Origin of the sequence: Shewanella sp. K8, from assembly GCF_028823715.1 — a bacterium.
GTDB lineage: Bacteria > Pseudomonadota > Gammaproteobacteria > Enterobacterales > Shewanellaceae > Shewanella > Shewanella algae.
Window position 1 is genome coordinate 170,968 of record NZ_JAPEHY010000001.1, and the last position, 57,671, is coordinate 228,638.

The 57,671-nt window shown below is 51.2% G+C and carries 50 protein-coding genes and 1 riboswitch (2 of these 51 only partly in view); of the genes, 27 read left to right on the forward strand and 23 right to left on the reverse strand.

Going from position 1 to position 57,671, the window contains the following annotated elements; genetic code table 11:
* The 5 genes from ON072_RS00820 to ON072_RS00840 form a co-directional block, all read right to left on the reverse strand.
* Positions 1–440, reverse strand: partial view of an alpha/beta hydrolase gene (locus ON072_RS00820; RefSeq protein ID WP_274625903.1) — the 5' portion only. Its footprint begins 487 nt before the window's first position; 440 of the gene's 927 nt are visible here — the first part of the coding sequence; the start codon lies at positions 438–440; its stop codon lies off the left edge, out of view.
* Positions 441–519: 79 nt separating this feature from the next.
* Entirely contained in the window at positions 520–780 is a 261-nt protein-coding gene (locus ON072_RS00825) for a hypothetical protein (protein ID WP_045283323.1), read from the reverse strand.
* A 9-nt stretch (positions 781–789) separates the two neighbouring features.
* Complete coding sequence (locus ON072_RS00830) at positions 790–1,185, reverse strand: VOC family protein (RefSeq protein ID WP_071237347.1); 396 nt, start codon at positions 1,183–1,185, stop codon at positions 790–792.
* A gap of 27 nt (positions 1,186–1,212) precedes the next feature.
* A complete protein-coding gene (locus tag ON072_RS00835) occupies positions 1,213–2,019 on the reverse strand; it encodes a hypothetical protein (RefSeq protein WP_208172828.1) in 807 nt (268 codons plus the stop codon).
* 3 nt (positions 2,020–2,022) lie between these two features.
* Positions 2,023–2,682: a Bax inhibitor-1 family protein gene (locus tag ON072_RS00840; RefSeq protein ID WP_028780736.1), complete on the reverse strand. Its 660-nt coding sequence runs from the start codon at positions 2,680–2,682 to the stop codon at positions 2,023–2,025.
* Between the two features lie 271 nt (positions 2,683–2,953).
* On the opposite strand from ON072_RS00840, the gene ON072_RS00845 reads away from it, so the two are divergent.
* A complete protein-coding gene (locus ON072_RS00845) occupies positions 2,954–4,783 on the forward strand; it encodes a LamG-like jellyroll fold domain-containing protein (RefSeq protein WP_123115354.1) in 1,830 nt (609 codons plus the stop codon).
* Positions 4,784–4,836: 53 nt separating this feature from the next.
* Here the strand turns inward: ON072_RS00845 and moeB are convergent, their stop codons facing one another.
* The gene (moeB, locus tag ON072_RS00850) at positions 4,837–5,589 is read right to left on the reverse strand and encodes a molybdopterin-synthase adenylyltransferase MoeB (RefSeq protein WP_071237350.1); all 753 of its coding nucleotides are present in this window, start codon (positions 5,587–5,589) and stop codon (positions 4,837–4,839) included.
* 7 nt (positions 5,590–5,596) lie between these two features.
* Positions 5,597–6,841 (reverse strand): molybdopterin molybdotransferase MoeA, encoded by a 1,245-nt coding sequence (gene moeA / locus ON072_RS00855; protein WP_109247477.1) that lies wholly within the window; start codon positions 6,839–6,841, stop codon positions 5,597–5,599.
* Between the two features lie 274 nt (positions 6,842–7,115).
* On the opposite strand from moeA, the gene ftnA reads away from it, so the two are divergent.
* The gene (gene ftnA / locus ON072_RS00860) at positions 7,116–7,643 is read left to right on the forward strand and encodes a non-heme ferritin (protein ID WP_028780740.1); all 528 of its coding nucleotides are present in this window, start codon (positions 7,116–7,118) and stop codon (positions 7,641–7,643) included.
* A gap of 42 nt (positions 7,644–7,685) precedes the next feature.
* Here the strand turns inward: ftnA and ON072_RS00865 are convergent, their stop codons facing one another.
* Both ON072_RS00865 and ribB read right to left on the reverse strand, forming a co-directional pair.
* Positions 7,686–10,883: an EAL domain-containing protein gene (locus ON072_RS00865; protein WP_261752856.1), complete on the reverse strand. Its 3,198-nt coding sequence runs from the start codon at positions 10,881–10,883 to the stop codon at positions 7,686–7,688.
* Positions 10,884–11,141: 258 nt separating this feature from the next.
* Positions 11,142–11,795, reverse strand: coding sequence for a 3,4-dihydroxy-2-butanone-4-phosphate synthase (ribB, locus tag ON072_RS00870; protein ID WP_025009206.1), 654 nt, complete (start codon positions 11,793–11,795; stop codon positions 11,142–11,144).
* A gap of 114 nt (positions 11,796–11,909) precedes the next feature.
* Positions 11,910–12,096: riboswitch (FMN riboswitch) on the reverse strand.
* Between the two features lie 210 nt (positions 12,097–12,306).
* Here ribB and ON072_RS00875 point away from each other — a divergent pair.
* From ON072_RS00875 to ON072_RS00885, 3 genes are all read left to right on the forward strand, one after another.
* Positions 12,307–14,445, forward strand: a complete 2,139-nt coding sequence (locus ON072_RS00875; RefSeq protein WP_391564779.1) for a S9 family peptidase — start codon at positions 12,307–12,309, stop codon at positions 14,443–14,445.
* Entirely contained in the window at positions 14,442–14,717 is a 276-nt protein-coding gene (locus ON072_RS00880) for a GIY-YIG nuclease family protein (protein WP_025889227.1), read from the forward strand. Before ON072_RS00875 ends, ON072_RS00880 begins: the two co-directional genes overlap by 4 nt.
* A gap of 439 nt (positions 14,718–15,156) precedes the next feature.
* Positions 15,157–15,942 (forward strand): class I SAM-dependent methyltransferase, encoded by a 786-nt coding sequence (locus ON072_RS00885; RefSeq protein WP_101059703.1) that lies wholly within the window; start codon positions 15,157–15,159, stop codon positions 15,940–15,942.
* Between the two features lie 72 nt (positions 15,943–16,014).
* Here the strand turns inward: ON072_RS00885 and ON072_RS00890 are convergent, their stop codons facing one another.
* Complete coding sequence (locus ON072_RS00890) at positions 16,015–17,172, reverse strand: iron-containing alcohol dehydrogenase (protein WP_025009216.1); 1,158 nt, start codon at positions 17,170–17,172, stop codon at positions 16,015–16,017.
* Between the two features lie 193 nt (positions 17,173–17,365).
* On the opposite strand from ON072_RS00890, the gene ON072_RS00895 reads away from it, so the two are divergent.
* Complete coding sequence (locus ON072_RS00895) at positions 17,366–18,235, forward strand: AraC family transcriptional regulator (RefSeq protein ID WP_025889228.1); 870 nt, start codon at positions 17,366–17,368, stop codon at positions 18,233–18,235.
* On the opposite strand, the gene ON072_RS00900 is transcribed toward ON072_RS00895, so the two are convergent.
* A complete protein-coding gene (locus ON072_RS00900) occupies positions 18,232–18,774 on the reverse strand; it encodes a type II secretion system protein (RefSeq protein ID WP_044735477.1) in 543 nt (180 codons plus the stop codon). The two genes, ON072_RS00895 and ON072_RS00900, sit on opposite strands and share 4 nt — an antisense overlap.
* 151 nt (positions 18,775–18,925) lie before the next feature.
* Positions 18,926–19,990 (reverse strand): type I restriction endonuclease, encoded by a 1,065-nt coding sequence (locus tag ON072_RS00905; protein ID WP_025009219.1) that lies wholly within the window; start codon positions 19,988–19,990, stop codon positions 18,926–18,928.
* A gap of 284 nt (positions 19,991–20,274) precedes the next feature.
* On the opposite strand from ON072_RS00905, the gene ON072_RS00910 reads away from it, so the two are divergent.
* Positions 20,275–20,619 (forward strand): hypothetical protein, encoded by a 345-nt coding sequence (locus tag ON072_RS00910; RefSeq protein WP_025009220.1) that lies wholly within the window; start codon positions 20,275–20,277, stop codon positions 20,617–20,619.
* An 87-nt stretch (positions 20,620–20,706) separates the two neighbouring features.
* Here ON072_RS00910 and ON072_RS00915 read toward each other — a convergent pair whose 3' ends face one another.
* Together ON072_RS00915 and ON072_RS00920 are read right to left on the reverse strand one after the other, a co-directional pair.
* The gene (locus ON072_RS00915; protein ID WP_261752854.1) at positions 20,707–22,233 is read right to left on the reverse strand and encodes a tetratricopeptide repeat protein; all 1,527 of its coding nucleotides are present in this window, start codon (positions 22,231–22,233) and stop codon (positions 20,707–20,709) included.
* A gap of 174 nt (positions 22,234–22,407) precedes the next feature.
* On the reverse strand, positions 22,408–24,384 hold the full coding sequence (locus ON072_RS00920; RefSeq protein WP_044735475.1) for a ligand-gated channel protein: 1,977 nt from the start codon (positions 24,382–24,384) through the stop codon (positions 22,408–22,410).
* A gap of 180 nt (positions 24,385–24,564) precedes the next feature.
* Between ON072_RS00920 and ON072_RS00925 the strand changes: the two genes are divergently transcribed.
* Entirely contained in the window at positions 24,565–25,482 is a 918-nt protein-coding gene (locus ON072_RS00925; RefSeq protein ID WP_025889234.1) for a LysR family transcriptional regulator, read from the forward strand.
* A 57-nt stretch (positions 25,483–25,539) separates the two neighbouring features.
* Here the strand turns inward: ON072_RS00925 and ON072_RS21105 are convergent, their stop codons facing one another.
* Together ON072_RS21105 and ON072_RS00935 are read right to left on the reverse strand one after the other, a co-directional pair.
* Positions 25,540–25,860, reverse strand: a complete 321-nt coding sequence (locus ON072_RS21105) for an excalibur calcium-binding domain-containing protein (protein ID WP_025009224.1) — start codon at positions 25,858–25,860, stop codon at positions 25,540–25,542.
* Positions 25,861–26,029: 169 nt separating this feature from the next.
* Positions 26,030–26,203, reverse strand: a complete 174-nt coding sequence (locus tag ON072_RS00935) for a hypothetical protein (protein WP_156018539.1) — start codon at positions 26,201–26,203, stop codon at positions 26,030–26,032.
* A 353-nt stretch (positions 26,204–26,556) separates the two neighbouring features.
* Here ON072_RS00935 and ON072_RS00940 point away from each other — a divergent pair, with 353 nt between their 5' ends.
* From ON072_RS00940 to ON072_RS00950, 3 genes are read left to right on the forward strand one after another with little or no spacing between them, the layout of a single operon-like run.
* Positions 26,557–27,435, forward strand: a complete 879-nt coding sequence (locus tag ON072_RS00940; RefSeq protein WP_261752883.1) for a patatin-like phospholipase family protein — start codon at positions 26,557–26,559, stop codon at positions 27,433–27,435.
* Positions 27,436–27,438: 3 nt separating this feature from the next.
* A complete protein-coding gene (locus ON072_RS00945) occupies positions 27,439–27,969 on the forward strand; it encodes a GNAT family N-acetyltransferase (RefSeq protein ID WP_107005815.1) in 531 nt (176 codons plus the stop codon).
* Entirely contained in the window at positions 27,966–28,394 is a 429-nt protein-coding gene (locus ON072_RS00950; RefSeq protein WP_025009227.1) for a GNAT family N-acetyltransferase, read from the forward strand. Before ON072_RS00945 ends, ON072_RS00950 begins: the two co-directional genes overlap by 4 nt.
* 33 nt (positions 28,395–28,427) lie before the next feature.
* Here ON072_RS00950 and ON072_RS00955 read toward each other — a convergent pair whose 3' ends face one another.
* A complete protein-coding gene (locus ON072_RS00955; protein ID WP_025009228.1) occupies positions 28,428–29,594 on the reverse strand; it encodes an MFS transporter in 1,167 nt (388 codons plus the stop codon).
* A 343-nt stretch (positions 29,595–29,937) separates the two neighbouring features.
* Between ON072_RS00955 and ON072_RS00960 the strand changes: the two genes are divergently transcribed.
* Positions 29,938–30,786 (forward strand): PfkB family carbohydrate kinase, encoded by an 849-nt coding sequence (locus tag ON072_RS00960; protein WP_025009229.1) that lies wholly within the window; start codon positions 29,938–29,940, stop codon positions 30,784–30,786.
* A gap of 595 nt (positions 30,787–31,381) precedes the next feature.
* Here ON072_RS00960 and ON072_RS00965 read toward each other — a convergent pair.
* The 4 genes from ON072_RS00965 to ON072_RS00980 form a co-directional block, all read right to left on the reverse strand.
* Entirely contained in the window at positions 31,382–32,689 is a 1,308-nt protein-coding gene (locus tag ON072_RS00965) for an ATP-binding protein (protein ID WP_261753139.1), read from the reverse strand.
* Positions 32,689–33,384, reverse strand: coding sequence for a response regulator (locus tag ON072_RS00970; protein ID WP_071237260.1), 696 nt, complete (start codon positions 33,382–33,384; stop codon positions 32,689–32,691). Before ON072_RS00970 ends, ON072_RS00965 begins: the two co-directional genes overlap by 1 nt.
* Before the next feature lie 113 nt (positions 33,385–33,497).
* Positions 33,498–33,953: a CC0125/CC1285 family lipoprotein gene (locus tag ON072_RS00975; RefSeq protein ID WP_044735471.1), complete on the reverse strand. Its 456-nt coding sequence runs from the start codon at positions 33,951–33,953 to the stop codon at positions 33,498–33,500.
* Between the two features lie 15 nt (positions 33,954–33,968).
* On the reverse strand, positions 33,969–34,757 hold the full coding sequence (locus ON072_RS00980) for a MipA/OmpV family protein (protein WP_261753140.1): 789 nt from the start codon (positions 34,755–34,757) through the stop codon (positions 33,969–33,971).
* A 147-nt stretch (positions 34,758–34,904) separates the two neighbouring features.
* Between ON072_RS00980 and ON072_RS00985 the strand changes: the two genes are divergently transcribed.
* The 3 genes from ON072_RS00985 to ON072_RS00995 are packed head-to-tail and all read left to right on the forward strand — an operon-like array spanning position 34,905 to position 36,492.
* On the forward strand, positions 34,905–35,609 hold the full coding sequence (locus ON072_RS00985; protein WP_109247487.1) for an MOSC domain-containing protein: 705 nt from the start codon (positions 34,905–34,907) through the stop codon (positions 35,607–35,609).
* 17 nt (positions 35,610–35,626) lie between these two features.
* Positions 35,627–35,962 carry a DUF4870 domain-containing protein gene (locus ON072_RS00990; protein ID WP_037436274.1) on the forward strand — a complete coding sequence of 112 codons (336 nt, stop codon included), beginning with the start codon at positions 35,627–35,629 and terminating at the stop codon, positions 35,960–35,962.
* A 47-nt stretch (positions 35,963–36,009) separates the two neighbouring features.
* Positions 36,010–36,492 carry a hypothetical protein gene (locus tag ON072_RS00995; RefSeq protein WP_109247488.1) on the forward strand — a complete coding sequence of 161 codons (483 nt, stop codon included), beginning with the start codon at positions 36,010–36,012 and terminating at the stop codon, positions 36,490–36,492.
* On the opposite strand, the gene ON072_RS01000 is transcribed toward ON072_RS00995, so the two are convergent.
* Together ON072_RS01000 and rsmD are read right to left on the reverse strand one after the other, a co-directional pair.
* Positions 36,483–36,785 (reverse strand): DUF1145 domain-containing protein, encoded by a 303-nt coding sequence (locus ON072_RS01000; RefSeq protein WP_044735467.1) that lies wholly within the window; start codon positions 36,783–36,785, stop codon positions 36,483–36,485. The two genes, ON072_RS00995 and ON072_RS01000, sit on opposite strands and share 10 nt — an antisense overlap.
* Complete coding sequence (gene rsmD, locus ON072_RS01005; RefSeq protein ID WP_025009234.1) at positions 36,782–37,369, reverse strand: 16S rRNA (guanine(966)-N(2))-methyltransferase RsmD; 588 nt, start codon at positions 37,367–37,369, stop codon at positions 36,782–36,784. The genes ON072_RS01000 and rsmD overlap by 4 nt, the downstream gene beginning before the upstream one ends.
* Positions 37,370–37,594: 225 nt before the next feature.
* On the opposite strand from rsmD, the gene ftsY reads away from it, so the two are divergent.
* The 12 genes from ftsY to ON072_RS01065 all read left to right on the forward strand — a co-directional run.
* A complete protein-coding gene (ftsY, locus tag ON072_RS01010; protein ID WP_274625904.1) occupies positions 37,595–39,169 on the forward strand; it encodes a signal recognition particle-docking protein FtsY in 1,575 nt (524 codons plus the stop codon).
* A 3-nt stretch (positions 39,170–39,172) separates the two neighbouring features.
* A complete protein-coding gene (ftsE, locus tag ON072_RS01015) occupies positions 39,173–39,865 on the forward strand; it encodes a cell division ATP-binding protein FtsE (protein ID WP_025012145.1) in 693 nt (230 codons plus the stop codon).
* 3 nt (positions 39,866–39,868) lie between these two features.
* The gene (ftsX, locus tag ON072_RS01020; RefSeq protein ID WP_144190794.1) at positions 39,869–40,834 is read left to right on the forward strand and encodes a permease-like cell division protein FtsX; all 966 of its coding nucleotides are present in this window, start codon (positions 39,869–39,871) and stop codon (positions 40,832–40,834) included.
* A gap of 171 nt (positions 40,835–41,005) precedes the next feature.
* A complete protein-coding gene (gene rpoH / locus ON072_RS01025; protein WP_028780766.1) occupies positions 41,006–41,863 on the forward strand; it encodes an RNA polymerase sigma factor RpoH in 858 nt (285 codons plus the stop codon).
* Positions 41,864–42,072: 209 nt separating this feature from the next.
* Complete coding sequence (gene katG, locus ON072_RS01030; RefSeq protein ID WP_274625905.1) at positions 42,073–44,247, forward strand: catalase/peroxidase HPI; 2,175 nt, start codon at positions 42,073–42,075, stop codon at positions 44,245–44,247.
* A gap of 414 nt (positions 44,248–44,661) precedes the next feature.
* Complete coding sequence (locus ON072_RS01035) at positions 44,662–46,818, forward strand: hypothetical protein (protein WP_274625906.1); 2,157 nt, start codon at positions 44,662–44,664, stop codon at positions 46,816–46,818.
* A 10-nt stretch (positions 46,819–46,828) separates the two neighbouring features.
* On the forward strand, positions 46,829–48,760 hold the full coding sequence (locus tag ON072_RS01040) for a toxin-antitoxin system YwqK family antitoxin (RefSeq protein WP_274625907.1): 1,932 nt from the start codon (positions 46,829–46,831) through the stop codon (positions 48,758–48,760).
* Positions 48,761–48,967: 207 nt separating this feature from the next.
* Positions 48,968–49,315, forward strand: a complete 348-nt coding sequence (locus tag ON072_RS01045; RefSeq protein ID WP_107005807.1) for a hypothetical protein — start codon at positions 48,968–48,970, stop codon at positions 49,313–49,315.
* A gap of 477 nt (positions 49,316–49,792) precedes the next feature.
* A complete protein-coding gene (locus ON072_RS01050; protein ID WP_107005806.1) occupies positions 49,793–52,030 on the forward strand; it encodes a type I secretion system permease/ATPase in 2,238 nt (745 codons plus the stop codon).
* On the forward strand, positions 52,023–53,489 hold the full coding sequence (locus tag ON072_RS01055; protein ID WP_107005805.1) for an HlyD family type I secretion periplasmic adaptor subunit: 1,467 nt from the start codon (positions 52,023–52,025) through the stop codon (positions 53,487–53,489). The genes ON072_RS01050 and ON072_RS01055 overlap by 8 nt, the downstream gene beginning before the upstream one ends.
* Positions 53,490–53,522: 33 nt before the next feature.
* Complete coding sequence (locus ON072_RS01060) at positions 53,523–54,341, forward strand: hypothetical protein (protein WP_107005804.1); 819 nt, start codon at positions 53,523–53,525, stop codon at positions 54,339–54,341.
* Between the two features lie 37 nt (positions 54,342–54,378).
* A protein-coding gene (locus ON072_RS01065; RefSeq protein ID WP_144128456.1) for a calcium-binding protein crosses the window boundary here: on the forward strand, positions 54,379–57,671 show its beginning. Its footprint extends 3,715 nt past the window's final position; only the first 3,293 of its 7,008 coding nucleotides appear in the window; the start codon lies at positions 54,379–54,381; the stop codon falls past the right edge of the window.

Here is a 57,671-nt window from a genome sequence, read left to right on the forward strand (position 1 = left end):
GTGACGCTATCCGGATCCAGCTGTAGCTGCGCCGCCTGGGCCAGTATAGCCTGGGTGGCCTTGAGCGCATCGTCGTGTGCTGCCGGATAGCAGTGTTCCGGTGCCAGGCGGTAGTCGACGGCAATAACCTGGGATTTGCCATGACAGGCCAGATAGCTGAGCTGCTGCTCGTGAGTCACAAAGCTTCCGGCCACAAAGCAGCCGCCATGGAAGTAGATAAGCGTGGGCCAAGGCCCCGGGGTGTCCGGCAGGTAACGTCGCAGGCGAATGCCTTCCAGCTCCAGCTCCTGGGTGCAAACTTCGGCGGCGGGTCCCGCCAGCACCACACTGGCTTCATAGCCCTGACGTCGTTCATTCAGTGGCTGCAGACGCGCGTTGGGACGACCGGCTGTAATAAACTCATCCACCAGTCGTTGTATTCCTGTTTCCAATCCCGTCATGGCGGGAACCTCCTATGAAAACTTGTTATGAGCTCAGAGGCGATCCTGTTGCTCGGATACGATATTCTGCACCTGACCATTACTCAGAGTGACTGTTAGCCCCTATGCTGCCTTGCAATCGGTAACTCCATACTTCTACTGTCTTGCCGGCGGTGGCTCTGCCGCTGTCGACACCAAGTGTCTGGGTGTATTTATCCATGGGGGAACCTGCTAGTTCCAGCAGTTTTATGCGGCTCATGCCGCAATGCAGCAGTTTTCCGTCCTTGAGGCGAAAACTATCGCAGGCGATCGCTGGCAGAGCCAACAAACACAGGGAGAGGCATAAAAGTAATTTCTTCATTTCAAATACCTACTGGGGTTGATGGCATACGGCTTCGACATTGTTGCCATCGGGATCCAACACAAAGGCACCGAAGTAGTGTGCGTGGTAATGAGGCCTCAGCCCAGGTTGGCCGTTGCACTGACCGCCATGCTCAAGTGCCAGCTGATAAAACCGGTTGACGGCATCGCGGTCGGCGGCAGTGAAGGCAATATGCCGCGGCGTATGGGGCGTCTTGGTTTCAATGATCCAAAACACGGGTTTGTTGTCCGGTCCGAAGGCGCACATACGCTGGCTGGGAAACTCGCTGTTCCACTCGGCCACCAGTTCCATCACCAAGGGGTAACCCAAGGCGCTTAGTGTTTCGAGATAGAAGTCGCGTGTCCTGGGGTAATCTGTGGCATAGCTGCTGAGGTGATCTATCATTGGCATCCTTCCTTTGATTGTCATGGTTCAGTGCACCGGCACGAAGAGTTCGTCTGTGATGGTCAGTTTATCTTGCTGCAAGCGGTAGACAGAGTCGAGCATAAAAGCCGCACTGCCTTGCCAGCAGAACCCGCCACTTCCCGAAATGCGTAATTGCTTATCGCGGCCCAGAGCCAGAGTAGAGAAGCCGCAAAAATCGCCACTGCCAAGCTTGCCGTCGGCAAAAGCCAGTTTGTGGCGTTCAGTGGCGGTTATCAGCTCGACATAGGGCGATATCTGATCGCCGGCGTCAAATTCGGTTTCCGCTTGCCCCGGAAACAGCCGCAAACAGGCCTGGCCCATCTGCCAGCTTGAGGGAATAGCCAGCGCATCCGCAGCACCTGCGATTGGGCAAGTTTGTTGACTGAAACTGCCGAGCTTTTGCTCTCTGTTGCTCTTGCAGTTGGCGGCGTTGTATTGCAGGGCCGCCAACACGGATTCACCCCCGAGGCGATAAAAGTGGCTGCCCCAATTGAGTTCTTCATATTCGGCCAGAGCTATGCACTCGTTGAGTTGACCACTGCGGGACAGACCCAGCAAGAGATCGCTTATCAGCCAGTAGTAGCGGCGAACATCTTCGATGGCCGGCTCGGTTGCACCTTTGATTTGGGGGAACAACTCATAGCCACATTCTTGATGAAAGGCAGCGAGCGCTGCCGTTGCCTGTTGATACTCACCTTTGGCATAACCTTGCTGGAAATCACTCCTGGCCTTGGCCAGAGCCTGAGTGCTGCACTCGGCAGCGCTCAGAGAGGAAAAAGCCATAGGGAGCAGCAACAGCAAGAGTAAACGCATGGGTTAATTCCTTCTTCCCAGAATGCTCAGGATCCGCAGGAATAGGTTGATGATATCCATATAAAGCGCCGCGGCGCTGTCGATGGCGTTGTCGACCGTCTTTTCCTTGGCGTTGGCCTGGCCCCAGTCATAGCCAATGTAGCCACAGAAGATCAATACCACTATCCAGTCGAGAATGCCGTGATGGGTCTTGAAGATAAACAGCTCCACCAGTTCGACAATGATCACCAATAGCAGGGCTATGGTCAGGGCGCCGGCTATGCGGGCAAAGAAGGCGGGAAACAGGGTACCCAATATCATCATCGCCAGAGTCACGATAGTCGTTATCCGCAGCGCCTCCAACACCAGCGTCGGGTCATAGCCGCTGACGACCAGGTTAATTATCAGGCCGAAGGGAACAACAACCAGGTTGTAACCGAGAAAGCTGACCGCAGGCTTGTCCGATGACTGGAACAGATAGATACCCGCCATACAGCAGCCAAAGTAGCCGATAAAGAACAACCAGATTGGAATAGTGGCGATGATTTCGGGGTCGATATTCAGCACCATCAGATAGTTGACCACAAAACCCCAGATCAGGGTCAGGCCGATGACCAGGTTGTATTTGCCGGCACTGATCAGGCCCTTATCGGTGCCGTAGTTGCGTCGCAGGCTGTTGTCCATAGCGGGAAATTTCCTTTTTGCAGATTTCAGGCAAGATTAAAGCGCCACACGATATAGAAAAACCCCAAGCTCAACAAGGCGCTATCGCCCAAAACCCTGTGCGACATCTTCCAACCATCAAGCGCTTGTTGTAACAGAGACTTATGTTGTCCGCCTGTGTGTTTTGATAATGATTTGTAACTTAATGATTTTGAAATAAAAGTGTTTATTTTGCTTCATCTGCCCTTGTTTAAATCCAGACTTTCTTACTAGCCTGAACTGGAGAGATATCATGCGACACTCAATTGGAGCACTGGTTCTGGGTGCCGTGCTTGGCCTGACGGGGTGTAACTCAGATAACGACAGTGGCACTCACGCCGCAGCCGAGAGTTACACTCTGGTGGTCATGCCAGATACCCAAAAGTACTCCCGCTATAATCCCGAGCGCTACAACGCTCAAACTCAGTGGATTGCCGATAACTACAAGCAACAAAATATCGTCTTCACGGCGCATCTGGGGGACGTGGTCGACCTGCCTGACTCTGAGCAGGAATGGCTCAATGCCCGCGCGGCCATGAGCATTTTGGAAGCCAATCCAGCAACCCCATACAGCATATTGGCGGGCAACCATGATGTGCTGGCTTACCGTCAGTCCGGGGTCGATATCAATAGCAACTTCGACAGCGACAGGACTTTGGCGGCAGAGCCTTTCCTCAAGCATTTCCCGGCGTCTTTGCAGCAAAACAACTTTGCCAGTTTCCAGGGGACAGATGCCACCGGCTTCAACAGTTATCACCTCTTCAAGGGCGGTGAGCGCGAGTATCTGTTGCTGGCGCTCGACTGGCGTACCTCGGCGGCCAGCATAGCCTGGGCACAGTCGGTATTGGATGCCCACCCGGAAACACCGACCATACTCACCACCCATCAGCTGTTGAATGTGGCCGATGATGGCAACAACGCCATATTTACCGACAATGGCGCCATGCTGTGGGACAAGTTGATCAAAGACAATGACCAGATCTTCCTCACCTTTAACGGCCATCACCATGGTGAGGCCAAGATGGTGGCCAAGAACCGCTATGGCCGCGATGTGGTCATGGTCTTGGTGGACTATCAATCGGGATTCTGGGGTGGCAACGGTATGCTGCAACTGGTGAGTTTCGATGAAGCCAATAAGCGGTTGCAGTTTCGTTCATTCTCACCTTGGGTAGCGGCCATCCCGGAGGCAGAGAGGCAGCCGCAGGATGTGTTGCAACGCTGGGAGTTTGAACAGCCCCTGGACTTTGAAAAGCGTTTTGCCAAGCTGAATCAGGAAGTGGAAACCGAAGGCCCGGGTAAGCTTGAAGGAACACTTGCCTACTGGATATTCGATGCCGAGCATAAGTTAACCAGTACAGACCCGACCAAGGTGCAGTTTATGGATCTTTCCGGGCGCGGCAATACCTTGAGCCTCAAGGCTAAGGCGGGCAGCAGTGGCACTCAGGAGCAATTGTTTGAACTGCTCGGTGAAGCTCCTGGCTTCGGCCACGCCACTGGGGCGGCTCGTTTCAAGGGCGGCAACACCCAGGGCGGCTATTACCTCTCCAGCCAGGCACCAACGTTGGTTTCTGCCGATGGCCAGGCGGGTGTTCTGCCGCAGTACACCATAGAGATGATAGTGCGTCTGGCACCAGAGTGGCAGGCATTGGAAAATGCCTGGGGCGCCGTCTTTGCCCATAAACCCAGCCAGAGCCAGGTGTGTGAACACCATAAGCTGGATTGTGGCGGCGGCGATCCTTCGCTGGCGTTGACCGCCTCCAGTCTCAAGGAGTTCCAGTGGATCTCCACCTCCAGCAATGGCGTGGGGCCCAGCAACTGGTCATGGGAAGTGGACAGGGATTATTGGTATCACGTGGCCATAGTCAACGACGGCCAATACGCCACCATGTATGTGGACAACTCCAGGGTAATGCGTACCGCCGAAGCCGAGCAGCATGGGCTGGTGAGTATTCCCGGCGGCGAATGGATGGTGGGCGCCTCCAGTTGGGACGGTGAGGTGGCAGATCTGTTCCGCGGTGATATTGCCGAGATCCGGATTGTCGACAGGGTATTGCCTGAGTCTGACTGGCTGAACGCCAAGTAAAAAAATGCTGAAAATCAAAGAGGCTGTCCAGGCAGCCTCTTGTTATTGCAGCCTCAACCGCAGACGGGGCAGTTGGGGGTTTGCGGCAGCTTCATCTCGCGAAACTCCATGGTCATGGCATCGACCATCAGCAAACGACCATAGAGCGGCTTACCGATACCACTTATCACCTTGATGGCTTCCACCGCTTGCAGGCAGCCCATCATACCGACGACCGGCGCCAGAATACCCGACTCGACACAGCTGAGTTGCTGCTCGCCGAACAGACTGCTGAAACAGTGATAACAAGGCATCTGTTGCTGATAGCCGAAGACGGAGATCACCCCTTCCATACGGATAGCGGCGGCAGACACCAAGGGCACCTTATGCCGAAAACAGCTGCGATTGAGCTGTTCGCGCACCGCAACATTGTCGGTGCAGTCCAGCACCAAATGGTGCTCGGCAACCAGTTGATCCACTTCGGGATCATCCAACACCCCATTGATGGTTTCTATCTGAACATGGGGATTGAGCGCACCCAGGCTCTCTTTGGCCGATTCCACTTTGGGCTGGCCTATATTGCCATCCTGGTGCAGTACCTGGCGCTGCAGGTTGGACAGTTCGACACTGTCGAAGTCCACCAGGGTCAACTTGCCGACCCCGGCAACCGTCAGATACTGACCGGCAGCGCAGCCTAGGCCACCGGCACCTATCATCAGCACCTTGGCCTGTTTGAGCTTCTCCTGGCCTTCAATGTCCATCGCCTTGATGGAGATCTGCCGGCTGTAGCGCAGCATCTCGGCATCTGTGAGTATCTCGTCGCTCATATCGGCCTCAGCACAGCACGCTGTTAAAGGGTTCTACCGTGACTCTGGTGCCCGCCGGGGTGTCGCCCTGCATCTGCTCCAGAATAATAAAACAGTTGGCCAGGCTCATGGAGGTCAGCATGCCCGAACCCTGTGAGCCGGTTACCGCCACTTCCAGTTCCCCGTCCTGGTTGCGGCTCAGAATACCGCGCTGGTATTCCACCCGTCCTGGCTGTTTACGTATGGGGGCGGTCAATTTGGCATCCAGTAGTAGCGGGGTTGGTTGTGGCAGCCCCTGCAGTTTATGCAGCAAAGGCCACACCAGCTTGTAGAAGGTCACCATGGATGAAACCGGGTTGCCCGGCAGACCACAGAACACCGCCTTGCCTATATGGCCGAGGGCAAAGGGTTTGCCCGGCTTGATCGCCAGTTTCCAGAAGCTTATTTTGCCTTCCTCATCGAGGATCTGCTTGGTGAAGTCGGCCTCACCGACCGAGACCCCCCCTGAGGTGATCACCATATCGGCGCTGGCCGAGGCGTTGCGAAATGCCTGACGGATAGCCTCAGGATCATCTGCAATAACGCCGAGATCCTGCCACTCAACACCGGCGCGGCTGAGCAGGCCCTGAATCGAGTAGCGGTTGGAGTCGTAGATCTGGCCGGGAGCCAACTCTGAACCCACAGGGCGCAATTCATCACCGGTGGAGAAGAAAGCGATTTTAACCTTGCGGATCACTCTAAGGCTGCTGATACCTATGGTGGCCATCACCCCCATTTCGGCGGCACCTATCAGAGTGCCGGCCCTGAGGACCTTGGTGCCGGCCAGCAGCTCTTCGCCGCGGCCACGCACGTTGTCTCCGGCCTGCTTGCAAGGTTCTATGGTGATCAGCTCGCCATTGGCCTCGGTTTTCTCCTGCATTTGCACTGTGTCGAAACCCGCAGGCACAGGAGCGCCAGTCATGATGCGGACACAGCCGCCTGGCTGATACTGGCCTTCAAAGGGATGGCCTGCAAAGGAACTGCCCAGTAATTTCAGGCTGGCCTTCTCGGGTAAGTCGGCATAACGATAGGCGTAGCCGTCCATCGCCGAGTTATCGAACGGCGGCAGGTCTATGCTGCTGGCCAAGTCTTCTGCCAGTACCCGTCCCAGAGAATCCGACAGTTGCACGGTTTCGGTATCTTCCAACGGGGTGACCTGCTCGAGTAGCAGGGGCAGAGCGAGATCCGGGTGCATCAGCCCTGGATGGGCACAGACGTCTTGCGGCTTGGACATAGAGCAACCTTATTTGAGCTATTACTGAACCTGGTTGGCTATTATGCCACGCTGAAAGTGGATGACTATGATCTGCATGCCAGTTTTCGTGCCCTGGGCGCAGGCTTTTCCTTTTACAGTCAGCGGATTGCGGCAAATAACAAATGATAATTCAAGTTAAATGAAAAGTGTTTTCATTATAAATCATTGCGTTAGGTAAAGATTCTTGCATTTGTTGTGCCCCTTGATAACAATAGCGCCCATGAAACAGATACCAGAAACGAGAGGCAAGGATATGTTGGCACAAGCCATGATTGATAAGTTGAACGAGCAGATCAATATGGAGTTTTTCTCCTCTAACCTGTATCTGCAGATGAGCGCCTGGTGTGAAGACAAAGGCTTTGAAGGTGCGGCCAAGTTCCTGCGGGATCACGCCGATGAAGAGATGCAGCATATGCGTCGTCTGTTCACCTATGTCAGTGAAACCGGCGGCATGCCTCTGCTGGGCGCCATTGAAGCTCCCAAGGCCAATTTTGAATCCCTGTTGTCCCTGTTCGAGTACACTTACGAGCACGAGCAGCTGATCACCAGCAAGATCAATGCCTTGGCTCATACAGCCTTCACGACTCAAGACTATTCCACTTTCAACTTCCTGCAGTGGTATGTGGCCGAGCAGCACGAAGAAGAGAAGCTGTTCAAGTCGATTGTCGACAAGATCCGCCTGGTGGGCGAGGATGGCAAGGCGCTGTTCCTGGTGGACAAGGATCTGATGCAACTGGCGAGCGAAGGTGGCGAGACTGTGATGAATGCACAGATGGCCTAAGGCCACCTGGTTTTAAAAGAGAGCAGCCTTAAGGCTGCTTTTTTATGCCAGAAGCTGACGGATAAAGGACCCTCCCTGGATGAGGATCGGGGTCAGGCTCTTGGCAGACAGAGGTCTTGAAAGCAGGTAGCCCTGACCAAAATCACAGCCCATGGACTTGAGCAAGATCCATTGCGCGCGGGTCTCTATGCCCTCGGCCACCAGTTGCAAGTCCAGGCTCTTGCCCATCATGACTATCGCTCGCACCAGGCTGGCATCTGCCTCATTCACCAAGGCGTTATCGACAAAGCTCTTGTCGATTTTAATCACAGAGATAGGGAACTTGCGCAGATAGCTCAAGGAGGAGAAGCCGGTTCCGAAGTCATCCATGTGGATTGCCACGCCGAGTTGGCGAATGCTGTTGAGCACCTCCAGACAATGGGGGCTGTCGTCCAGCAGCATGGACTCGGTGATCTCTATATGCAGTCTCTCGGGCGCTATGCCGTGACGCTTGATGGCTTCGGCCAGCAAGGTGTCGAAGCTTACCCCACTGACGTTGATGCACTGGCGGCTGGAGACGTTGATCGCCATATCCAGTTTTATTCCTTCGGCATGCCATTGGCTGAGGTCTTTCAGTGCTTGTTCCAGAACCCATTCGCCTATCGGCTCTATCAGGCCATTATTCTCCGCAATGGGAATGAATTTCTCCGGTGAAACCCAGCCGTATTCGGGGTCATTCCAGCGCAGCAGCGCCTCGACTGAGGTGATTTGGCCGGTTTCCATAGAGACTATGGGTTGATAATGCAGACAAAATTCCTGATGTAGCACGGCGCTTCTGAGACGTTGCTCCAGTTGCAAACGCTCCAGCATGCTGGCGTTCATGCTGGGGGTGAAATACTGGTAGTTGTCACGGCCATTGTCCTTGGCGCTGTACATGGCGGTTTCCGTGTTGCGGGTCAGGGCATCTATGTCATCGCCGTCTTCGGGATAGACACCTATACCAAAGCTGACCGAGATCAGGGTGTTCTGGCCATCGATATCGAAGCTGCTGCCGAATAGGGCTTTAACCCTGTCGGCCACGGCTGTCAGGGCGGCATCGTTCTTGTAGTGCGGCAGGATCACGGCAAATTCATCACCCCCTATGCGGGCAACAAACTTTTGTTCATCCGGTAGTGACTCCAGCCTTCTCGCCACCTGTTGCAACAAGAGATCGCCGCGTTTGTGGCCCAGCACATCATTGATATATTTGAACCTGTCGAGATCGATCAGCAGAATCGCCAGTTTGTGACCATGAATATGGGCCTGCAACAGCTCGTGGTGCAGCCTCTCGCTGAACATCTTGCGATTGGGCAACTTGGTCAAAATATCGAAATGGGCCTGATACCAGATGTCCTGCTCGTATTTTTTACGGTGGCTGATATCGACAAACAAACCTATGTGTTTGAGTATGTTGTTGTTATCGTCACGCACCAGGGTGATAGCCAAAAACTCAGGATAGATCTCGCCGTCTTTACGCCTGTTCCAGATCTCGCCTTCCCATTTGTTATTGGTCAGCAGGCTGTCCCACATCTGGCTGAAGAAGGTCTTGTCGTGGCGATAGGAGTTGAGTATTGAAGGATTCTTGCCCTTGACCTCTTCCAGGCTGTAACCGGTAATGCGGCTAAATGCCGGGTTGACCAGCTCAATACGGTTATCGGCATCTGTGATGACAATCCCCTCGCCGGAATAGTCGAATACCGCGGCGGCCTGTTTCAGCTGTTGATAGGATTTTTGCCTTTCACTGAGCATTTGTCCCAGAGCCTTGGCCATGTCGGCCAATTCATCCTTGCCCTCGACCTTGATATCCAGATCCAGATTGGGATCTTTGGTCATCAAGCGCATGTTGTTGGCGATGGCATAGATACGTCTGAGCAGATTGTGACTCAGGGCCCGGCCAAGAAACAACAGCAGGCCGATAGTGATGGCGGCCGACAGCAGATAGAGGGCGATAAGGCGCAGTGACTGACCGCGTTGGGCGTTGGAAAGATTGAGAATATCATCGGAAACACTGTCGGCTATGGCATCCATCTGGCGGATTCTTTCGCTGGCCAACTGCCACCAGACTTCGGGAGTTACCGGGGGCTTGGGTTGGCTCAGGGCCTTCAGGGCATCAAGCATCTCATCGTCGGAAATCTGCACCAAGGGGTCTATCTCTTCCACCTTGGCGCCCCGGCTTTGCATGGCCGCTATCAACTGCATCTTGTGGCGATATTCGTTGAGCTTGTCCCTTATCTGGGCAATGGCCTGTTGCTGATTGGCACTCAGAGCCTTGCTCGATTTCAATTTTTCGAGGATCTGCTCCAGTGATTCCAGCTTGGCGTTAAAGCCTTGTTGGTATTGGCCATCGCCACGCAGCAGGAAATTTTTGAACTCATGCAGCAGGCCACCATACCCCAGCAAAGAGGCAAACTTGTGCGCCTGACGCGTGATGGCATCTTGCTGACGCAGCTGCTCCCTGACATTGTTCAATGCCTGACTCTTGCTGTCCTGCAGCATAGCCTCCAGGCGTTGTTTGTGTTCCACAATGGCGCTGGCGCGGAATAGATCTATGCTCTGATCCTGCTCTGTTATCAATGCCAACAGCCGCTCATAACTGTCGGTGTCGAACTGACGCTTCAGCAGCATGCCGTTGATCAGGCCGCGCTCACGCACCGCCAACTCCTGAATCCGCAACAGTGCGGCCAGGTCGGCATAGGCTCTGGCCTGCTGCACATTGCTCGACAGGGATTGCAGATTGGCAATGCCCAGCAAGAGTTCGTAGTTGAAATCGGAATAGAAATTCAGCGAGGCGCTCTCATCACGGCTCAAGAGTTCGCGCCGGTTGTTTTCCAGCGCCTGCTTGCCGAGTCGCAGAGCCTCCAGTTTGGTTTGCAATAGATGTTGGGCCGCAGGAGAGAGTTGTCTGGAAAGCTGTAACAGATGGGGAGAGCTTTGCAGGGCTGTTATCTGTGCCGATACCCGCTGCTGCTGCACCTGCAGACTGTCGGCAAAGCATTCACCATTACAGGCGATATAGGCGGCGCTGAGGCCTCTTTCCTGCTGTAGCTCATAGATGAGATCGGCCAGGCGCCGACCCACCTCGACAGCATGATAACTTTGGCTGGCCAAACGGTAGTTGTGCAGCAGTTCAAACAGGCGCACGCAACCCAGTAGACTAAGAACCAAAACAGGCACTAAGGCAAACAAGAGTAATTTGCGCTTTAGGCTCAGTTGGCTTAACACCTATGGCTCTCCTTGAAATTCTACTGACAAAGACCTGCCTGCAATCTACTCGAATACAGGCCATAAGGCTTGATAAGTAACATATTGCCTATCAGGGGGCGACCCGTTGTTCAAGGATTTCTAATCTAGGTCACGAAAATAAACCTTAAAAAGTGGAGGGTTAATGTGAGCCTTGTCGCAACAAAGTTTACCTGTTTGTTTAAAACAAAAGCGGCTATAAAGCCGCTTTTGATCAAATAGTTAAAGAACGCTTGTTTATTAGCCGGCGTTGGCCAGCAGAGATTCGCGATAGCTGACAATATCCTCGATGGAAAGAACTGGCAGGTCGTGTTTGTCACCAAAGGCAATGATTTGTGGCAGTCTGGCCATGGTGCCATCCGGATTGGTTACTTCGCACAGCACTCCGGCGGGTTTTAGGCCAGCCAGTTGCATCAAGTCCACAGTGCCCTCGGTGTGACCGCGGCGGGTCATCACACCACCGGGCTGAGCCCGCAGTGGATAGACGTGTCCTGGGCGGGCCAGGTCTTCCGGTTTGGCGTTGTCGGCAATGGCGGTCTTGATAGTCGTCACCCGGTCGGCAGCGGAAACGCCTGTAGTGACTCCGACTTTGGCCTCAATGCTCACGGTAAAGGCGGTGCCGAACTGGCTGGAGTTGTTTTCCACCATGGGCGGCAACTGCAGCGCCTTGATTTTCTCGTCGGTAAGGCAGAGACAGACAATGCCGCTGCATTCGCGGATCAGCATCGCCATCTGGGCGTTGGTCAGGCTCTCGGCTGCGAAGATAAGATCGCCTTCGTTTTCTCTGTCTTCATCGTCGACCACCAAAACACCGCGGCCTTGACGCAATGCTTCCAGGGCGGTTTCGACTCTTTCAATCGGGGTGCCAAAAGGCGCTAATAATGACTGATTCATGGTAAAAATCCTTAAATTACGGCTTGGGTTTTCCAGAATCAGGGCAAAGAAAGGAATAGCGGACCTCTCTGCCGCTGGCAGAGATGTATCACTAAGCGGATCGCCTCGCGGCAATCTGATTCTCTTTCATCCGGACTGAGCCATCTAAATGGCAACACCGTCGGCTCTGGAATAGTCACGCTAGGTCGTGATGACACCAGATCTGCTGACCCCGCCAGAATCTGGCGGGCGCTCGCGGGCTTTCATGTCGCTGACACGATTTACCGCCGGTGGGGAATTTCACCCCGCCCTGAGAATTGACCTGTCACTTGTATGTGGCAGGCGGCAACAGCATGCGCCTGTTACATACAAATGACAAGCGACAGGGTCACATTTTATGCGGGTGAAGGGGGAGCCTTTGAGAGTAGGGCTTAGATGGCAGGGCTTGCCGTTGGCGCCGGTCGGCGTCACTATATGCAGGCGGCCTGTAGTCGAGGGAGTAGGCCGCTGATATTAACGCTAAGGAAGAGTGATGAGTCGAGCAGGATCCCTGATGTTGGTTTTAGGCACAGCCTTGTGGCTGTGCGGATGCAGTGGAATGAATTCAGAAAATAAGCTGGTGGCACCGGTTGCCGAAAAACGTCCTCACGCCATGAGTCTTCACGGTGTGACCAGGACAGACGACTATTATTGGCTACGTGACGATGAGCGTAAGGCCCCGGACGTTATCGACTATCTGGAGCGGGAAAACGCCTATACCGCCGCGCGTCTTAAGCCTTGGGAACCGCTGAAACAGAAACTGTTTAAAGAGCTGACCTCCAGGCTGGAGCAGGATGAAAGCAGCGTGCCATATCGCTGGCATAACTATTGGTATTATCGCCGTTTCGAGGCCGGGCTGGAGTATCCGGTGATCGCCAGAAGCCGTGAGCTCAATGGTGAAGAGCAGTTGCTGCTAGATGTTAACCGGCGCGCCGAGGGGCAGGAGTTTTATGCTCTGGGCGGAGTGTCTGTCAGCCCGGATGAGCAGATACTGGCCTTTGCCGAGGATACTCTAAGTCGCCGTATTTACAGCGTCTATTTTAAAGATCTTGCCACCGGTGAACTGCTTGCCGACAAGCTGACGGGCGTCGATGGCCGGGTGGTCTGGAGCAATGACAACCGTTATGTGTTCTATATCGCCAAAGACCCACAGACCCTGTTGGGATACCAGGTTTTTCGGCATAAGCTGGGAAGTCCCCAGGGCGAGGATGTGCTGGTTTATGAAGAGCAGGACGATACCTTCTATATCTCCCTCGGCAAGAGTCTGGATGAATCCCTGATTGTATTGCACCACGAGAGCACCACGACCAGTGAAGTTTCCCTGCTTGATGCCAACGCCCCGCTCGGCGAATTCCGGGCGTTTCTGCCGCGGGAAGAGGGCCACGAATACAGCATCACCAAGCGTGGAGATGAATTCTTCATCCTCAGCAACTGGCAGGCGACCAATTTCAGGCTGATGAAAACCACGGCTGCCGATGCCGGCGACAAGCGCAAGTGGCAACAGGTGCTGGCCCATGATCCCGAGGTGCGCCTCGAAGACCTGTTATTGCTGGACGATTATCTGATAGTACAGAGCCGCAGCCAGGGGCTGAGCCATATCAAGGTCTATCCCCATACCGATCTCAGCCGGGGCTATGAATTGGCCTTTGATGACCCGGCCTATGTGGTTGGTCTGGATATCAATCCCAGCCAGCACAGTCGCGAACTGAGGTTATATTACTCGAGCCCGACTACCCCCGAGAGTATTTACAGCTATCAACTGGATAAGCCGGGCGAGCGCAAACTCCTCAAGCAGGAAAAAGTATTGGGGGACTTCGAGCCCGGCAACTATCAGGCCGAGCGCTTGCTGATCCCGGCCCGTGATGGTGCCCAGGTGCCCGTGACTCTGGTGTATCGCAAGGACAAGTTCCGTAAAGACGGCAGCAACCCGCTGTATCAGTACGGTTATGGTGCCTACGGCCATATCATAGAGCCGGACTTCGACGCCTCTATTCTCAGCCTGCTGGATCGTGGCGTGGTCTATGCTATTGCCCATGTCCGGGGCGGAGAGATGCTCGGCAGGCCTTGGTATGATGATGGCAGGCTGTTTAATAAACGAAACAGTTTCAATGACTTTGAAGACACTACCCGGGCACTTTTGGATCTGGGTTATGCCGCACCCGGCAAAGTGGTTGCCGCCGGTGGTAGTGCCGGTGGTTTATTGATGGGCGCCGTGGTCAATCAGGCTCCGGGTCTTTACCTGGCGGTGGCCGCCCATGTGCCCTTTGTGGATATAGTAACCACAATGCTCGATGAGTCGATTCCGCTGACGACCAATGAATATGATGAGTGGGGCAACCCCAATGACAAGCCCTACTTTGACTATATGCTGAGTTACTCGCCCTATGACAACATTCGCCATCAGGCCTACCCGCATCTGTTGGTGACTACAGGGCTGCACGACTCTCAGGTGCAGTATTTTGAGCCAGCCAAGTGGGTGGCCAAACTCAGGGACTACAAGACGGACGACAATCTGCTGTTATTACAGACGGATATGGAAGCCGGCCATGGCGGCAAGAGCGGACGTTTCCGGCAATTTGAAGATACTGCGCTGGAATATGCTTTCTTCCTCGGCCTGTTGGGACTGGAATGAGTGGTGATAACTGGCAGCTGTATATCCTGCGCTGCGCCGGGGGCGAACTGTACACAGGGATCACCAAGGATGTGACCCGGCGCCTGCAGGAGCATCAGAGTGGCGGCCCCAAAGCCGCCAAATATCTGCGTGGTCGCGGGCCTTTGCAACTCGTTTATCGTGAAGAGATTGGCAGCCACGGTGATGCCTTGCGGCGGGAAATGGCGGTAAAAAAGCTGAGCAAGCGCGCCAAACTGAGTTTGATTGCGAAGTCAGCGGCTATGCCGGGGTGAGTGACCTTAAAAAAGAAAAAGGAGCAGGAGCGCCAATGGCCAGGCCATTACAGCGGGCGCTTCCTGCGGTCGGGAAGAGGGTCCCCAAGGAGGGGGTGATGGCTCATCAGCGATGGCCCATCAGGAAGATAGTGACGAAGAGCCGCGGCCGACGAGTTCCACAACGCCAGTCGACGACTGTTTCGCTACTCAGCTAGCTAAAGCAGAAAACATGCCAAAACATAATGCATTGTTTATGTTTGCTATTTTTGCAACTACCTTCCAGCAAGTGTCCGCAGTAGTGTCCTCTTTCCTTAAAAAGTGACCGATTTGGCTATTCGGGTGTCCGCCGGACACTCGGTACAATCAGGGACTGAGCCTCAGTTTGTCAGCGCCCGGAGATCGCCGGCGAATAAACCAATATCAGGCAGAAAATCTGGAGATGAGATAGATGAAAGGGATGGATCATGGAAAAGAATACCAAAGGCTGAATCAGCTGGCCTGGAATGAGCGTACCAAGTTACATCTGCAGTCAGAGTTTTATGACGTTAAGGGGTTTCTCAGTGGTCGCAGTTCGTTGCGGGAAATAGAGCTGGCGGAACTATCGGTCAAGGGCAAGTCCTTGCTGCATCTCCAGTGTCACTTTGGTCTAGATACTCTCTCCTGGGCCAGAGAAGGGGCCGCCAGTGTCGCAGGCCTGGATTTGTCTGACGAGGCCATTACCAGCGCCCGCCAACTGGCGGAGCAAGCCGCTATCGACGCCGAGTTTGTTTGTGGCGACCTCTATCAGGCGCCGGCTTTGCTGCAGCGCCAATTCGATCTCGTGTATGTCTCTTATGGCGCGCTGGTTTGGTTGCCGGATCTACATCGCTGGGCAGAAACTGTGAGTGCTTGCCTTAAGCCGGGCGGTGAACTCTACCTGGCCGAGTTCCATCCATTGCAGGCATTGTTTGACGGTTATGACTACTTCCACACAGGTAAGGCCGATGTAGAGTTGGAGGGCAGCTATACCGAGAATGCTCAGGAAGCACAGCATACCACGGTTTGTTGGTCACACTCCCTGGCTGATGTCATCAGCGCCTTGTTGGCCAATGGTTTGCAGTTGCGGGCTTTTCGCGAGTATGACTTCAGTCCCTATGACTGTTTCGAGGGCTTGCAGGAGGATACGCCGGGGCGTTTCAGGTTATATCATCAAGGCAAAGCCATTCCCTTGGTCTACAGTTTGAGAGCGGTAAAGGAAGGCTAAAGAAACAGGGCCTAAAGGCCCTGTTTAAACTGTATTTTATCTCAGGCGTGAGAATCGTTTGGCTTGCTGAACTTACCAGGCCAGCTCAAGGATTTCACGGCTGCTGTCCAAACCAAGATCGCCGGTTTCAGATAAGGCAGTCATGCCGTGAGCTTCCAGTGCGGCAACGACATCGGCGATACGCTCTTGCGGCACATCATAGTCGCGCAGACGAGTCTTGAGGCCAACCTGTTCAAAGAAGGCCTGGGTGGCTGCAATGGCTTGCTCGATACGGCTGTCTTCATCACCCGAAGTGATATCCCAAACCCGCTCGGCATATTGCAGCAGTTTGGCGCGTTTTTGTTCCTTGCGCACCCGCCAGACAGAGGGCAGGACTACGGCCAGCGTTTGCGCATGATCTATGCCGAACATGGCAGTCAGCTCGTGGCCTATCATATGAGTGGTCCAGTCTGCCGGTACGCCGCTGCCTATCATGCCGTTGAGCGCCGAGGTGGCACTCCACACCAGGTTGGCGCGGGCATCATAGTTCTCCGGCTCGGCCACGGTGACAGGGCCCACTTCAATCAGGGTCTTCAGTATGCCTTCGGCCATTCTGTCCTGAACTCTGGCATCCACGGGGAAGGTGACGTATTGCTCGACCACGTGTACGAAAGAGTCGACTACGCCGTTGGCGACCTGGATCTTCGGCAAACTGAAAGTCAGGCTGGGATCCAGCACGGAGAATACCGGGAAGCTCTGCGGATGAGTCACGGGAAACTTGCCACCCTGATGGCTGACCACGGCAAAGGCATTCATTTCTGAACCTGTGGCCGGCAGTGTCGCTACCGTACCGACAGGCAGTACCTCTGTGACGGGAACCGGGTTGAAACCGTGATGCAGCAAGCTGCTGCTGTCGCCATCGAATTTTGCCGCCAGGGCAATAAACTTGGTGCCGTCCATCACTGAACCGCCACCGACGGCCAACAGAAAGTCGATGGATTCGCGCCGCGCCAGCTCGGCAGCCCTGGCCAGGGTGTCATATTTAGGGTTGGCTTCAATGCCGCCGAATTCAAATACAACACGGTCGCCCAGCGCGGTTATGACCTTGTCCAGGGTGCCGAAGCGTTTGACACTGCCACCGCCGTAAGTCACCAGCACTCTGGCATTGGCCGGTACCAGTTGATCCAGTTCTGCCAGTCTGTCTTTACCAAAGACTATGTGGGTAGGGTTGCGATAATCGAAATTGAGCATGATATTTCTCTCTTCTACAGCCGAAAAACTATGGTTGCCATCTTAGTCCCCTCAGCTTGGATTGAAATACACATTGCTGGAGCATTTATGCCTATTTCTGCCTAGTTTGGTTAATTGGAGCTTGAATATGGCTATTTTGATGCTTTTTTCTGTAATGGTGCTAGTATCCAAACCCTGATGATTGGAGAGTGTTATGAGTGATATTGCAGCCTTAATGGCGGCCCTGGCAGTGCATGAAGGGGTGAACAGCACCAGCCTGCCAGGGGTGCATCTGTTTCGCAGTTCGGCCTATGGCAGCCGTGGCCCCATGTGTTATTCCCAAGGGATCATGATAGTCGGCCAGGGGCGTAAACGTGTCTATCTCGAAGATAAGATCTATGACTATGATCCGCAGAACACCTTGGTGATGACAGTGCCTATGCCGGTGGAGTGTGAAACCTTTGCTTCCAAGGAAGAACCGGTATTGGTACTCATGGTGGATATAGATCTGCAGCAACTTAACCAGTTGATCCGCATGATGGATCAACACCACAAGGTGCCCAAGGATCTCGATGATGCCCGTCAGAGCGGCTTCTTTGTTGCCGCCAACAGCGAAGACATGCTCTGCTGTGTCGAGCGTTTGCTGCTGGCTCTGCAGTCGCCGTTGGAAGCCGAGGTCTTGGGTAAGGCCATGGTGCAGGAGTTGCTGTTTCGGGTGTTGGCTTCCGACAATGCAGCGCCTTTATATGCGCTGGCGCTCAGTCATACCCGTTTATCCCGGGTAGAGAAGGCGCTCAAATATCTGCATCAGAACTATCGTGAAAGTGTGGAGGTAGAGCAGCTGGCTGAGTTGGTCAACATGAGCCCCTCGGCATTTCATCGCTGTTTCAAGGAGGTCACGGCCTCATCGCCCATTCAGTACTTGAAGAAGATCCGCCTCAATAAGGCCAAAGAGCTACTGCAAAGACAGCGCCTCAAGGTGAAGGAAGCGGCACTGGAAGTGGGCTATGAGAGCCCGGCCCAATTCAGCCGGGAGTTCAAGCGTTACTTCGACCAGAGTCCGGGAGAAGCTGCCAGGCTCTAAGGCTGACTCCAGAAGGTTTTGCGAACCGAGACCTCACCCGTATCCGGCTGATACTCCATGATCAGTGTCGGTTCATTTTGCTGGATAAAATACACTGAGCGGTAGATGCAGGTATTGGGCGTTTGCTTATAGGTATAGGCCACGTCGACAGTGGTTGTAGGCAGATTGGCATCTTCTACATAGGCGATGCTGAGGTCGGTATCAGTGAGGCCATGCCACAACTGTTCGCAGGCGTTGAAAATGTGAGTGTCTTTGCCTGCGGTGGCATAGGGCCAGCCGTTGGCACTGGAATCAACACTGCCATCACCAAAGCTGGCCAGATTGTCGATGGCGCCCTGATACCCCTTGGCCAGATAGCCACTGTGATAGAGTTTTACCGCAGATTCAAAGGCGGCATACTGGCCCCTGAACACCTGCTCCGTGGCGTCGTCGCGCAGATTGAGGAACTTGGGCGCGGCCACCACTGCCAGGATCCCGAGGATAATAATCACCACTACAAGTTCAATTAGGGTAAAGCCCTGATACTGCTTTGCTTTCATTACATCGCCCGGTTTATAGAATAGAGATATTGCCAACTGAATCGTCGCTAGCGCGGCAGTCTAGCCAAGCCTCTGACGTCTGGCAAGTCGGGGATAATAAGAATAACGGCGAACTCACTTAATGAAGTGGCTCGCCGTTCTATCTTTTGCTTTACTCGTAGAAGGTGATTGTTTGCAGTAAGGCTTCACTATGCAGGAATATATCGTCTACTGAGTCTAACGGATGACGGGTTTCATTCTTCTCATGATCCATTAATCCGAGATATTTCTGTTTGGTATTAAAGTGCAGTCTGCAAATAGGCTTGCGATTATTGTTGTCCAGTAGAACTCCGAAATAGCTTTGCGTATCTCGTCCGGTGATTCTACTAACATCGACTTTTTGTCTAAGAATCGCCTTGATGACATTGTAGCCTTCAACCTCTTCTTCGGTCGTAATTATCCTTGGCTTATTTTCGATTTCGCCATCTGAGCCTGAGACTTCCTCAACGTCATCGGTCGCTCTATCTCCCATTGCAGACTTAAGTCTTTCATTAATACCGTCCTTCATAAACTGTTTGAGAGCTTTGGCCGTGATCTCAGTAAACTGTTGTTTTACCTTTGGAGTTAGCATGCCGTCATAAACCCTGCTGGCAAAAAAGCGTACAAACTCTTCTTCAGGATTTTTGAACTGATCACTGATAATTCTCTTTATGTCACTTAGATATTTAAGTTCTCCTGCGGCATTGACGATAGATTCCATGTCAAATGTCGATTTTGTCAACTTTTTAACTTCCGGCACTATGTGTTCATCAATATTCTCCAGATCCAATACCAAAAAAGGCTTTTCATCCATCTTGTTGGGAGCGTCCAGATCAGTAAAAAAGAGGTACTGAACACCGTTGGTCAATATGGCAATTCTTGCCTTGGTGACTGAAAAATAGCGGAATAATTGGCTAGCATGTTTTATTGATAGCTTTTCGTTATATTTCTTGCACTCAATCAACATCAATACCTCTCCGTCTTTCATTAGCGCATAGTCGACTTTTTCTCCTTTTTTCGTTGGAGTATCGGCAGTGTACTCAGGGAGTACTTCATCTGGGTTGAATACGTCGTACCCCAATACAGAGCTTAGGAAAGGCATTATTAGTGCGTTTTTAGTTGCTTCTTCGGTTTGAAGGCTGGCGGATATTTGGGGGATGCGCTTTGATAGAGCTTGAATTCGTTCAATAAAATCCATTTCATTCACCTGTCATTTATCTAGAAAATGGGTGCTCCCAAGTACCACCATATAAATAGAAGCAGTTTTAAGGTTTTCGGCACTGACCGATAGTTCTCGTTAGCTGATTTAGGGTTTAGCTTAAAGTTTGCACAATATCCAGGTTAAGGTATTGTTTTGTATCAAACTATAGCTTTGTTCACACTCCGGTGACCTAAAGCATGGCAATCTTCGACTAGGCTGGTTGAGCCTGTGGCGGGATGACGGGCTAATATTGATACAGAAACTATCAGGGAGGAAAACAGATGAAATGGATTGGGATCTTGTGTGGCTTGCTGGTGTCACTGCCGGTAGCCGCGGCAGAAGGGGAATACTTCTCTGAGGAGATAGTTCAGCAAGGCACTTTAGCCAATGAAACCCTGCTCAGGGATGCTATGCCGGGAGTGGCTGCCGAAGTGGCTCGTCGCGGCTGCGAGGTGCCGGAGCAGTTTTTTGCCTTTGTGCTGGCGATGCCCAAAGGCAAAGTTGGTGAGCGCTACTGGCATGAACGCTGGATAGTCGAGGGTTGTGAGCGTGAGTACCCGGTGGATATCGAATTTCGTGAAGATGGTGTCAACGCCGCCTACTGGACCATCAAGAATAAAGGCTGAACCGCTGGATTAGCGGTTCTGGCAATCATCTCAGAAAAGACAGACCCAGGCCTTGGCCGGGGTCTGTCTTCAAAGGTTTAACACAGCTCAGGCGGCCTCGGGGTTATTTTGCGGCAACTGCGCCCGAACCTCTTCGAGACGCTGCTCATACCAGGCGGTTTCGGCCTCGGTAAAGCTCTGCAACAGTTCCTGTTGCTGCAGTACCTGATCACCCAACAAACCGAACTGGTTATGTTCTTCCAGTTCCAGCTGCAGCCATACGGCGGCGTCTACCCTTTGGTCCAGCTCGAGGTAAGTTTCATACAGCTCTTCATAGGCCAGGGTTTCTCCGCCGAAGGCTGCCTTCTCCAGCCAGGGCAGCGCTTGTTGTAGTTCCTTGTATTCTCGCTCATCCGCATACAGCAGAGCCTGGCCTTTGAGGAGATCCAATCTGGCCTGGGCCAGGCTGTCTATGGGGTGTAGCGCCAGATATTCCTGCTTGAGTGCTTCGGCCTGCTGTTTTTCCGATTGGCTCAGACGCGCCGCCAGTGACTCTTTGGCCGCGATATACTCGGCTTCGTCCCCCATGGAAGCAAACTCGAAATGCATCAGTGCCAGCGGCAACTGGCGATTGACGCCCAGCCCTTGTTCATAGAGTTTACCGAGTTGAAAATGGGCACTAAGATCCCAAGCCTGCGCCAGGGGTTCAAGTATTGCCTTGGCACGCAGATGATCCTGACTGTCGCGGGAGTGGTCGAGCAGGAAGCCGGCCAACACAGGACCTGCCACGCTATCATCTTCATCGGCCGCGGCCTTTTCCAACCATTCTCTGGCCTTGTGCAGATCTTGAGGTAATTGGTCACCGCGCAGGTAGCGCTGTCCCAGCATCAACTGAAAGTAACTGCTGTCCTGGGCCTGCTCTATCAACAGCTGCTCGGCCTGGCGTTTATCCACCGGGCCGCCTAGGCCTTGCAACATCATTTCCGCCAGATGACCGGCATTGGCCGCTTCACCTAGCTGGTGTGCCTTGGTGAGCCAGAATCTTGCCTGCTGCAAATCGGCTTCCCCTTGCCTGGGCTCCTGCAGCAATATCCCCAGATGAAAGCAGGCTTCGGGATCATCCTTGGCGGCGGCCAACTCGAGCCATTTCATCGCCTTGCTGCCGTCCTTATCGAGTATCGGGTTACGGGAATAGACCCGTCCCAGTTGGCTCTGGCTCTCAGTATCACCGGCTTCGGCTCTGGGGAGTAAGTTTTGCTCCAGCAGCTGAATATTGTCACCAAAAGCAGGGTGTTGGCGCAGCTCCAACATCAGGTCATGGAGCTTGGCAAATTCATTGTCCAATGACGAGGCCTTGGCGGCCCAATGCATCGCCTTGTCGGCATCGTTGGGCACCATCTCCAGCTCGGGACGGGTATAGAACTCATAGAGCATTTGGGCAGCGGCGGGATGATCTTTATTGGCGGCCTGCTCCAGCAGTGCTATGCCTTCATCGACTCTATTTCTGCCAATCAGTCTCAGGCCTTCATTGGCCATGGCATCCGGGTCGCCGCTTTTTACCGCCTGGGCTCGTTGCCACTTTTTCAGGGCGATAAAGAAGGCCACAAACGCGATAATGATCAATATCAGTTTCATTGTTTTCCTTAACCTTGGGAATTTGGCGCGGACACAGTAAACGCTGTCATGGCGTTTTTTGCAACAGCTATTAAAAGACCGCGGCGGTGCGCGGTCTTTGGAGTGAGAGAGTTGAACGGCGCCAGTATATCCCAGAACTGTTCTGGCTTATAAAAACGGCATAAGGCTTTCTCGTTAGAAACTCCAGGTCATCCCCAGCCAATAGCGGCGGCCGTCTTCGATATAGCCGTATTCTTCCTGGGTAATCTCTTTGTCCAGTAGATTATAGATACCGGCGCTGAGTTTGAGGTTTTCCATCAGCTGCAGGTTGGCACCTATATCCACCAGAGTGTAAGAGGGGGCCACCAGAGTCGACGAAGAGGGGCCCGTGGTGGGTTGGCTCTCTTCACCCCGGTAGTGCACTCTGGCCCAACTGCCCCAGCGGTCGTTGATTTGCCAGTTCAGGGAGGTTTGCAGCAGGTGCTTGGGCAATTGATTCAATGGACTGCCCTGATAGCGCCCTGTCTTTTGCTCTGAGTCCGTATAGGTGTAGTTGGCCGAAAGCTGGATGTCATCATTGATGTCATAGTTGAAATCCAGCTCGAACCCTTGAGTTACCGCTTCATCCACATTCACGTAAGTGGTGGGATCGGAGCCAAACTGGTTCGGACCGTCGGTACACTGACTCTCGGGGCAGGGTACTCGGGTAATTTTGTCTTCAAACTCGTTATAGAAGACGGTCAGGGCCGTGGTGATATTGTCGCCGAAGCCTGTGTGCAGCCCCAGCTCGTAGTTGATTGAAGTCTCGGGTTTGAGATCCGGGTTACCATACATATTGCCACCGCGGCTGACCTGGCCCCAATCCGGCACAGTTTGTCTCAGGCTTGGGGCCCTGAAGCCGGTGGAAACACCACCTTTGAGCGTTGTGCTGTCGGTCAGATCCCAGACTCCGTAGATACGGGGGCTGAAGTGTTCGCCAAAGTTTTCGTCATCATCCATGCGTAAACCGGCCGTCAGGGCAAAGGTGTCGCTCATGCGCCATTCGTTTTCGGCAAATACCGACCATTGGCGTCTGCTGATGTCACTACGGTCACCTATCTGGTTACCTGTCTTGTCGCTGAGATCCTGGTAGTTGAAGGCGGCCCCAAAGGTGGTGGTATGACTATCACCAAAGCCGGTGACCAGACTGGTCTGGGCATCAGTGTTCTTGATGGTCATCTCTCGGCTTTTGTTTTCGAACTCTTCATATTTGACCCAGGTATTACTCGTGCCTATTTCCCAGCGGCCCGTGTGTGCCAAGGAGTATTTGCGGCTCTCATATTCGGTGGTGGAGGACGCCGGGCAGCCGTAACGACCGCAGGATTCACCGGGAGCGAGCGGGGCGACGGTTTTGCCCAGGGTGCTGTCCAACTCTTGAACGGCACTGCTGACTTCCAAAATGATGTCGTGGTCGTCACTCGGGGTCAGCGAGAAACGGGCACTGAGATTGTTGGCATCTCGACCGCGGTAACCGCCGGTTATCTGGTCTTCTTCACGCTTGGTGTACTGGCCATAAAGTTGTAACCCCAGCCAGTCAGGGATCAGGGCACCGCTGACAAAGAAGTTGCCCTGATAGATGTTGCCGGATTCGCTGTGTTCCTGAACTGTGCTGTCCAGTCTGAGTTCTCCCTGCCAGTTTTCCGGAACCTTGCGGGTGATGATATTGATCACCCCGCCTATGGCGTCAGAACCATACAGGGATGACATGGGGCCGCGCACCACTTCGATTCTGTCTATTGCCGACAGTGGCGGAGTCCAGGCGCCTTCGACTCCCGGGCCATCGCTATTGGTGCGAGTCTCCCGGGATGACTGGCGCATGCCGTCCACCAGGATCAGTGTGTATTGGCTTCCCATGCCCCTCAGGCTAATGTCACGGCGATCGCTGCCGCCGGTAACCACGACACCGGGAACATCCAACATGGCATCGGTAATATCGCGATAGAAACGGCTATCCAGCTGTTCTCGGGTAAGTACGCTGATAGACGCGGGAGCATCCTTGAGTTGTTGCTCGTAGCCGGAGGCGGTAACCACTATGACTTCCATGTCTTGGGACGCTTCATCGGCCTGTGCTGCAGGTATGAGGAAGAGTGCGGCAATGGCGCTGGCCAGAGGGCTGATTCGACACAAAGACATCGGCTTTAAACTCCTGAATGCATAATTGCAAATTTGGTAAATGAGAATGATTTTCAATGGCGAGAATTTACGCCGATGATACAATCCTCTCAAGCGCATTTTTCTGGAAACACAGTTAAGGAATGCTTTATGGCGACCGCTGTAACTGAGATGTTTTTGCTGTTGTGATGGGGCTTAAAGATGAATAGGCAGATGGTCAAGGCGATGCTGGTATTTGCCACCACAGTTGAGAAAGGCACCATGAATGCCGCCGCCAGGCAGTTATGCATGAGTACTTCTGCCGTTAGCCAGCAGATCTTCAAGCTGGAGCAGCAACTTGGGCTTGGGCTACTTAATCGCAGCACCAGGGCGTTGACACCGACCGAGGCAGGTAAGCTCTTTTACCAGAGCTGTGTACAGATGATTGCTCTTGCCGATGAGACAGAGCTGCAGTTGAGTCGTTTGAAGGACGGTCCGGCCGGTGAGTTGCGCATAGCCGCCCCTGTTGGCTTTGGTGGCGGTCTTCTCAGTGAGCCGCTAAGGCGTCTGTTGGAAGCGCATCCCGGCATTCAATTGTCGCTGCAGCTGCAGGATGAGACTGTGGATCTGGTGGGTAGTGGCATAGATCTGGCCATCTGTATCGGGCCTTTGGCCGATTCGGCGCTGGTGGCTCATCATCTGGCCGATTGGCAGATGCTCTTGTGCGTGGCACCGGACTTTCTGTGTCGGCGAGGGAACTCAATGCCCATGCATCCTGGTGAATTGCAGAACTGGGAGCGTCTGTGCCATAAGGGGAGTATGGTGCAGGACAGTATGTTGAGTCATACCGTCAGTGGTGAGCAGCTGTCTTTGGCGCCAGGGCGTCTGGCGGTCAACAATATGCAGAGTCTGATCCGCTTTACCTTGGATGGTTTGGGTTATGCGGCCTTGCCGGAGCCTGAAGTGCGGCAGTTTTTGCAGCAGGGCACTTTGTTGCCTCTATTGCCTGACTGGCAACTGCCGCAGTACAGCGTTTACGCTCTGACCGCGGGACGAGAGGCGCAGGCGCCAAAGATCCGCGAAGCCATAGCAACCCTGAGTGCCTGTTTTGCAGAAGATGGTCCACTGGTTGCCGCTTGACTCAGGATTGTCATTGCCAGTTGGGGAAATGTCTACAGGCCAAGACGGATTATTGCTTTACCAGCGGCTGTCGTTTTCACAGGGGCGGCCATCATTGTCGCCATCCATCTTGGTGTTGGGGCAGTAACGGTTGAAGTACTCGGCTTCGGCTCTGGAGGTCATCTGGCTGCAATACTGGCGTCCATCGCAGTGGAAGCCGGCGTCCATCTCTACAGGCTTACTGGCATAGCGCGGGGCGGTTTGAGCCGCTTCGCGGATGCTGTTGCTTATGGTGTCTTGGTGAATGTCGGTCAGCTGCTGCGGTTCATTGCCGCTGAGTTTTACCCAACTCAGGTAACAGGCATAACCAAAAATAAAATAAAAAACAAAGCGTTTCATCTTTTTCCCTTAAGTATTTCGGCATCCTTGGCCAAATTGAAGTTGGCTTTGCATCTTTGAGTGGCTAAACCGCCCAAGGTGAAATTTTGCGTCGCTATTGCAGCCTGTTCCGGGGAAAAATTCAACTTAAATTTGACTTGTGTCACCCTATTACCGGGTGCAATGCAGTTTACTCTTCCGCCAAGGCCTGTAGCCTGTGCATTTCATCCTGCACCTGTTGCACATATTGGTCCCAGTAGCCCAACTGTCGAAATTCTTCCAGACAGCAGCGATAGAGCTTGAGTTTGTGCTTGTTGGCCAACTGCGGCAGTAAGCAGATTTCTCCTTGATTGCTAGCATCCATTCCTTTTACTCCTGTCAGGCGATACTGCGTGGCTTCCTGCCACTGCAGATAAGTTACTTTTTAATCAGTTGCCTGATGGTGCCGACTCGACTGATATCGGCGGCATTTGGACCCTGCCAAGCTGGGGCAAGCCCTATGCCACCAGGGTTTGCCAAGGGTGAGTTGACAATCAATTTGAATGTTTTTGGCGGATTTCTTAATGAAAAATCAGCATAAGCTTAAGTAATTCAAGGCAAATCTCTTACTGCTAAAGTACGGGTATTTCAAGAGAGGCTTCCCCTGTGGGCCATGCTTGGCTATGCTGAGCTATTGGCTGTATTGGGGGAATCATAATGGTCACAGAGTTTAGGCAACTGCAAGGCACGGCTTTGGTGCTGGAGGGCGGTGGCCTGCGCGCCATTTATACCGCCGGGGTGCTGGATGCTTTCCTGGAAGCCGGAGTCATGTTTGATTATCAGGTAGGGGTTTCCGCTGGAGCCATCTACCCGGCTTCGTACCTTTCCAGGCAGAAAGGGCGTAACCTGTTAATTCAGCAGCGTTATCTTGCAGATAAGCGCTACATGGGCATGAGGCATCTGCTGAAGACGGGCAATTATGTCAATACTGACTTCACCTATAGACGTATGGCTCACGAGTTGCTGCCGTTCGATTTTGAGACCTTTCTGTCCTCCGGGGCCGAATTCAAAATAGGTGCTTTCAACTGCCTTTCCGGTGAAACCGACTTCTTTGGCATGAGTGATTTTGGTGGCCACGACGAGCTGTTGCAGATACTGATTGCCTCAAGCAGCCTGCCTTTTATCTCCAAACCCGTCGCCATCAATGGGGTGCCTTATCTTGATGGTGGCATTGCGGCTCCTATCCCGCTGCAGCAAGCCAGAGCCGACGGCTATCAAAAACAGCTGGTTATCCTGACTCAGGCCGCGGATTACAGTAAGTCAGCCTTTAAGTTTAAATGGTTGGCACAAAAGGCGTATCGGCGTTACCCCAAGGTTGCCGAGGCTTTGCTGAGGCGCCATCAGTTGTATAACCAGGCACAACAGCAATTACAACAGGCGGTTGCTGAAGGGAGTGCCATGGTGATCCAACCCAAGATGGCGCTGGACTTGTCGAGGCTGGAGCGCGACATCAACAAGGTAGAGGCTGTGTATCATTTAGGGCTGGCCGATGGCCGTGAAGCGCTACCGGCTGTACAGGAGTTCTGTTGTTTTGGTGAAAAGCAAAGGGCTGGATAGCGAATGGAGCCAATTACAAGCACCAACCTGACACTGCGCCGCTTAAGAGCGTCAGATCTTGCCGCCTTCAGCCGTTATCGGCAGGAGCCGCAGGTGGCTCGTTATCAAAGCTGGGACACCTTCAGTCTCGAACAAGCCAAGACCTTGTATGAAGCCATTCCAAAAGCTTGGGCGCTGAGCGGTCATTGGTATCAACTGGCTATTGAGCTTACCGACGGCACTCTGGCCGGCGATCTGGCCTTGCACTTCATTGATGAGCAGCAAGTGGAGTTGGGATTCAGCCTGGATCCACTCTGCCAGGGGCAGGGTATCGCCAGGGAAGCGGTATTCGCCGTGCTGGATTACCTGTTTCGTGAGCTTGGCAGGCACAGGGTGATCGCAATTACCGACACGGAGAACCGCCCTGCCTGGCGCTTGCTTGAGGCCTTGGGCTTTCGCCGCGAAGGGCATTTTATCGACAATATTTTCTTTAAGGGACGCTGGGGCTGTGAGTATCAATATGCCCTGTTGGCAAAGGAGTGGTTATCCAAATGAAACAGCAAGTTGAAGTTCTGGAGCAAACCGCCGCTGTGGAGGACTTTATCCGTTTGCGGCAGATTACCGGACTGAGCCCTAGGCCGAGAGCCGGTGTCGAAAAGGCGCTGCCCAACAGCCTCTATGGTGTGCAACTTGTTTTCGAGGGTGAGTGTATCGCCATGGCCAGGGTGGTGGGGGACGGCGCAATTAATTTTGAAGTGGTGGATGTGGCTGTCGATCCCCGCTGGCAGGGACAAGGCTTGGGGCGTTTGTTGATGCAAAAGGTGATGGACTATCTGAAAGCTCACGCCTTCGAGGGTGCCTATATCACCTTGATGGCCGATGTGCCGCAACTGTACCTCAAATTTGGTTTCAGTTTCAGTTCACCGGCCAGTGAGGGCATGTATCTTGTCTGGCCGCCCAAGGCCGAGTTGAGTGCCTGAGTCCGGCCAAGGATCCTGAGCCTCAGCAGCGGCTCAGGGACGCAGTGCCGGCATCCGGCCGCGGGTTGGTCGCACACTGGACAACAGCATATAGATACAAGTTGTGGTCAGACACAAGCCCAGATACATAGGCAGACCCTGCTGTTGCTGGAAGCCGTTGGCCACCAGAGGCCCGATAACTGAACCCACAGAGTAGCTGAGCAGCATAAGTTCGGTTGCCGCCACTATCTTGCTGCTGTCGAGGCTGTCACAGGCCAGCGTAATAGCGATAGGGTAGAGGGCGAAGGCGGCAGCCCCCAGCAGCAACAGGTTGAAGCCCATCACTAAAGTGCTGTGACTCAGCAAAATACCCACAACCCCGGCGGCGCCCAACAAACAGAAAAATGCCATCAAGAGAGTCTTGCTGAATCTGGGAGACAACCAACTGACCAGGGGTTGCACCAACATGGCTCCCAGGATCACTATGGCCATCAGTTTGCCCGTCAGCTGGTGGTCACCTGTCTGCTCGCTGAGAAACACAGGCATCAGGCCATAGATGGGGCCCAATACCAAACCTGCAACCAGACAGCCCATGATGGCAGGGCGACTGACATGCCTGACTTCTTTGAAGCTAATCTTCTGATGCTGTATTTTTTGTGGCTGGCAGCGCTTGGCCAGCAGTGGCGGCAATACGGCCAACACCAGTACTATAGCCACCAAAATATGCGGCATGGCACCATCGACACCCAACTGTCCCACACCCAGTTGTCCCAGGGCGTTACCGCCATAGAGTGAGCCTGTATAGAAGCCCAAACGCTTGGCTCTCTGCTTGGCGGTGTCGGCTATCAACAACCAGGACTCCACCACTACGAAGATGCCGGCCACGGCAATCCCGGCAATAAAGCGCGCCGCCAGCCAAAACTGACCATTAACCACCAAGGGCATGCCAGCCACTGTCGCTGCCAACAGCAATAAAAACAGGATGAAGGCACCTCTGTGTCCCAGGCGTGCCACGACAGGTGAAATACAAGTTGCCCCGAGCAACAGGCCGAAATAGAAAATACTCGCCAGCCAAGCCGCCAGATCTGTCGCTAAGCCAAAACCGTCCAATGCCAGCGGCAGCAGACTCATATGATATCCGGAAGCCAGAGCAAACAGGGTCAAACCCGCAACAGGTACCCAGGCACTGTTGTTGTGAGCGGTGGCGTGAGGTTGGGACAACTCAGACTCCAAATAGAAAAACGACCTTTTAAACGGAGATCAGTTTAAAAAGTCTGAATGGTGAAATTTTCCGCGAATATAGGAGTCTGTAGCGCTCGGGTAAAGTGAGTTTATTTTGTTGTCTTGGAAAGAAAATTTCACCAAAGTCTGGATGTTTAATAGTCTGTTTTAACTTTGAATAAATGTAAATAAAAACTCGCTTAAACGGCAATTTTTGCTGAGTTAAAACGGTGTTTTTAGCCGTTTGGCAATATCACCTCTTGTGGCCTTTGTTGTTGGCTGCGCTGCATTTAGTGTTTGCCCTGGGGTAAGATGGGGTCATTCGTTTCTGTGGACTATTTCTATGGCTAAGATTTTGCTCGTTGCCAACCTTAACTGTGACCGAATCTTATTGCTGGATAAACCCTTGCGTACCGGAGGCAGATTCCATTATCAGGATGGTGGCCAACGCTTGGGTGGTGGTGGCGCCAACACAGGCATAGGGCTGGAATGGGCCGGTCATAATGTGGCTCTGGTCAGTCAGGTTGGGCGAGACGAGATGGGCGATTGGCTGCTGGCCGAAGCCAGTACCCAAGGGCTGGATTGTCGCAGGGTGCAGCGGCGAGCAGGCAATACCTGTGAAATGTTGTTGGTGATGACCCCGGATGGCGAGCGCACCATTATCCGACCACAGCGGCCGATATTTGAATTGCCGGCGCCGCCCAAATGGTCGCAGTGGGATGCGCTCTATATCAACTCCTCTGCCGAAGGGGCGGTCAGTTGGGCGCGAACCGCGCTGGAACACACTCTGGTGGTGGCACAATTGGCCAAAGATGACAGGCCAAGACCCTGCCATGTATTGCTGTCTTCGATAACCGATATGCAAGGGCGCAGCGAACTCAGCCCCTGGCAGTTTGGGCGTCAGATAGCCGGTGATGCACTTAAATACTTTATTGTGACTCAAGGCGAGCAGGGCGCGGTGTTATACCAGGAGAGTGGTGAGACGCTGATAGCGGCGGTTCCGGCGAAAGTGGTGGATACCACGGGGGCCGGTGATGCCTTTGCCGCCGGGCTTATCCATGGTTTGGTATCGGGAATGGCAGTGGAACAGGCCATGAAGGAAGCCGCTCAGTGGGCGGCTTTCGCGGTTGCCTCGGAAACCTCGATTCCGGGAGACGCCTTGCGTCAGTACCTGCAAGCACAGCAGGATTGAGCTTGTCATAAAAATCCCGCATCAGTGTCATGCCGCTGTCATCAAGTGGGCTTAATCTTGCTGGCGATCTTTGGTTAGAGCTCAAGGGCTCTTCGGGTTTCTCCCTTCTTGTTTATTTATGTGCTAACTGGCTTGCCCTGCTCTTGAAGCAGGGCTTTTTTAATCCTGTTACCCAAGGTTCGAGGCGATTGTCATCCCGCTGTCGCCTCTGTGTCATGAATGCGTCACATCAGGAAGGTGCGAATAAGTCCTCTTGGCACTCTGGCTTACACAGCCATTGGCGTTCAAGGCATCTGACTGAAGACATGCCGGGGCCTGTCAAAGTCGGATAACGCAGAAAGCCGGTGGCTGTGTAAGCCCCGAAGGGCGTGGCTTACAGACCTATCTGCTATGTTGTGTTTCTTGCAAAGGACTTGGCCATTTGCTGCGAACCACGCCTTGCATCCAGGCCCGTAAGCCGACGCAGAGCACACATGGGACTTGTTCACACCTTCCTAAGCCCCAATATGTGCAGCGAGTCTTCTTTATGGCGCTGTGATTCGCCCGCGGATTCCCAACTGGTTGGCTGGTGCCCCGTTTCTTAACGGGGCTTTTTTTATCTGTTTTGGCAGCTTGTTGCCGGTCTGGGTAACCAGATATCGAAACTCGGGCCACCGCTTGCTGTGTCGCTGACGCTAATGTCCCCACAGTGCTGGCGAATGATCTGGGCACTGATGGCCAATCCCAGGCCGTGACCGCCGCTGCCGCGATCCCGTGATTTGTCTATGCGAACGAAGGGATCAAAAATGCGCTGTTTATCTTCATCCTGGATCCCTGGGCCATCGTTGGCAATATGCAGCCAGATCCTGTCAGTGTCGCCGCTGAGCCTTATGCTGACGCTTTGGCTGGCATAGCGGTAGCCGTTGCGGATGATATTGCTGACAGCTCTATGCCAGAGGCGCAGATCTACCATGGCCTCCAGTGGTTCTACCTTGGTGAGTTCAAGGGCGATATCGGTTTCAAACTGCAGGTGGGCAATCAACTCCTGCAGCGCGGTATCCAATGATTGGCAGCTCAATTGTAATGGCGCCTGACGTCGCTCCATTCTGGCGTATTGCAGCAACTCGTCCACCATGGTGCCGAGTTCATCCAGGTCCTGATGTATGCCTTCCAGATAAGACATTTGCTCCGGGCGCACGCCGGAATCGTCCAGCATGTCCAGATTGCAACGGATCCTGAATATAGGTGTACGCACTTCATGGGCAACGGCATTGGTGAGTTGTTTGTTGCTGTCGATGAGTTTGGCTATCTTGTCAGCCATTTGATTGAATGACTGGTTCAGGTGTCCCACCTTGTGCCAAACACCTGTCTTGGCCCGTACTTTGAAATCTCCATTGGCAAAGGCACTGTGAACCCTTTCCAAGCGGCGCAGACGCCGGGCCAACAGGTAGAGCAGTACAAAGTTGATAAAAGCCAACACGGGAAACAGCACCCAGAGGGCAACGGATTCTTTGAAATAGTATTCCTGCCAGAAAGGAGCGGACTCATCACGGCTGATGGCATACACCTTATCTGAACCCTGGAACATGATATAGGAGATATCCTCTTCCATGTCTTTGACGTAATGCCGGTTGTCTCTCAGGATCTGTTTTTCTTCAGCCGACAGCTCGGCCGAGTCCAAAGAGATGACCCTCAGCTGTTTGTGCACGTTGCCTAGCACCTGCTCAAGCGAGGCCTCGGCGCTGGCAACACCCTTGGCGGCCGAGATATCAGACAACAGCTGGCTCAGTGACATATTGGTGCGATCCAGATAGTCGCTTTCCCACTCATCGGAGGAAAAGAAGTCCAGCTGAAAGACAAAAATGATGGAGGTGAAAAACAGAAACACCAGCACCAGATAGGAGAAGATAAACAGGCGCTTCATTACCACCTATCCGGCACAAATAGATAACCCTTGCCCCTTACTGTGATTATCTTGCGTGGCAAACTGGGGTTGTCGCCTAATTTTTTACGCAAAATCACTACCTTGTTATCTATGCTGCGGTCTATTCCGTCGTACTCTATGCCGCGGGTTTCTTTGACCAGAAACTCCCGCGACAGTATTTCATCCGGATGTGAGCTCAGCAGCCACAGCAGGTCGAATTCGGCTGCGGTGAGGTTGACCTCTGCCTGACTGACGGCGCAGAACTTGCGGGCATTGTCCAGATAGAGTTCACCAAACTGACGTTCACGGTTGCTCTCTGTGACCGCGCTTTCCTGCCGTCTCAGTAACATGCGGATCCTGGCCAGCAGTACCCTGGGCTGAATAGGTTTATTGACAAAGTCATCGGCGCCCATCTCCAGAGCAGCCACTTGATCCATGTCATCTTCACTGGCGGTGAGGATCAGTATCTTGCCTTGGTATTGGGCCCTGATTTCACGGCAGATACTCAAGCCATCGTTTCCCGGCAACATAAGATCCAGGATCACCAGCTCAGGTTGACGCTCGAGTATTTGCTGGCAGGCACAGTTGCCATTGTCTATCCGCTCTACATCGAAATGTTGGTTCCTGAGGTAATTGGTCAGAAGGTCACTGATCTTATTGTCGTCTTCTACGAGTGTTATGCGAGTGTTTGCCATTTCCTGCCGATAAGCTTGTGGATCAAGATAAAGCAAAATTAGCACCCCGATTACATAAGTGACAATTTGATTGGCATAAAGGGGGACTCAGTCACCCCTTTACCAGTGACCATTCAGTCTTTAACGCTGACATTACTGAGAATATAGCTGACTTCATAAACCCGGGTGCCTGGATTTTCCGGCTTCTGGTTCAGGCCGGTGACTTCCACTATCACTGAGGTTTCCCTCTCAATCGAGTTGGAGCCCCAGAGCCAGCTATTGTCATTGCGACCCACACCAAAAGTATTCACTGCATCCCTGTTGGTTTGTTCGCTGTCCAGGGTGAAGAAGGCAAATCCCCCTTGCTGGCTCAACTCTGCCGCTTTGCGCAGAATGTATTTGCGGGCCAGGGCCCTGTCAGTGTTGTTATTGCCGACAAAACTTATTTGCCAGGCATTTGAGGCAATTTGGGTTGTCTCAAAGCCTTTGCCAAAGGTCCAGAAGGATTTCTGGGTGTCATAAGGGGTAGCACAGCCACTGACCACTATGGCTAAGCCTGCGGCAAGCAAGAGGTTTTTAAGCGATTTCATCCAAGGACCTCAGATTCAGAAGTAATAAGTCAGTGCCAGGTTGGCGTTCCACTGCTGTTTGCCATCCACAATCGGCGAGTCGGCAATGGCGGAATCCAGGTAGCTGTAGTTGCTGCTTTGGCTGAGTTCGAGATGTTCCCCCAGAGGCACAATCAGCTTGTAACCTGCGTTGTAGGTGAAGGCTTTGCCCGGTTGGTAGGCCTTATGCTGCTTATTGGCTTCAGCCTTGCTGACTCCGAAGTAGTACTGGGTAAAGTCACTGCTCAGGTAGCTGACGCCGGCGTAAGGAACGACACTACCCCAGCCCAGGTTTAGTGGTACGGCGTAACGGACCTGGCCGATAAAGCCGTTGTATCTGTTGGTTACGTCATGTTGTACCGAGGTGGACAGAGTACCGAATCCCAGTTGGGTATCCAGGTTGATACCCAGATCGCCACTCAGCTTACGTTCACGGATGCCGCCAAGCGCTGCTGCGTCTGAGTCTTTCAAGGCAATACCCGGACTACCCAGGTACACACTCAGGTTGAACAGATCTTTATCATTACCGAAGAAACGGTAGTTGATATTGGCCAGTGAGGCGTTGAAGTCCTTGCCGTTATAACCCAGGTTACCGAAGGGACGCAGCTTGGAATCGACGCCTTGATAGAGTTCGCTGCCCTGATAGGCACCGGCAGAGACAAAGAAACTGTTTTCATGGCTGTAAATCTGGCCATTACGGATATAAACGTCAGTGTTGTCCGCCAAGGCGGTACTGCTTACTGCAGCCCCAACGAGGGCCAGGGCGCTGAATCTGAATGCTTTCATATTACTTCTCCTGAATACATAAGAAATCCCTGGTATTGTCCTCGGCGCCAAGGCCATACAATAGCGCCGCTTTGTATGGAAATGTCCGTGATCTGTCCCGTAAGCTTGGAGTATGATCGGGCTTTGGCACCCGAAGGGAGACGTAACGTGACCAAGTGTTTGATTGACAAGATTTCTGGGCTGTATGCCGGTGATGAGCTGACATTCAGGGACAAGCTGGCAAGCGGGATAGATAACAAGTCTCGGATGGAGACGCTGGAGGTTTTCGGCGACAGGGTTGCGGGTGATGCCCAGGCGGATCCAAAACATCATGGCGGCCCGGATAGGGTACTGCATCATTTCCCTCGCGAGCACTATGGCCACTACCGGCGCATGGGGCTGATAACTTCAGGGCAGGATGCACCTGCCATGGGAGAAAACATCAGCAGTGTTGGCTTAACAGAGGCGGATATTCATATCGGCGATATCCTCAGCTTTGGCGAAGTCGAGCTGCAAGTCACCCAACCGCGTTCCCCCTGCTTTAAGCTCAATCACCAATATGGCCAGCGGGACTTTGCCCTTGCCATGCAGCAAACGGGTATGTCAGGTTGGTTCTATCGGGTGCTTAAGCCTGGCATCATAAGCTGTCAGGATGCCCTGATATTGAAACAAAGGCGTACCGATATCAGTGTTGCCGAGGCGATGAAGCTGTATTTTCGCCCCGAATTTGATGCGGTCGCCTATGACAGGCTGCTCAGTTGTGAAGGTTTGGCAGCCAGCTGGGTAGGCAGCTTGCAGCGCCGACTGGAGCGGGGCAGCATAGAAGACTGGCAGATGCGCCTCTATGGCCCGGATAGTTTGGCTTTGAACTGAAAAAGTTAGGAAACAACATGGAAAAACAGGAAAGAGACATGGGAATGTTGGTGCACCTGGCGAGTTTTGCCGGTTACCTGATCCCTTTCGGCACTATCTTGGGGCCGTTGATCGTTTGGTTGATGAAACGGGAAGAGTTTGAATTTGTTGATGTTTGCGGCCGTAATTGCCTGAACTTCAAAATCAGTATGATCATTTACACCATCATCAGCCTGATCCTGATCTTTGTTGGCATAGGTTTGGTGCTGGTGGCTGTACTGGCGATTTTCGATGTGGTGGTGACCATAGTCGCAGCGGTCAAGGCCAGTGAGGGAGTGGAATACAAGTACCCCTTGGCAATCAAATTCCTGTGAACCCGGGCCATCCATAGGATGGCCTTGTTGCCGACAGCGGAGGAGCAATGCGAGCCTTTTTATCCGGTATCAATAGCTTTTGGGTCGGTCTGGTGTTCGGGTTGTCACTGCCGCTGTTGTTAATCGTGCTGACGCTGAGCGTGACCCTTTATCAACTCACTGACTTTGCCAATGATGTTGCCATAACCCCTCTGTATCAGCGTGGAGAGCAGACGTTGGCGCGGGTCGACCAGCTGCTGGTGACTTTGGATCAACGATTCAGTGATGACGACCCAGGTTTATTGGCACCATTGAAGCAAATAGAGTTGTTGCCTGAGCTTAAGTTGTTGGCTCTCAGCGTTGCCAAGTTACAGGTTGAAGAAAACCAACCGGCTCTCTCTGCTGTGAAGGCTGAGCTGGCGACTCAACTCGATGCATCCCTTAAGCAAAGGTTTGCGGCAGCCGAGGCCGAAGCTTTGAGCCAGCATTTGCAGCAAATTCTGGAAATATTGGCCAAGGGTAAAGAGGCGCCTTTGCCGCCTCAATCCTGAGTGTTTGCCGAGGTTTCTGCAGCCAGTTGACTCAGCGCTCGTTGGCGGTAATCCAGCAAGGCAAACACCCCGAATAGAAAGGCGTTGAGATAGTCTTTAGCCTTGAGCGGCAACAACTGACAAAATATCGTGTGAAATATCAGCACCTGCAGCCCATGCATCATGGCGGTTACCCCGAGAAGTATGGTGAGTATCACGCCGATATTGCCTTCAAACGGGCTGAACAGGTTGAAAAACATCAACACCCAAGCCAATAGGGTCGCCAGTTTTCCCAACACTAATACGGCTTTCATGACTCTATTCCTCCCGGGAAGCGATACAGGCGGTAGCTGACCTGGCCGGCCTGCTTCTCTTTCAATGCCTCCCAGTCAGCCGGTATCGGCAACTGCTGCAATTCTGATTCCACTTCGAGATAGATAAGGGCGCCTGGGTTGAGCCATTGATGCCGGGCCAGCAGGGTTAGGGTTTGCTCGGCCAGTCCCTTGCGAAAAGGGGGATCGATAAACACGATATCGAAACGGCGATCGGCAGGGCGCGCCAAACCGGCCAATACATCGCCGTTGATGACCTCGGCACTGTCGCATTTTAGGGTTTGCAGATTCTGCTGCAGTTGCTGAGCGGCGGTTTTTTGCAGCTCATAGACTCTGGCAAAAGCGGCATAGCGGGACAGGGCTTCCAAGGCAAGTGCGCCACTGCCACCGAAACAGTCCAACACCGAGCTGCCACTGAGTTCACCTGCCAGCCAGTTAAAAAGAGTTTCCCGCACTCTGTCTGTGGTTGGCCTCAGGCCTTCCAGATCCTGGATGGGTAATTTTCTCGAGCGCCATTGGCCTGCGATAATACGAACCTGACCGCTGCCCGGTCTATTTTTGGCCATCTTGCCCCCGTGATTTTGCCTGAAGAAAGAAAGTGGTAGACTATGCCACCTTAAAAGCGTCGCTATTTTATAACAAACTCAGCCGAAAAGGTGAGATGAAGCTAAAGCCCTTTATCGCTCGGGAATGCCCATAACAGGCCCCGCTGCTCCAGGGAAATAGTTGCGACCTCAAGCGGGAGCCCGGCTCCTGAAGATCCCCCACGATGTTGAGCACTGGTAGCACTGATGGCAAAGAAAGGTTTTTTTTCCTGGTTTCGTAAAGACAAAAGTAATGACGAAGCCGAGCAGGCGGCCAAACTCGCCGAACAACAAGCCGCAGAAGCCGCGGCCGAGACTGAACGTTTAGCTGCTGAAAAGGCGCAGGCCGAACAAGCCGAAGCTGATCGTCTGGCGACTGAAAAGGCGCAGGCTGAACAGGCCGAAGCCGAGCGTATTGCTGCTGAAAAAGCGCAGGCAGAACAGGCCGAAGCCGAGCGTATTGCTGCTGAAAAGGCACAGGCAGAACAGGCAGAAGCCGAGCGTATTGCTGCTGAAAAGGCGCAGGCCGAGCGGGCTGAAGCCGAACGTCTGGCTGCTGAAAAGGCACAAGCCGAGCAGGCAGAAGCCGAGCAGGCAGAAGCCGAGCGTATTGCTGCTGAAAAGGCGCAGGTTGAACAGGCCGAAGCCGAGCGTATTGCTGCTGAAAAGGCGCAGGCAGAACAGGCAGAAGCCGAGCGTATTGCTGCTGAAAAGGCGCAGGCCGAGCGTATTGCTGCTGAAAAGGCACAGGCAGAACAGGCCGAAGCCGAGCGTCTGGCCGCTGAAAAAAACCAGGCCGAACAGGCTGCTGATGAAGAAGCTCAACCTGAGCCACAGGCAAAACCTGTTAAAGAGGGTTTCTTTGCCCGCCTCAAGCGAGGGCTGATGCGCACCAGCGAAAATATCGGTAGCGGTTTTATCGGGCTGTTTCGCGGTAAAAAGATTGATGATGACCTATTTGAAGAGCTGGAAGAGCAACTGCTTATTGCCGACGTTGGGGTGGAAACCACCAGTCGGTTGATCTCCAGCCTGACAGATCATGCTTCACGCAAGCAGCTCAAGGACGCCGAAGCCTTATATGAATTGCTGCAGCAGGAGATGCTGGCGACGCTGGAGCCTGTGAGTGTGCCTCTGGTGCCGGATAATGCCGCCGGGCCTTTCGTTATTTTAATGGTGGGGGTCAACGGCGTTGGCAAGACCACTACCATAGGCAAGTTGGCCAAACAGTATCAGCGCGAAGGCAAGTCTGTCATGCTGGCAGCCGGTGATACCTTCCGCGCCGCTGCGGTTGAGCAGCTGCAGGTTTGGGGCCAGCGCAACGATATTCCTGTGATTGCCCAGCATACAGGTGCCGATAGCGCCTCTGTGCTGTTTGATGCCCTGCAGGCCGCCAAGGCCAGAAATGTCGATGTGTTGATTGCCGATACCGCAGGTCGTTTGCAGAACAAGAGCCATCTGATGGAAGAGCTGAAGAAGGTGGTTCGGGTGATGAAGAAACTGGATCCGGACGCTCCCCATGAAGTGATGCTGACCCTGGATGCCAGCACGGGCCAGAATGCCATCAGTCAGGCTCAGTTGTTCCAGGAAGCCGTCGGAGTTACAGGTATCAGTATCAGCAAGCTGGATGGTACCGCCAAAGGCGGAGTTATCTTTGCCATTGCCGATAAATTTGGTATTCCTATTCGTTACATAGGCGTGGGAGAGCAGATAGACGATCTGCGTACCTTCAATGCCAAAGACTTTATCGAAGCCCTGTTCAGTCAGGAGAAGGCGGATAACTGATATATGATTCGATTTGAGCAGGTCAGCAAAATTTACGCCGGGGGCCAAAAGGCACTGTCTGATGTGAGTTTTCATCTTCAGCGGGGCGAAATGGCCTTTCTTACCGGGCATTCCGGGGCCGGTAAGAGTACCTTGCTCAAATTGATCACTGTTATCGAGCGCGCCAGTGCCGGCCGGGTATGGATCAACGGTCATGATATTGCCGGTATCAAGCGTGGCCATGTGCCTTACCTGCGCCGCGATATTGGGATGATCTTCCAAAGCCACCATCTATTGATGGATCGCAGCGTGTTTGACAATGTGGCGCTGCCCTTGGTTATCGAAGGTTTTACCCTGGGGGAGATCCGCAAGCGGGTAGCCGGTGCTCTGGATATGGTGGGGCTCTATGGTAAAGAGCGCCATAACCCCATCATGCTTTCGGGCGGTGAGCAGCAGCGGGTAGGCATTGCCAGGGCGATAGTCAACAAACCCCCTCTATTGCTGGCCGATGAACCTACGGGTAACCTGGACCCCAAGCTGTCCATGGATATTCTCAGGCTGTTTGAAACCTTCAACGATGCGGGCACCAGCGTGCTGATTGCCACCCATGATCTCGGTCTTATCGCCAGAATGAAATACCGCACCCTAACCCTGAAGCAGGGGCGGATGATAGGTGGTGAAGAACTGGGGACCAGCCCCATGAGTGCTAAGGAATAAGCTATGTCTGCCCAGCCTTCATTGACCCGCAGTAAACTCCCGCTTTCCGGCCGGATAGTGATGTTCTTTATCCGCCATATACAGCATGCCATGGCCAGCATGGGGGAGTTGTGGCGCAACCCTATCTCATCGCTGATGACCATGGCTGTGCTGGGTGTCAGCCTGAGTTTGCCGGCCGCCTTGCAGGTGCTGGTAAAAAATGCCGAAACCATTACCCAATCCTGGAGCAGCGCGGCACAGATCTCCTTGTTTATTGAGGGGAACCGCTCAGAGCAGAGTATTCAGAGCCTGCTGGCACGGATAAAGGTCTACCCGGAAATAGACGAGGTCGACTATATCAATCGTGACGAGGCACTGGCGGAGTTCCAACAGCTGTCTGGTTTCGGCGAGGCGCTCTCCTATCTGGAAAGCAACCCTTTGCCAGCGGTGATCAGCGTGATCCCCACCGAAAGGTATTCCAGCCCCGCAGGCGCCAGAGAGCTTTTGACAAAGCTGGAGCGTGAGCCTGAGGTGAGCTTTGGCCGTCTGGATATCGAGTGGCTGGAGCGCTTACAGGCGCTGGTGCGCTTGTTGGAACGTACCGTGCTGGCGTTGGCGGCACTGCTGATCCTGGCTGTGGTGCTGGTCATAGGTAACACGATTCGCTTGGCTATCATGAATCGGCGCAGTGAAATTGAGGTCATGAAGCTGGTCGGGGCCACAGAAGCCTTTATTCAGCGGCCTTTTCTCTATACCGGCATCTGGTATGGTGTTATCGGCGGTATACTCGCCTGGGTGATAATCAACCTCTTGGTCTGGTACCTGGATGGGGCGTTGGCCTCGCTTTTGGGCCTGTATGGCAGCCAACTTGAGATGCAGTCCCTGACCTTTGTCGAGCTGCTGCAGATGATGGCACTGGCCTCATTTTTGGGTTGGTTGGGGTCTTTCCTGTCGGTGCGCCAACACCTGCGAGCCATAGAACCTCACTGATGTAAAAATGAACTTATCTTCACTTGCATTGTCCTATTTTCGGGGTAAAAATAACCCCGGATGTTGGATACGGCGTTGACAATATATGTCAATTGACCGATAGTGCATCGGCTCATCAGCGTTTTTTTCGACCCGAAATGAGCATCAAAGCAGTAAGAAACAGGAGCGTGAATGACTGATCAAACGCAATCAATGGCACTGATGGTTCCCCAGGGGAGCAGCAGTCTCGAGGCCTATATCCATTCGGTAAACAGCATGACCATGCTGGACGCCGAGCAGGAGTATGAGCTGGCGAAGCGTTTGCAGGAAACCGGTGATCTGCAGGCGGCTAAGCAACTGATTATGTCGCACTTACGTTTTGTGGTGCATATTGCCCGCGGCTATGCGGGTTATGGTCTGCCACAGGCAGACCTGATCCAGGAAGGCAACATAGGCCTGATGAAGGCAGTCAAACGTTTCGACCCTGATGTGGGTGTGCGTTTGGTGTCTTTCGCCGTGCACTGGATCAAGGCGGAAATTCATGAATATGTGCTGAAGAATTGGCGCATAGTCAAAGTCGCCACCACCAAGGCGCAGCGTAAGTTGTTCTTCAACCTGCGTAAGGCCAAGAAACGTCTGGGTTGGTTCAGCGATGAAGAGGTCACTATGGTGGCGGAGAATCTTGGCGTATCCAAACAGGATGTGACCGAGATGGAGTCGCGAATGGCGGCGCAGGATCCGGCCTTTGACCTGACCAATGATCACGATGATGATCATGACTTTGCCCCGGCGCTTTATCTGGAAGACCATTCTTCCGACTTGGCGGCCCAGGTAGAAAATGACAACTGGGAATCCAATGCCCAGAACAAGTTGTTGTCGGCGATCAAGACCTTGGATGAACGCAGCCAGCATATTCTGCGGGCCCGTTGGTTGGACGATGAAAAGACCACACTGCAGGAGCTGGCCGATACCTATCAGGTGTCTGCTGAGCGGATCCGTCAGTTGGAGAAAAACGCCATGAACAAGCTCAAGGCTTGTATGGACGTATAACGCAGTCAGCAAACTATTCAGTAAAACCCGCCTTCTGGCGGGTTTTTTGTTTTCTGCCGAGGATGTGCCGGGTAAACCATACAAATTATATGGTTAAGAAATGCTTAACGGATTAGATATATACTCCTTGTTCGAGTATAAAAATTAGTCAGCGTATGATGTGAGAGTAAGTCTACTGTAATGCTTGTACCAATATGGAGATAACACCTATGACCGGAAGTAAGCCCTTGGGCAAATGTCCAGTAATGCACGGCGCCAACACATCCATAGAGCAAGACATCATGAAGTGGTGGCCCAAGTCGCTCAAGCTCGACATCCTCAGCCAGCACGACAGCAAGACCAATCCCATGGATCCCGATTTCAACTATGCCGAAGCGTTTGCCAAATTGGACTATGCCGGTCTGAAAGCCGATCTTAGGGCGCTGATGACCACGAGCCAGGACTGGTGGCCGGCAGATTGGGGCCACTATGGTGCCATGATGGTGCGCATGGCCTGGCATGCGGCCGGTTCTTACCGCATTGAAGATGGCCGCGGCGGTGCAGGTACCGGCAATCAGCGTTTTGCCCCTCTCAATAGTTGGCCGGATAACGTCAACACAGACAAGGCTCGGCGTCTGCTATGGCCTATCAAGAAGAAGTACGGTAACAAGATTTCCTGGGCAGACCTGATCATTCTCGCCGGTACAGTCGCTTATGAAACCATGGGGCTGAAAACTTTCGGCTTTGCCGCCGGACGGGAAGATATCTGGCATCCGGAAAAGGATACCTATTGGGGCTCGGAGGAGGAGTGGCTGGCCAGCAGTGATGGCCCCAACAGCCGCTATTCCGGGGATCGCGAGTTGGAAAACCCATTGGCAGCCGTGATGATGGGGCTAATTTACGTCAACCCTGAAGGGGTTGATGGCAATCCGGATCCGCTGAAGACGGCCAAGGACATGCGGGAAACTTTCAAACGCATGGCAATGAATGATGAAGAAACCGTGGCGCTGACCGCAGGTGGCCACACTGTGGGTAAGTGTCACGGCAATGGCCGCGCCGAAAATCTCAGCCCGGAGCCGGAAGCGGCCGGCTTGGAAGAGCAGGGACTGGGTTGGCTAAACCACAAGAGCCGGGGCATTGGCCGCGATACTGTGGTCAGCGGCATTGAAGGCGCTTGGACAACCCATCCTACCCAGTGGGATAACGGTTTCTTCAAGATGCTGTTGCAGCACGAGTGGGAGCTGAAAAAGAGTCCTGCCGGTGCCTGGCAGTGGGAACCTGTGGACATCAAAGAGCAAGACAAGCCTGTGGATGTGGAAGACCCATCCATACGCCACAATCCCATAATGACAGATGCCGATATGGCGCTGAAGGTCGACCCCGAATATCGTAAGATTGCCGAGCGTTTTGCCCAGGACCAGCAGTATTTCAGCGAGGTGTTTGCCAGGGCTTGGTTCAAGCTGACCCACAGAGACCTGGGGCCAAGAAGCCGCTATCTTGGGCCGGATGTGCCGACAGAAGAGCTTATCTGGCAAGACCCCATCCCTAAAGTCGACTACAGCCTGACAGCCAAGGATGTCGCCGACCTCAAGACAGAGATCCTGGCCTCCGGGCTGAGTGTGGCCGAGTTGGTGGCTACCGCCTGGGACAGCGCCCGTACCTTCCGCGGCTCTGACTACCGTGGTGGCGCCAACGGCGCGCGTATCCGTCTGCAGCCATGCTGCGACTGGCATGGCAATGAGCCGCAGCGGCTGCAAAAAGTACTCAAGGTGTTGGAGGCTATCCAGTCAGGTTGCGGCAAAGCAATTAGCCTGGCTGATCTGATAGTGCTTGCGGGCAGCGCCGCAGTTGAGAAGGCCGCGAGGGATGCCGGGGTCAATATCGAGGTGCCATTCCTGCCGGGGCGCGGGGATGCAACCCAAGATATGACGGATGTGGAATCGTTCGCCGTGCTTGAGCCTTTGCATGATGGCTTCAGAAATTATCTGCAGGCCGATTATCGGGTGACTCCCGAGCAACTCTTGCTGGATCGCAGCCAACTTATGGGGCTCACGGCCCCTGAAATGACAGTGCTCATAGGTGGTATGCGGGTGCTGGGTGCCAACTTCGAGGGGGCATTACAGGGCGTGTTTACCGATAGGGTCGGTGTTTTATCCAATGACTTTTTTGTCAATCTCACCGACATGCGCTATCAGTGGCGACCGGTTGCCGAAAACCTCTACGAAATTGTTGAGCGTCACAGCGGCGCGGTTAAGTGGACCGCAACCCGAGTGGACTTGGTGCTTGGCTCCAACTCGATTTTACGTTCTTATGCGGAAGTCTATGCCCAGGATGACAACGGCGAAAAGTTTGTTCGGGACTTCGTCAAGGCCTGGGTCAAGGTGATGAATGCCGATCGCTTTTAACTGAGAGCCAATAGACAGTATATGCCCGAGAGACATCTGGGGGTTGGAGTAGTGCAGCGTATGTAGCTGTATAATTCCAACCCCAGTTTTTTTGGCGTTGTACGGACTTAAAAAGGCTGCAACCTGACGTCAGGGTGGAAATCTGCCGCAGGGAGCAGAAAACGCCGGTTGCAGTAAAACTATGAGTCAGCAAGACTCTAGCCGCAGGAAAGGGTTGGTTGCCTCAAATGAGGTGGGACTTATTGTGGATTTTTGGCTTGGCCTTAAATAGAGGCTTTTTCCCAAAGCTATTGGCGAATTTGCGATATTTACCCGGCGAAATGGTTAAAGCCTGCGTGGATGGCAGCAGAATTGTGACTCAGGTTCTGGCATAATGTGGCGCTAATTTTCAAGTGTTCTTCTTCAAGGAATGAAATGAAGCAGTATCTTTCCCTCTTCGGTCTGTTATGGCTTTTGTCCGCATGCACCCCCAATTCCCATGTTGAATTTGACCCCAAAAAAGGCGATCAAGTTGATTACTGGGTACAGGCCAAAGCCACTATAGATATAGGTGGACGTCAATTTACTCAGGACAGCAACTCCCTGATGCGTTATGAGGTAATTGAGACCTCGCCGGCGCTAAAGCTGGAGCTGGTACCCAAATATATGGCTATGTCAGGCGGCGGCCGGCCTTTCAGTAGCTTTGGCGCTACCGATGACAACCCCGAGCTGCAGAAGATGTTTTCCAAAGGCTTTGAAGTCACTCTGGATAAAGACTCTGGAAAACTGCTGGCGTTTAAGGCCAAGGACGATGAAACCTGGCAAAAAATATTGGCACGCTCTGGCCCTGAGCTAATCAAACTTTTGGCCCCGGGAATGGATGCTCCCGGCGTGTTGCAGGAGATCCCTGCCAAAGAGGGTAGTAAGCTGACACTTGAGGGGTTCAACGGCCAGCAAGCCGAATTACTGGTCACCAAAGTGACTCCCGAAACCGTAGACACTGAGTTGACGGCCGAAAGTGATGATAGCCGCCTTTATGGGCATATGCGCCTGGCCCGCGATAGCGGCTGGTTGCAGAAAATGGTGTTGGTGCTGGAAACTAAAGTCGAACTCAGGGGCCGACAAGGCAGCAACCATATGTTGCTTGTCATGGAGCGTAAAGATCTGCTCGATCAAGTAGGTGATCTGAGCAATCGAATTGCCCCCGATTCTCTGGATAACTGGATTCCCATAGTGACCGCGCCGCCCAAACCTGTTGACGGGCAGGAGATCAGCGCCGAAGCCTTATTCCAATACGGCAAAGGAGCATATAGCGTCGAATCTAAACATCTCCAATTGGAGTTATTGCTCGCCGAGCATGAAAAAGAAGTTCTGGGAGAGATCACTTATCGAGACTTCAAGGCATTGGACGCGGAAGATAAACCTATTGAAATGGAGTTTGCCGTTTTAGGCCAATTTGGCCCCTATCAACAAAATGACAAGCTAGTCACCAGTACCGCCATTGCACCTCTGGGCTGGAACCAGCGAAACCAGTTTGAAAAAATATCCTCCTTCAGCGCCATGGCAGATTTTATGCCACTCGAACTGGTATCGATTTCCGGCCAATGGCAGTCGGGACAAGAGCAGCAACTGGCGTTTGACGGCGGTATTGTCACCATTACACCGATAGCGCAGCAGCCAGATGAATATCAGCTGCATTTCAGCGGCACAGATGGCTATTTGTTGCCATTTTTTGATGGGCTTGAAGGTGAATACCGTTACCAAACGCCAGAAATCGGCCCCAAATGGCTCAATAGTTTGGATCGCAGCATACTATTTAGCGGCGAGAATGGGTTTAGGGTGAAGTTGACCAACCAGCCATCAGAGGTGACCTTCTTTGCTGTGAAGAAGCAGCAACAATCGAGCTTCAGCCGTGAGGTTAGCTGGGTAAGCCGCGAGGCCTTTGCTGCCGATTACACCCTGCCTCCAATGGATAAGAATTACCTTTACAATGACACCGGCGAAGACTCTGCCGATTTTGACCCTATGAATTTCTCGACCCAGGCCGATACGCCGCAAGGTGCCAAGTTGACCCTGCCACAAGACTGGGCCAGTGTCTGCCAACTGCAGATAGAAGGCGATTTTAAACAAGGGCCGTCATCCTTGGTGTGGAAAGCGAAGTATGACAAATGGAAGCCTGCGCAACTCCAGTACCAACTGAGTACAGAAGATGGTCTTCGCCGTTATTTCTATGGCCTGGAAATACCCAGTCATCTGCATTGTGATGGACGCCCGGTATGGCAGCCAATTGACTATACCCCGAGTGAGCGCGCCTGGCTGGTGCCTATCGAAGTATTCGGTGAGCTGGATCTGCAGCAATCCACGCGGCAGTTCCTTCAGCAGTACCATCTCTATAATGCCGATGGCGTACAACTGCCTTTGCTGGATATACACGCTCACTATCTCAATACAGACCATGCGTCCCTGAGCGAAGCCGTTATGGAAGACAAATACCTAAGGGTTGCCGATAGAGTGGAGCGTATCAGCAAGCTCGAATATCAGGGCGAACCCCTGGATATTCGCTGGGTCAACAGTTTCCCGCCACTGCCTTAAGGACAAGAAAATGCGTGTATTGATATTACTTTGTTGCCTGATGAGCTGGATGGCAAGCGCCGAGACAGTGTGGTTGAATGATGATTGGCAAGTGGTCGACAGTGAGCAACAGGCCAGTTTTTATGTCAAAGATCCTCAAACTCAGGATCAACACGGTTGGCAAACCACCATCTATTATGTCGGCTCGGATATCCCCAGATTCAAGGGCAGCTTTGCCAAGCCGGGTATTTTCCAAAATGCCCTAGGTAGTTACCAGTTCTTTCACAATAACGGCAAGCTGTCTTCCGACGGCAACTATAACAGTAACAGCGAGATGGAAGGCCCAATCCGCTTCTATGATGAAGACGGCATCCTGACCATGGAGGCCAGTTTTGTTGATGGTAAGCAGCGGGGCACTCAGAAAAACTTCTACAGTAACGGTCAGTTAGAGGAAGTCTATGAGCAATTGGGCGACAAACGCGTCGGTAAAGACAGCCACTATTACCAGGATGGCAGTCTGCAGGCGCAACACTCGCTGGTCAATGGGCTGCCGGAAGGGGAGCAACTGGAGTACTACCCCGGGGGGCAACTGCGTGAGCGCAGCCTGTATCTGGCGGGTAAACTGACCGGTGAGCGCAAACGTTATCACCGCAATGGCGAGCTGTCTTACATTGATACCTTTGGCCCTAAAGGCCAACAGGGTAAAGCCTATGAATACTGGGATACAGGTGCCAAAGAGGCCGAGTATGTTTATGTGGATGGCCAGCGGCAGGGGCCGGCCAAACGTTGGCACAAGAATGGGCAACTCAGTTGGGAAGGCAGTTACCAGCAGAATCGAGAACATGGGGAAAGCCGTCACTACGATGCACAGGGGCAACTGACTCGAGTCGAACATTATCAACAGGGCAAGAAGGTGGGCGAGCAGCAAACCTTTTATGCCAATAGCTCGCAGCTGCAGCATTTAGAGCGCTTTGACAATCAAGGCCGCTTGGTCTTTGAGCAAAAATTTGCCGTTGACGGCAGCAAGACCATGGAATTCAGCGCCCGTTTTGTCAAAGACAAGCAGATCCTCGACAGGCAATACTTTAAAGAGGGCAAGCTTAGCTCAAGAATGCAGCAGGATATGACCCGGGTGTGGACTCTGTTTCAGAAGTTTGATGCCAGTGGGGTTGTCATTGAACGAGAGGAGAAACTGAAAGGTAAGCGCGAGGGGCTGACTCTACAAAGTTATCAAGGGATTTGGGACGATGAGCCCTATATAGAAACCAGTTACTACAAGGAAGGTAAGCTCCATGGTGCCTATGAGAAGAAACTGGTTAGCGGCAAGCTGTTGGAGCAAGGCGAATACGCCAATGACAAAAAGGTGGGTACCTGGACCTACCTGGATGCCCGTAATCGCAGCACTGAAGCGTATGACAGCCAAGGGCGTCTGCATGGTGAGGTGAAAAAAATCCAGGTGCATGATGGTCAATTGTTGCAACTGGCACATTACCGGCACGGGCAGCTTGAAGGCGAATACCAGACCTATAATGAAAAAGGCGAGTTGCAAGCCAAAGGAAATTATAGTCAGGACAAACGGCATGGCCAGTGGCAGTACCAGGAGCCCTATGAAACCCAAGTGTCCCTCTGGCAAGGAGAGTACCATCACGGCAAAAAAGTCGGCACTTGGCTGGCCCACTCTGCAGCAGGTTATGAACTGGGGCGGGAGCAGTATGACGCCAAGGGGCAGGAACAAGGCAGCTTTTACTATTTCACCGAAGACGGCTTATTGAAAAAGGTCGCCCGTTATCAGGACGGGAAAGAACATGGTGATACCGTGTCTTACATCATGGGTAAACCCTACTATATCCAGATGTTCAAACACGGCGAGTTCTTGGGGAGTCGTGATGTCGATGACGATGAGTCGTCGAAGGGAGAGGGCGACTGCGATAACTCTACCTCATCGCTGCTGTTTGGTTGTTAATGGATATTTTATTGTTTAAAGAGTGAATCCGCTCATTGGTCTGGCGGTATTCCGCCGCCATAAATCTATGTTTAAGGCCGCATCTGCGGCCTTTTTTATGTTTAGGTAAGCCTGATCAGAAAATTCCGATGACAACAAGGATGTTTCTTAACGACCTTGTTTTCATGTCCCTATACAGTGCAACCAAGATCTCTTGGGGGACTGCTTATGGATTTCAGAACATACAGAGAGTTGGCGCTGACAGCCGAGCCAGGCTGGGGCATCGCGTTTCTGAAACAAAATAAGTATGAAGTTTACCATCAGACTCTTTACTGGCTGATGGATGCCGGTTTTCCTGTTCCACTAAGAGAACTGCGCATCGAACGCTTGGCCGGCTGCGACATTATCTGTTGCCGTATTCTCCCTTCTCGCCTGGAAAGATTTCTTGAAAAACAGGAAATCGCTCTTTACAAGAGCGACAAAGAAGCTCGCTGGGTATTACCCAATCCGATATCAGCCCCCCAATATCGACGTTGGCAGGCGTCAGTACTCTTGAACTCTCTCAAATGCCTTTGAGCTGCAACTTCGCTAAGTCATTATTATCTTCTTTGCTCTGACAACCGGTGATTTAAGTGCTTTCATCATCTAAACATAGTTTGAAAAAGTAGTAACAAATCTCATTGAGAAAAATATGATGCACCTTGTGAAAGTTGATGCTTGAAGTGGCTGCGAACATATGACTCAAGAAGGCATAAGTAGCAACCGTTCATTTGAATCGTTATTAGGTTTTCTAGAAATACTTTAGTTAGTTATATTTCAACTAGTACAATTCAGTTACTACAAATAGTAAATTCTTCATTGTTCAACCCGAAACCTATGCTCCGCAATGTTACCTAATTGTTATCGCTGCGTTTCATGAGTGTGTTATCAGCCTATTGACAAGGCTCCAACACTGTAAATGTTAATAGATATTTAATGATACATATCTTTACATTTAGTTGCTTGGTTATTATGATGTGAAATCTCAAGGACGAAAAAAGACTCAGGATTTAGATGTCGAGCCAATTTATCTCTGGTATTCATTGCCTTTCATTGATTGCCCGCTTTCACCATATCCCAGCGGATCCTAATTCATTAATTCGAGAATTTAAATGCAGTAAAGCTAATAAAGAAACTCCATCATTAGCTAATATTAATTTAATTCGAGCTGCTAGAAGTCTAAGCCTAAAAGCCAAGTTTATAAACGACACCCCTGATAAATTATCTGAACATGTGCTGCCGGCTGTAGGGCGTCATGTGGATGGTCACTTTTTTATTATTGCAAAAGTATCTGATGATAAAGTACTTGTACAAGATTTATCGAAATCTAATTCAGGTCTGGTCACTTACTCAAAAAGCGAAATAAATGAAATTTGGACTGGTGAATTACTTTTGCTGTCAAAACGGAGTTCATTGCTAAGCGGCGTGATGACAGATAGTGCTAAATTCGGATTCTCTTGGTTTGTTCCTGCGTTACTGAAATATAGAGGGTATTTCAGTGATGTCTTTATAGCATCATTTTTCATTCAGTTAGTCGGACTAGCTTCTCCTATCTTCTTTCAAGTTGTTATCGATAAAGTATTAGTACACAAAGGGATGACGACCTTAGATGTCCTCGCTTTCGGCTTCTTCATTGTGATCACATTTGAAGTGATTCTAACAGGCTTGAGAACCTATGTGTTTTCACATACTACTAACCGTGTAGATGTAGAATTAGGTAGTAAATTATATAAACACATGCTGTCATTGCCTGTGGCCTATTTCAATAGCCGCCGGGTAGGGGATACCGTAGCACGCGTGAAAGAACTCGATAGTGTCAGAGAGTTTCTAACAGGTTCATCATTGACAGTTGTACTGGATGTGTTCTTTAGTTTTGTTTTTTTTGGCGTAATGTTTTATTACGCTCCTTTGCTAACATGGATAATAGTTGGCACTATTCCATTTTACTTTACATTGTCACTCATCATCACACCGACCTTACGCAAATGTTTAAATGAGAAGTTCCAACGAAGTGCAGAAAACCATTCCTTTTTGGTTGAATCTGTAAACGGTGTAGAAACAATTAAAGCTATGGCGGTAGAGCCTCAACTTCGTAATAGCTGGGATGACAAGCTTGCTGACTACGTTAGTACTTCATTTAAGACTAGTAACTTGAGCAACATCTACAGTCAAATTGCCGCATATATCAACAAAATAAGTGGACTTCTAACACTATATTTTGGCTCCATAGCGGTAGTGTCTGGCGAATTAAGTATAGGCCAGTTTATCGCATTTAATATGCTTTCCCAGCGCGTCAGCGGACCTATAATGCGCTTAGTTAACCTGTGGCAGGATTTTCAACAAGCTAATATATCATTGCAAAGGTTGGGAGATGTACTGAACTCTCCATCTGAGCCAGGTTATAACCCAAACCGTGCAACGCTTCCTGACATAAAAGGGAAAATCGTATTTGATAATGTGCTATTCCGCTATTCACCTGATCGAACTCCTATACTAAACAATATCAGTTTCCAATGCCGCCCAGGAGAAGTGATAGGTATCGTTGGGCGTTCAGGCTCTGGAAAAAGTACCCTAACAAAGCTCATACAGCGATTGTATGTCCCAGAATCCGGTAAGGTTCTCATTGATGGCGTAGACCTTGCTGTGGTCGAACCTGCATGGCTACGAAGACAAGTGGGTGTGGTTTTACAAGAAAACTTTCTTTTCAATCTCAGTGTTAGGGAAAACATTGCACTTGTTGATCCTAGTATGCCGATGGAAAAGGTTATTAAAGCTGCTGAACTTAGTGGCGCTCATGAATTCATCGCAGAGTTGCCTGAAGGGTATGACACGGTGGTTGGTGAACAAGGCTCCTCATTGTCTGGGGGGCAACGTCAGCGAATTGCTATTGCAAGAGCATTGGTAACTGATCCAAAAATTTTGATTTTTGATGAGGCAACTAGTGCACTTGATTATGAGTCTGAAAGTATCATTCAAGCTAATATGCGGCGCATTAGCCAAGGTCGCACTGTATTTATCATTGCACACCGTCTCTCTGCTGTTAAAGACTCGAATCGGATTATGGTTCTCGATAAAGGGAGACTGGTTGAGCAAGGTAGCCATCAACAGTTGATTGAGCAAGCTGGCATATATGCTCAACTACATTCAATTCAAAATCATCATGGTGTTGGTATTGCTGCTAAGCCGGTAGGTCAAGCTCCGATTAATCCTATTGTTCAGAATAATGGGAAGATAGGAGGTCATAATGCCTAGTCACTCGGAGAACAATGCTGCTGAAGCTATCACTAAGCTCGAACACCGCAGACTAGAGCAACAGAAATTAGAGTTTTTACCTGCTGCTCTGGAGATTCAAGCCGCGCCGCCAGCTAGGTGGAGCCGACTTTTGTTACGTTGCATAGTAAGTTTAATAGTAGCGGTAATACTTTGGGCTTCATGGGCCGAGATAGACATTATTGCCACGGCACAGGGCAAAATAGTGCCAAGTGGTAAGGTCAAAATTATTCAGCCTTTAGATACTGGGGTAGTAAAGCATATTTTTATCAGAGAAGGTCAACACGTAAAAGCTGGTGATGATCTAATAGTGCTTGATGGCACCTCTAACCAAGCTGATGCAGACAGGCTTAAAAATGAATTACAAGGATATGTCGAAGACTTAGCACGTCAAAAAGCATTTTTAAATAGGCTGGGGAAAGCGGGTTTTAGTCATGACTCTGAGAGCATAGATACAACTGGTTCAAATGCCTCACAGCAAATATCAACTCTCACTACAGGTATCACTTCGATAGGCTCATTTGATGAGATAAACCCGTTGCCAGCTAACCAACTCCAATTGCTAGATAGTGCATGGCTGGAGCATTTATCTAAGTTAAATAGTATATCTAGTGACATTGCAAAACTTAAAGCAGAGAAAAAGTCTATCAGCATTGATGTCGGACGTATCGAAAAAACATTGCCTTTAGTTGTTGAGCGAGAGCGAAGTTACTACACGTTACTTGGAACGTCGGCCGTATCACGAAATCAATATCTTGAACTGAAGCAACAACGAATAGATCAAGAAGAATCCTTGTTGTTGCAGCGTGCCAAGCTTGAACAAGCCAGAGCTAGTATCGTATCCGTTGAACAAAATTACTTCGCGTATCTCTCTGAAACCCGCAGAAATGTTTTGCAAGAAATTAACCAGTTAACAAGGCAAGTAGAGAGCACTAGGCAAGAGTTAACCAAAGCTATCCGACTTACCGAGTTAAGAGTTTTAAAAGCTCCTGTCACCGGTGTTGTTGAAGAACTAGCGATAGCGACAATAGGTGGGGTTGTAACACCAGCCCAAGAGCTATTAAAGATTGTGCCTATTGGCCAGCATGGCAGTGTACAACTTGAAGTCGAAGCAGGATTACTCAACAAAGACATAGGATTCGTGCAAGTTGGGCAGACTGCAGAGATTAAAATTGAGAGTTTTCCGTTTACCAAATATGGCGTGATAGATGGTGAAGTAACTGATATTTCAGCCGACGCGAAAGAGTACGAACAGCTTGGTCTGTTGTATCCGCTTAAAGCATCTTTGGTAACAGATGAAATCAATGTTAATGGAAAGTGGGTTAAGCTGAAACCTGGCATGTCAGTTACTGTTGAGGTTAAAACAGGTACCCGCCGACTGATGGAGTTTTTATTAGCCCCTTTAATGCGAGGTGTGAGTGAAGGGGCGCGAGAGCGTTAGATTTCAGATAATAACATATAAGGGGTGATATTTATGAATGGCAGGATAAAATCAGAATTAGTAACGTTGGTCAGCGTATTTTGTTTGATTTTTTATGCAGATGATAGCTTCGGAACTCATTCGGAAACGGAAATTGAAGGAAGCGGTCAGAATATTTTTCATAGTAAACATGTTAAAACTCCAATGGAATTAGGTAATTTTAGAGAGGAAGGCTCTTTCTATCTTCTTGAGTCTTCTATAGGTGAAGATGTGTGTACAAATGTTTTGGAGAGCATAAACCAACCTAGGGAATATAACTTTTTTAAAAACAAGGATGGAGTTAGAAAGGAGGAAAGTCGATTCGCTAATTTTGGCTTGCCTGAAATGATGATACAAACACAACTAAATGTTCCAAGAACTGTTATGAGTAAAAAAAACGCAAGCTCATTTCGTGTTGAAGAGTTCGTGGTTGATTTAGATAAGGATGGAGAAACTGAATCTATTTATAGAACAACCGGATATTTATCTGGTGTGTGGGTGCATAATTTATTCATGTTACCTTTGCCATATGATAGTAAAAAATACCTTAATATTGATTCGTTTTGGAAGGAACAACAAGAGTTAGGTAATGTCTCTAAGTTTTTTTTGCAATGGAAAGAGTTTCAAGGCCTAGAAGTTGGTGATTATCTAAGGACTCTGGGCTCTCAGGTGATTTACGAGCTTATAGAATTTCATGGGAATTACTATATTTTTGCAACTAGTTCCGTAATAAAAGAAAACTCCTCTGTCAAAGTGGCAGTTATTAAATTAGACGATATTGGCGTGGGCTATCCCGCATGTCTTTTTGAAACGAAGTTTATCGTAACATATTAATTCAAACTATATATTAAATTTTTAAAAGGAATTGCTTATGTCTTTAGGGAATTTACATGACAATTATAACGCACATCCGGAGCTAAATGATGCTGCAGGTAACCCAGCAACCACCTATTTAGCTGCCAGAGATAATATGTTAAAGAGAAAGGAAAATGAGGCTTTATTTGTAGGAACTGTAGGGGGCGTTGGTGGGGTCAATGTATCCCGAATCCATAATGATAGTGTTGGAATTCCAACTATAGGATACGGTTTCAATTTAAAGGCTCATACGGCAAAGCAAATCCGCTCTGCATTAACTCATTCTTTTGGGGGGACTCTTTCTGCAGATCAAGAGCAAGGTATTCAGATTTTAGAAGCATGGCGGAATCGTACTGCATATAACGGCACTACTTTTACTGATGCGGATATTATTGCTCTAGCCGAAGGTACAGGTGGTTTGGCTGCACACCAAGCTTTGATTCAAAGTATTGCTTTAACAGAAGCGCAATCGACAATCCTATTGCACGCATATTTGGATGGTTCAGCTGGCCTGCCTGCAGTTGATGGCGCTTTCGGTTTAGGTAATGCTGATTCTGTAGGTCAATCTACTGAGCGTTTAGCGCTGCTTGATTTGCGCTATGCTGGCCTTCTAGGTGACGGTATTAAAGATGCCATTGCGGGTAAAAATCAAGCTGCAGAGTCGCCTAGAGCAGCTGCTTGGTTTGAAGCTAGATACCACCATGGCAATACAGGGGGGGCATTGCAGACTCGTCGCGCTATGGATGGCAGGTTAATTGGTCTGGTACAGGAGGGCCTCAATGCAAAAGATGAATTACAGGAAACTTTGGTTGCAGTTTCTTATTTATATAAGTATCACTTTGATCTGATAAAACAACGTGATGGAAGAGATAATTTCGAAGCGGCGATTGCATCAGAGAAGGCTTTGATAGAGGCTACTTATACACAAGGTAATGTGGTGGACTTTATACAAACTACTAACCAGTATGGGAATATTGATTTAGCACCTCAACAAAGTGGAATAGACCGTAATTTATTAAATGATTTGATGGTTGGTGATGATAGAGGGAATAAAATTGAAGGTGGTGATGGACATGACTATCTTTATGGTGAAGCTGGCGCAGATAAACTTTACGGTGGTGACGGCAACGACATCCTCGATGGCGGTACCGGTGTCGATACCATGTCCGGCGGCACAGGCAACGATACATACTATGTTGACTCGCTTCTAGATGTAATCGTTGAAAATGCAGGTGAAGGTGATTCAGATACCCTTATATCCTCGGTAGATTATGCCGTAGCAGATGGGCAATATAAAAACATTGAGCGCTTTGCTTTAGATACGCGTAATGGTGGCAGTGGTGAACGCTTGGGTGGGAACGAGTTTGATAATATTCTTGTCGGTAATCAGCTTGATAATATCATTTTAGGTGGTAACGGGTCTGATACCTTATATGGTGGCAAAGGCAACGATCATCTAGAGTCTGGCGAAGAAGATGTTTACGGTGAAGGCAAACTAAATCTGCTTCAAGGAGGAGAAGGAAATGATACCCTGATAGGTGGCCATGGCGTTGATCTGCTCTATGGTGGAACAGGAGATGATAGCTTATTTATCGATAAAGGCGGACTTTATGCTTCCAGCCCTGTCGATCCAAATTATCAAAAGCTTGGCACCGAGTTGATGAATGGCGGTGAGGGCTTCGATACCTATTATGTAGGTACTGCTTCTAATTATGCCATCATTGAAGACTCTGATGGTCAAGGCGAAATATATGTCAAAGCAGATGGGGTTGGAGATAAAACTTACAAGTTGACAGGCGGTACTTTCTGGGGAAAACAAACTATTACAGAAACTGGCCTAGAAGCTGACGGATATACACTTATACACTCTGACGGCACCGAAAGCCAAATCACGGTTGCTTATGAATCTGATGGCAGTCAAACATTAATAGCTTTTGGATTTAATATTCCTAATTTCTATAATGGAATGCTAGGAATAAAGCTTGAGGGTGGTCGTGTCGATTCTGGTAATAACACCGTGGATGATGTCCTTAAAAAACTAACTTTTGATGACCAATTCACTCCCGAAGAAGTAGATAAAATAAGAAATGCAATTAGAGATGTCTACGATAATTCTGCAATAGCTCGAAAGATGCTTAAGGAATTTGCTGTTATTGGTAATAAGGATATCAATATCAAATTTTCCGAGAACGGCTTTAGTTCAACATTAAATGGTCGAGACCCTTCTTCTGACAATATTAGTAATGGCGTTAGCGTAGCTGGCGTGTTTATTGATCTAAATTGGCTTCAAAATAATAGTTATATTAGTACCAATGGTGTAGCTGTAGAAGATACTCTAGAGGCTGCTCTTATTCATGAGTTAGTACATTTAATGAAGGGAACTTCCGATACCAGCTCTCCTGGTGAGAAAGGAGAAACTGTAGAGTTCGCTAACTCCATTTATCGCGAAATGGGTATAGCAGAGCAAGCGTCCTATGCTGCTTATGATTCAACCGGCAACACTCATGCTATTGGCTATGAATACACACAAGGTCAAACAATCGACCGGGCATTCACTTTACTGTCTGAAAATCCAAATATGGATGATCTTGATACCACCGAAGGGGGTATATTAAAAGACCTCATTATCGGCAATGAGCGTGATAATGTAATTAACGGTGGTGATGGCAGTGACTATTTATATGGCGGCGATGGCAATGATACCCTTAAAGGCGATAAAGGGTGGGTGGGACGTATTGACCCTGTAATAGAAAGTAATGATGTCCTGTTTGGCGAGGGTGGCGATGACACTCTTGAAGGCGGAGAAGGCAATGATATTCTCTATGGTGGTACGGGCAATGACAAGGTTCTTGGAGGAAGAGGTAATGACCAACTCATAGGCGGTAAGGGTAATGACCTGCTTGATGGGGACGTAGGTTATAACAAATATATTTTCTCTAAAGGTGATGGGCAAGACACCATTGGTGCCAGCAGATATCGAAGTTCCAGCGATGAATTAGTTTTTACAAGTGAAATTAACCCTACAGACGTTGTATTCGCTCGTGAAGGCATTGACTTAGTCTTTCGCTTCATAGATACCGACGACCAAATCACCATAAGAGGCCATTTCGAAACTTCAGGTGGTTGGGGTTCATTTGTTCAAGCCACCTTTGCAAATGGAGTGGTGTGGACATCTGAATATATTAACTCATCGTTATTACAGGGAACTGAAGGTGACGATAATATCGTTGGTTACGTTGGAGATGATGTAATTAGTGGTCAGGAAGGAAATGATATTATTGAAGGCCAAGAAGGACATGACACTATATC

Excerpts from the sequence above, each read along its gene's own strand:
- ftsX (WP_144190794.1), top strand. The coding sequence starts at position 39,869 with ATGTCTGCCCAGCCTTCATTGACCCGCAGTAAACTCCCGCTTTCCGGC.
- ON072_RS00980 (WP_261753140.1), bottom strand. The coding sequence starts at position 34,757 with ATGAAAGCATTCAGATTCAGCGCCCTGGCCCTCGTTGGGGCTGCAGTA.
- katG (WP_274625905.1), top strand. The coding sequence starts at position 42,073 with ATGACCGGAAGTAAGCCCTTGGGCAAATGTCCAGTAATGCACGGCGCC.
- ON072_RS01040 (WP_274625907.1), top strand. The coding sequence starts at position 46,829 with ATGCGTGTATTGATATTACTTTGTTGCCTGATGAGCTGGATGGCAAGC.
- ON072_RS00935 (WP_156018539.1), bottom strand. The coding sequence starts at position 26,203 with ATGGATGCTAGCAATCAAGGAGAAATCTGCTTACTGCCGCAGTTGGCC.
- ribB (WP_025009206.1), bottom strand. The coding sequence starts at position 11,795 with ATGAATCAGTCATTATTAGCGCCTTTTGGCACCCCGATTGAAAGAGTC.
- ON072_RS00915 (WP_261752854.1), bottom strand. The coding sequence starts at position 22,233 with ATGAAACTGATATTGATCATTATCGCGTTTGTGGCCTTCTTTATCGCC.
- ON072_RS01055 (WP_107005805.1), top strand. The coding sequence starts at position 52,023 with ATGCCTAGTCACTCGGAGAACAATGCTGCTGAAGCTATCACTAAGCTC.
- ON072_RS00905 (WP_025009219.1), bottom strand. The coding sequence starts at position 19,990 with ATGGATTTTATTGAACGAATTCAAGCTCTATCAAAGCGCATCCCCCAA.
- ON072_RS00845 (WP_123115354.1), top strand. The coding sequence starts at position 2,954 with ATGCGACACTCAATTGGAGCACTGGTTCTGGGTGCCGTGCTTGGCCTG.
- ON072_RS01045 (WP_107005807.1), top strand. The coding sequence starts at position 48,968 with ATGGATTTCAGAACATACAGAGAGTTGGCGCTGACAGCCGAGCCAGGC.
- ON072_RS01060 (WP_107005804.1), top strand. The coding sequence starts at position 53,523 with ATGAATGGCAGGATAAAATCAGAATTAGTAACGTTGGTCAGCGTATTT.
- ftsE (WP_025012145.1), top strand. The coding sequence starts at position 39,173 with ATGATTCGATTTGAGCAGGTCAGCAAAATTTACGCCGGGGGCCAAAAG.
- ON072_RS00965 (WP_261753139.1), bottom strand. The coding sequence starts at position 32,689 with ATGAAGCGCCTGTTTATCTTCTCCTATCTGGTGCTGGTGTTTCTGTTT.
- ON072_RS00970 (WP_071237260.1), bottom strand. The coding sequence starts at position 33,384 with ATGGCAAACACTCGCATAACACTCGTAGAAGACGACAATAAGATCAGT.
- ON072_RS00945 (WP_107005815.1), top strand. The coding sequence starts at position 27,439 with ATGGAGCCAATTACAAGCACCAACCTGACACTGCGCCGCTTAAGAGCG.
- ON072_RS01000 (WP_044735467.1), bottom strand. The coding sequence starts at position 36,785 with ATGAAAGCCGTATTAGTGTTGGGAAAACTGGCGACCCTATTGGCTTGG.
- ON072_RS00830 (WP_071237347.1), bottom strand. The coding sequence starts at position 1,185 with ATGATAGATCACCTCAGCAGCTATGCCACAGATTACCCCAGGACACGC.
- ON072_RS00885 (WP_101059703.1), top strand. The coding sequence starts at position 15,157 with ATGGATCATGGAAAAGAATACCAAAGGCTGAATCAGCTGGCCTGGAAT.
- moeA (WP_109247477.1), bottom strand. The coding sequence starts at position 6,841 with ATGTCCAAGCCGCAAGACGTCTGTGCCCATCCAGGGCTGATGCACCCG.
- ON072_RS00900 (WP_044735477.1), bottom strand. The coding sequence starts at position 18,774 with ATGAAAGCAAAGCAGTATCAGGGCTTTACCCTAATTGAACTTGTAGTG.
- ON072_RS00875 (WP_391564779.1), top strand. The coding sequence starts at position 12,307 with ATGAGTCGAGCAGGATCCCTGATGTTGGTTTTAGGCACAGCCTTGTGG.
- ftnA (WP_028780740.1), top strand. The coding sequence starts at position 7,116 with ATGTTGGCACAAGCCATGATTGATAAGTTGAACGAGCAGATCAATATG.
- ON072_RS00825 (WP_045283323.1), bottom strand. The coding sequence starts at position 780 with ATGAAGAAATTACTTTTATGCCTCTCCCTGTGTTTGTTGGCTCTGCCA.
- ON072_RS00925 (WP_025889234.1), top strand. The coding sequence starts at position 24,565 with ATGAATAGGCAGATGGTCAAGGCGATGCTGGTATTTGCCACCACAGTT.
- rpoH (WP_028780766.1), top strand. The coding sequence starts at position 41,006 with ATGACTGATCAAACGCAATCAATGGCACTGATGGTTCCCCAGGGGAGC.
- ON072_RS00960 (WP_025009229.1), top strand. The coding sequence starts at position 29,938 with ATGGCTAAGATTTTGCTCGTTGCCAACCTTAACTGTGACCGAATCTTA.
- ON072_RS00995 (WP_109247488.1), top strand. The coding sequence starts at position 36,010 with ATGCGAGCCTTTTTATCCGGTATCAATAGCTTTTGGGTCGGTCTGGTG.
- ON072_RS00840 (WP_028780736.1), bottom strand. The coding sequence starts at position 2,682 with ATGGACAACAGCCTGCGACGCAACTACGGCACCGATAAGGGCCTGATC.
- ON072_RS01035 (WP_274625906.1), top strand. The coding sequence starts at position 44,662 with ATGAAGCAGTATCTTTCCCTCTTCGGTCTGTTATGGCTTTTGTCCGCA.
- ON072_RS00895 (WP_025889228.1), top strand. The coding sequence starts at position 17,366 with ATGAGTGATATTGCAGCCTTAATGGCGGCCCTGGCAGTGCATGAAGGG.
- rsmD (WP_025009234.1), bottom strand. The coding sequence starts at position 37,369 with ATGGCCAAAAATAGACCGGGCAGCGGTCAGGTTCGTATTATCGCAGGC.
- ftsY (WP_274625904.1), top strand. The coding sequence starts at position 37,595 with ATGGCAAAGAAAGGTTTTTTTTCCTGGTTTCGTAAAGACAAAAGTAAT.
- ON072_RS00880 (WP_025889227.1), top strand. The coding sequence starts at position 14,442 with ATGAGTGGTGATAACTGGCAGCTGTATATCCTGCGCTGCGCCGGGGGC.
- ON072_RS21105 (WP_025009224.1), bottom strand. The coding sequence starts at position 25,860 with ATGAAACGCTTTGTTTTTTATTTTATTTTTGGTTATGCCTGTTACCTG.
- ON072_RS00990 (WP_037436274.1), top strand. The coding sequence starts at position 35,627 with ATGGAAAAACAGGAAAGAGACATGGGAATGTTGGTGCACCTGGCGAGT.
- ON072_RS00975 (WP_044735471.1), bottom strand. The coding sequence starts at position 33,953 with ATGAAATCGCTTAAAAACCTCTTGCTTGCCGCAGGCTTAGCCATAGTG.
- ON072_RS00835 (WP_208172828.1), bottom strand. The coding sequence starts at position 2,019 with ATGCGTTTACTCTTGCTGTTGCTGCTCCCTATGGCTTTTTCCTCTCTG.
- ON072_RS00910 (WP_025009220.1), top strand. The coding sequence starts at position 20,275 with ATGAAATGGATTGGGATCTTGTGTGGCTTGCTGGTGTCACTGCCGGTA.
- ON072_RS00950 (WP_025009227.1), top strand. The coding sequence starts at position 27,966 with ATGAAACAGCAAGTTGAAGTTCTGGAGCAAACCGCCGCTGTGGAGGAC.
- ON072_RS00920 (WP_044735475.1), bottom strand. The coding sequence starts at position 24,384 with ATGTCTTTGTGTCGAATCAGCCCTCTGGCCAGCGCCATTGCCGCACTC.
- ON072_RS01050 (WP_107005806.1), top strand. The coding sequence starts at position 49,793 with ATGTCGAGCCAATTTATCTCTGGTATTCATTGCCTTTCATTGATTGCC.
- moeB (WP_071237350.1), bottom strand. The coding sequence starts at position 5,589 with ATGAGCGACGAGATACTCACAGATGCCGAGATGCTGCGCTACAGCCGG.
- ON072_RS00890 (WP_025009216.1), bottom strand. The coding sequence starts at position 17,172 with ATGCTCAATTTCGATTATCGCAACCCTACCCACATAGTCTTTGGTAAA.